The following is a 54407-nucleotide window of genomic DNA, read 5'->3' as shown; positions in this document are numbered from 1 at the left end:
CGTGGCTATGAATGCCATACCTTCTCAGGACGCCTTCTTTGTAGGTGTCGCCCCATGTCTCTTCACTGGGCTTGTACTGCTTGGGGAACAGCGATCCATTTGGCAGGCCGCCTGGATACAGCTTCAGTAGCAGTGAGTAAATCTTTGAGTGCATTGGTACGGTTCGACGGTCCTTCGATTTGCCTTTGAGGTGACGGACCATTTCCCCCTCTTTCCATTCGGTGAAGTGGATCGTTCTACCCTCAAGATCCAAGTCACAACCCCGTAGCCCTGCTGCTTCGCTACCACGGCAGCCAGTGAAGCGTTGGATGTTGTAGAGGAGGTCTTCAGCGGCAAGCTCGTCAGCTTCTGCGAAGTCGGGGAGAATTCGATCGTGATGATGCTCCTTGATGCTTCGCCCGAGATTGGCCCAGATAGTGGGATCTGAGACTTGTTGATGGTCATCCGCCCATCGCCAGAAGGCTCCGTAGACCTTGAAGTGGTTCTTGTGGTAACCGGGTGAATTCGGCTTTCCTGTTTTCTCGTTCGTTTGTTTGAGCAGCCATTCCTTGAACTCGATCGCATCCCTTCTGGTGAGACCGCTCAGGTAATCGGTGCCCGCCCACTTTGCAAGCCGTCCTAGGTAGGTGTGCCAGTTTCGTTGGGTCGTAAGGCGTGTCCCTTCCGTCTCGGCTCGTCTCTCGATCCAAATCGTGTATGGCTGGTGGCCCTCCTTCCAGGCTTGGTGCTGAGCCCACAGCCGATCCTCCTCGGGACTGAGCGATCCATCGGTGTGGATGTTCAGCTGCTGGATGACCAGTTCGTCAGCGGTGTCCAGATCATCCTGTGAATGTTCTTCGGCTGGATCAGCCTGGATGACACGCAGAAGGTGCTTGAGGTCGTTTCCTGGGGCATCCAGAGGGCTCTGGGAGCGTTCCTCCTGGAAGCTTCTGTCGAAGTCGACCTGGATGCTGCGAGCTTCAATCTCTGCGGCTCGTCTGCTCGTGGCGGTCAGCTTCCTGACGATGGAGCGAGTCGAGTAGCTGGGCCAGAGGTCCCGAGGTACAGCGATCCGAGAGTAAAAGCCGGTTCTCTTGGGGCGGGTGAACACGCTTGCCATGGCTCTACGTGTGGTGGCTGGTGTCGTTGGAGGTGCTGGGTCCGGTGGGCTGGAAAACAGATCGAGACAAATCGAAGCTCGGCGTGACTTCATGCTTTGTCATGCGCTGCTCTCTGTCACGCCTGTCAGACCCACTTGTCAGACCCATCTTGCCATCAAGACCCCTGCAAAGTAGGCTCTAACTACCGGGTGCCCTGCTGCTCGTGTCTCCAGGTCGAACACTGGGGCAAGACGGCATGGCGGTCCACCCCATTCCGGGTTCCCGGAACCCCGGATTCAACCGGGAGTTCTTCGCGGTGCCTTCTCCATCTGAGTCCCCCCCCAGCCAGGGCTCGTTGCTCCACATCCTCGGCGCCAGCTTTGGCATCGCCGGTGCTGTGGGTAGTTCGATCGGTGCCGGCATCCTGCGGACACCGGGCCTGGTGGCGGCCCAGCTGGGCAGTGCTCCCCTGATGCTGCTGGTCTGGCTGGGCGGTGGGATCTACTCCCTGTTCGGCGCCCTGGCGGTGGCTGAGCTGGCCGCAGCCTTGCCTTCGGCCGGTGGCTGGTACGTCTACGCCCGCCGTGCCGCCGGCGATCAGGCCGGCTTCTCGGTGGGCTGGATCGACTGGCTGGGTCAGTGCGCCGGTCTGGCCTGGGTGGCGGTCACGATCGGTGAATACAGCGCAGCGCTGTTGCCCTGGCTGCCAGTCGGCAGCAAGGCGATCGGCCTGGTGGTGTTGTTGACCTTCGCCCTGGTCCAGTTGCTTGGCCTGGCGGCGGGCAGCCTCAGCCAGAAGCTGCTGAGCCTTGCCAAGGCCGGGGCATTCCTGATCCTGATCGCCGCCTGTTTCTGGTTTGCACCACACGCGGCCAGCAGCGCAGCCCCGGCGTCCGCCGGGCCCCTGGCCGATGCCTCACTGACCCCGCCGCAGGGGCGAGCTCTGGCCGTGGGCCTTGTCTTTGCGCTTCAGGCGGTGATCACCACCTACGACGGCTGGCACAGCCCCATCTATTTCGCGGAGGAGTTCTCCGATCCCGCCGCTGCCCTGCCCCGATCCCTGGTCGGTGGCGTGCTGGCGGTGACCGGCCTCTACCTGCTCGTCAACCTGGCGCTGCTGCAGGTGCTGTCGCTGCCGGAGCTGGCCGGATCGCGGCTTCCCCTGGCCGATGCGGCCCGGCTGTTGTTCGGCGGCGGAGGGGCGCAACTGATCACGGTGCTGGCCTTGATCTCCTGTCTGGGCCTGATCAATGCCGTGATCATGGCGGCCCCGCGGGTGCTCTACGGCCTGGCTCGAGACGGACTTTTCCTCAATGCCGTGGCAGGGGTCAGCTCTGCAGGAACACCACTGTTCGCCCTCGGAATCACGACGCTGACGGCGGCGGCGCTGCTGCTGGTGGGCGACTTCGCCATCCTGCTGGGCATGGCCGCCTTCTTCTATGTGTTGCTCTATGCCACGGGGATCGCGGCCCTGTTCGTGCTGCGCTGGCGGGATCCAGAGCTGGCTCGGCCCTTTCGCGACTGGGGCTATCCCTTCACCGCAGCCACGGTGGGGATCACCTCCTTGGCCTTCCTGGTGGGGGAGGTTGTCTCCGATACGCGCAACAGCCTGCTGGCCGTGGGGTTGATCCTGCTCAGCTGGCCGTTGCATCAGGCGTTTCGGCGGCTCAGCCTTCGATTAGCTGAATGCATCAGCTGAACCAGTCAGCTGAAATCAAGAGGCTGAGAACGGTTCACCGCGTTCAGAGTCGCTCGATCAGGCTGCTGCCGCGATAGCGCACCTTGGCCAGCCTGGCGTACTTGTCGTCTGGCTGGCGATAGCCAGCCGCGCAGACCACACAGGAGCGGTAGCCACTGGTCTCCAGATCCAGGATGCGGTCGTAGTCCGTGGGGCTGAAGCCTTCGATCGGACAGGTGTCCACCCCCAGCAGGGCAGAGGCGGTCATGAAGGTTCCCAGGGCGATGTAGACCTGATTGCTGGCCCAGCGTTCGATCTGCTCGCTGCGGGGCCCGTCGACCAGATCCTTCTGCATCATTTCTCGATAAAACGCCAGCTGTTCCACCGGGACGCCGCGCACTTCGCTGGTCCGTTGAATCAGTCGGTCCAGTTCCGCGGCTCCGATGGTCTGCTGGCGCAGGAACACAACAAGGTGGGAGCAGTCGGTGACCTGACTCTGATCCCAGGAGTGGGGGCGCAACTGCAGGCGCAAGCCCGGATCTGTGATCACCAGGAATTTCCAGGGCTGCAGCCCGTAGCTGGACGGGCTCAGCACCAGAGTCTGCTCAAGAGCAGCCCAGGTCTGGGCGTCGATGCGGCGGGACCGATCAAAGACTTTTGTGGCATAGCGCCAGTTCAGGGCCTGCAGGAGCTCAGACGGGGGCAGGGACATTGGGTAGGAGGGCAGCAACCCTCACCGCGTGGTTGGTGATGGGCCGCATCATTCTGAGGGTCGAATCCCGGAGTGTGGTGATGGGTGAGTTCCAGAACGCGTTCAATCAGTTGCTTGGCCTGGCTCCCGGGCCTGTCTTCCCCAGGGCTCGTCAGCTCTACCTGCGGAAGTACTGCCTCGAGGGCCGTGAAGCTGTTGGCCGATTCCGTACCTTTCTGCTTGAGGAGGAGATCCAGGAGAGCAATGAGGGGGTGGTGCGGGTGCGGGCCCTCGCTTTTGCGGTGGTGCACTGGCAGGCAGCCCAGCTGCCTCTGGCCAGCTACAGCGCCTATCTGGCGGAGCAGTGGCAGATCGAGCCCCAGCAGCTGCAGCTGGTGGAGGCGGAGTGGTTCCGGCAGGGAGGTGCCTATGCCCGCTTCACGGCGCCGGCGGTGTTTGAACGCAGCAGCAGCGGTGAGCTGCTGATGGCGGATGGCTGACGGTTCCCGGCAGGTTTCAGGCCGTCAGGCTGTCGAGGGCCTCCTGGAGACGTTCGCGACTCCAGCTGGTGACCACAAACACCTCCTGGGCCGTGCTGCCGCGGCGGGCCACCAGCTTGTGCCCCCCCGTGATCGGCGTTGAGACCCGCAGGCGCAGCAAAGGGCTTCGCCCCCGTACGCGGCTGATCACCGCCGGGGTGATCGTGTCGATGCCCGGCTGGCGGGCCAGTTGTCGCAGCAGCGGGACCAGCCCTTCCACATAGGTGCTGTGGGTGATCACCACGCGGCCCATGGCTTGATCCCTCCGGAATGATTTCAGTCCCCAGCGTCAGTCCCGTTGCAATGGGGCCATGGTGAGGCCCTCGGCGGCGAGCAGCTGGTGGTAGAGCTCCGCCTGCTCCAGGGGACCAGTCCAGACCACCGCCGAACCCTCACCGTCGATCCGGTGCGCCAGGTCCCAGGCTCGATCGGTGAGCATGCCGGGAATGTGACGCACCAGGCACTCCACCACGTGCTGGAAGGTATTGATGTCGTCGTCGAGCACAACCACCCGCGCTTCGGGGTAGGGAGCCCGCTCCAGCAGCGTGGCTGATCGTGTTGCCGTGCCGGGAGTCGTGACGGTGGCACGGGTCAGACCGAGGGGCAAGGCGGAACCGTCAGACGAAGGAGAGCCGAGGGACGAAGGGGAACCGTGGGCCATGGAACGAGCGGGAGGAGACGGCAGGGCCCCTGACGCGGGCCGGAGACGTGACGACGGGTCGGCCGGACCGAGCAAATCGGCTGGACCGATGGCAGCGTGGGAGTCGAACCCCATTGTGGGGCGCGAGTGCCCCGAGCTGTGCCGGTGGCCTGCCCCATGTCTGGCTACAGTGGGATGACGACAATTCCTGATCCGATGCTGATCACCCTGGGCTGGGCTTCGCTTGCTGCCATCTTCAGCTTCTCGATCGCCATGGTGGTGTGGGGCCGCAATGGCGACGGCACCTTGAATTTCTGAAACTCTCCCTCCACATCCCGTGCCTGAAGCGACCTTCGGCGGCTCCAATCTGCTGGCGCTGACCGCCGTGGTTCTGTTGCTCTTTGTGAGCGTTGGGGTGATCTATCTCTCGGCGATTGAGTGGCGCGACCGTCGCCGGCGTTACGCTCACGAACGCGTTCAGGCTGGTCAAGACAGAAGGGGAGGCGTCAAAGGCAAGTCTGCAGCTGCCCCAGCACGATCGGCTTCCCCGAAGCCACCACGGTGACACCTTCGCTATGGCAGCGTGCCCGCAGACCAAGCCAGCCGTAGACCAAGCCAGCGCCTGATGGACCGGCTTCCCTTGCTGGCCCGTTACCCATGGGTCCGGCCTCAATCTCCCCGGATTCCTCTACGGATCACAGCACTGACCCTGTTGTTGCTGATCCTGTTACCTGTCTGGCAGCTGCAGCGTCAGCCCCGTCCCCGTGCCCAGGGGCTCGAGCGGGTGATGGCCCTGGCTGCCCTGATCCAGAGTTTTTCAGCCACTCCCCAGCGGCCTGTGCCGACCCTCTGGCAGGAGCGGCTTGGCAAGCCCTTGGCCGAGCGTGTCTGGCGGCAGCAGCGCACTCCCTGGTGGCAGCTCTGGAGCCGCAATGGTGACGGTGGCGTGGTGCTGGCCCTGCCGGCTGCAGCCCTTGCTGGGATCCCGACTGCGTCCAGACCGGCTCAGATGCTGGTGGTGGACGATCTTCTGTTGCTCGCGCCCGATCCCCTCACACGTCAGTGGCTGAGCCAGCAGCTGAGCAGCCGTCCCCGCCCCCTGCGGGGTCTGGAGAGGGTCTGCCTTCAGCGACTGGAAACCTCCCAGGCTGTCTTCTGGACTCCCACCGCCCTGGCGGAGATCGCTGGACCCGTGGCTCCGCTGCTGCAGCGCTTTCAGGAGGGCTGTCTGAATCTCAACCTGGCTGGAGCCGGCCTGGCATGGAGTGGAGAGGCTGCGGCGGCGACAGGGCTGCTCTCAGGTCCCGGTTCTGTGGTGGCCGCCAGCGCGGAGCGCGGCCCAGCAACTCCCCTTCCCCTCGCCTCGGACGTGCTGCTGGAATTGCGGGGCTCGTCCCTCGATCTGGTGCTGCAGTCCCTGCTGGCACGGCAACTGATCCGGGATCCGCTGGCCGCTCGTTATGGCATGGGCCCGGCCCAGTTACCACTCTTGCGTCAGGCTCCCTTCCGTCTGCGGGTCCGTCCTCTCGCCTCAGGCCCCTTCCAGGCCGCCCTGGAACTGCAGCTGGCGGTTGGGTCCGATCGCAAGGCCTGGATCACGATCCTGTCTGCCCTGCGGAGCGCTCTGGAAGAGCAAGGGCTGCAGATCATGGCCACCGCAACGGCCGACCCACTCCCCACGGCCACCTGGACCCGAGAGGATGGGGTGGTGATCGGAGGCTGGCGCTGGGTGAGTGTGCGCGGTGCGGCTCCCGAGCTGCAGTTCTTTCTTGGCCCGCTGCCTAAGACGGCCGTCCAGGAGTCCGCACTGGCGGAGGCCCTGCCCCCTGAGGCCAGACGTCTCAGCCAGCTGAGCCTGCGTCTGCAACCTGCCGAGCTGGAGGAACGAGGGTTGCTTCCTCCTGCATTACCGGCCGTGATCCGCTCGGCCAGTCGACTGGAAGTGACCGCCTTGGCAGATCAGGCGGGACGCAACCCAGATCCCCTCAGCCTGCTGACGGGACACCTTGATCTGAACCCTTGACCTCACTGGCGATCTCTCGCTCCTGCTCCGTGGCGATTGCCTGGCGTTCACGGCGACGCCGATCGGCAGCGACGGTCTCCTCCATCAGCTCGACCGCCTGGGCCATCTTTTCGAGGTTGCTGGTGTAGAGCGTCAGGTCCTTGTCGAGGCGCTCACGCAAGAGGCCCATGGCCTCTCCCACATCGTGGGCTGACTGGCGCAGGGCCTGGGGATCCAGGGACTCGGCTCCGCGAGCCTTCTCCAGCAGGCTCAGCAGACCGACGGCCATCAGGCGGGAGTAATGGAAATCGGCACGCTTCACATTGGCCAGCACCGTGGCGACCGGCTCGGGGGCTCCGGCACCCTGCTGTTCGATCCATTGCTTGACCTCGTCGACACTGTGCTCGCCCATGGCGGCCATGGCGCCATCGCGGAGCTCGCGCAGGCGGGTGGCGTCGAAGCCCGAAGAGGTGCAGAGGGCCTCCAGGAGTCTGTCGCGCTGTTCAGGGGGCCGGTACCCCTTGGAGAAGCCGTCAAACACCTGCATCAGCCCGGCGGCAAACAGGGAATCGGCCTGAAATCCTTTCTGCCGGCTGAGCAGATGCAGCTCCACCAGCAGTTCGTCCACCATGCGCCGGTAGAGGGGTGCGATCACATGGGGGAAGGCGCGATGAAAGACGCGCTTGCTATCGGCGACGGTGAGGCAGGCGCTCACGCTCCTCGGGCAGTGTGGTTCTGACCATAGCGCTGCTGCCTGCGGGGCCCGGATCTGTTCGTGCTTTGCCGATTCCGTTGCCACTCCTGGATCAGTAGGATCGCGCCAGCCATCGTTCCCAGCCCATGATCCCGATCGTGATCGAAGAGTCGGGACGGGGAGAGCGCGCCTTTGACATCTACTCGCGCCTGTTGCGCGAGCGGATCATCTTCCTTGGCGAACCCGTCACGGCCGAATCTGCCAACCGTGTGGTGGCCCAGCTTCTGTTCCTCGAAGCCGAGGACCCGGACAAGGACATTTTCCTCTACATCAACTCTCCAGGAGGTTCCGTCTACGATGGCCTCGGCATCTTCGACACGATGCAGCACATCAAACCAGATGTGCAGACCGTGTGTCTTGGCCTGGCGGCCTCGATGGGTGCGTTCCTGCTCTGCGCTGGCACCAAGGGCAAGCGCAGCAGCCTCACCCATTCCAGGATCATGATTCACCAGCCCCTGGGTGGTGCCCGCGGCCAGGCCAGTGACATCCGGATTCAGGCGGATGAAATTCTTTATCTCAAAAAGAAGCTCAACCAGGAGCTTTCCGATCGCACAGGCCAGCCCCTCCCCCGCATTGAGGAAGACACGGATCGCGATTTCTTCATGTCTCCAGCCGAGGCTGTCGACTATGGCCTGATCGACAAGGTCATTGACAAGCGCCCAGTCCGTGCCCTCTGAGCCCTGTTTTCGGCGATGGGTCCTGCTTCCCGCTCAGCTCGCTGCCCTGAAGATCCTGCTTCGAGATTCGCCCTGAGTCGTTGAGTCACTCTGCGTCTCTACGACGCTGTACTGAACACAGGGCTTCTTCCACCCAATCGCAACGAAAAAGCCCGCCATATGGCGGGCTTTTTATGGGTGACGTTCAAATTCTGATGTCGCTTAGCTGGTCCTCAAAGGCAGCCGCCGAAAATGCTCATGCCTGAACAGCTGGTTCCGGCTCAATACCTCCAGGGCTAGAAGCGCTGTCCTGGTTTAGAGCCTCGCTCTGCAGCAGTGGAGAGAAGCGCTCTTTCTCGGGAATCTGAGCAAATTCCGAAACGATGGCACGGAACTCGTCACCATTGAGGGATTCTTTTTCGATCAGAAGTTCAACCACTCGATCCATGCAGTCTCGGTGCTGGGCCACCAAGGCCACCGTTTCGGCGTAAGCCGTCTGCACGATCTGGCGAACGGCGTCATCGATCTTGCTGGCCAGCCGATCGGAGCCATCATTGCGGGTCATCAGGTCACGGCCCAGGAATACCTCCTGATTACCGGCCTCAAACGACACCTGGCCCAGATCACTCATGCCGAAGCGGGTCACCATCTGGCGGGCGATGGAGGCCACCTGCTGAATGTCACCACCGGCTCCCGTGGTGACCTCCGAGTGGCCGAACACCACATCCTCTGCGGCTCGACCACCCAGGGCCCCCATGATGCGGGCCCGCAGCTGTGCCCTGCTTACCAGCATCTGCTCCTCATCCGGAGAGAACCAGGTGAGCCCCTGGGCCTGACCGCGAGGGATCAGGGTGACCTTCTGCACAGGGTCATGGGCTTTGACAAGGGTTCCCACCAAGGCATGGCCAACTTCGTGGTAGGCAATCAGCCGTTTGCTGCGCCCATCGGTGAGTGGTTTGCCCTCCATACCGGCAATCACCCGATCAACAGCGTCGTCAATCTCGGCGAGGCCGGTGGCCTGTTTGCGGCGACGGGCCGTCAGGATGGCAGCCTCATTGAGCAGATTTGCGAGATCAGCGCCGGAGAAGCCGGGGGTGCGGCGGGCAATGGTCTCAAGACTCACATCATCGGCGAGGGTTTTGTCGCGGCTGTGAACCTTCAGCACAGCGAGACGACCTTTGATGTCAGGGACATCCACCTGAACCTGACGGTCGAAGCGACCCGGTCGCATCAGGGCTGAATCGAGGACATCCGCTCGGTTGGTGGCAGCGATGATGATGATGCCGCTGTTCCCCTCAAAGCCGTCCATCTCAGTGAGCAGCTGGTTGAGGGTCTGCTCCCGCTCGTCGTTGCCGCCTCCGATGCCGGCGCCGCGCTGACGACCCACCGCATCGATCTCGTCGATAAAGATCAGACACGGACTGTTTTCCTTGGCGCGCTTGAAGAGGTCACGCACACGGCTGGCTCCGACGCCAACGAACATCTCGACGAACTCGGATCCTGAAAGCGAGAAGAACGGCACGCCTGCCTCCCCAGCGATCGCCTTGGCGAGCAGAGTTTTGCCGGTGCCGGGAGGGCCCACCAGAAGCACACCCTTGGGAATCTTGGCCCCGACCGAGGTGAAGCGTTCAGGGGTCTTCAGAAAGGTCACGACCTCCTGGAGATCCTGTTTGGCTTCTTCCACACCGGCCACATCGTCGAATTTGACGCCGGTTTCGGCTTCCATGGCGAAACGGGCTTTGGTCTTGCCGAACTGCATCGCCTGGCCAGGACCACCAGGCATGCCCGAGGAGCGACGGGCCAGGAAGATCAGCGAGCCGATCAGGAGGAGCGGAAAGAGCAGATTGCCGAGCAGGCCCAGAACAGGAGGAGCATTCTTTGGAGGATGAATGTCAAAGCTGATGCCTTGCTCCTTGAGCTTGTTCACCAGCTCAGGTGCCACCCCGGGCAGATCAACCCTGAGGCGCTGAACCCTGTTGTCAAGGTCGGGGTCAACAGCTTCGATCACGGCACTGCGGCCTCCATCAAAAATGTCGACGGCCGTCACACGACCGGCATCGACATAGTCGAGAAACCGCCCATAACTCATGCGGGCCACCGCCGTGTTTCGGGGTGCCGCTGCGGTGCCATCGGGCTGGAGCCGGGAAGTGACCCCGCTGCCAAGCAGTTGCCAGGCGAGAAAGCCGGCCACAGCCAGCGGTAGCAGCCAGAGAGCGATCAGACGCCAGCGCTGGTTCATACCTGAGAGTAATTCTTACCAACTGTAACGCTGCGACAGCGCCAACTGGAGAAAGTTCTTCAAATGCTCCTTGCCATCGCGTGGCCAGCGCTGAAGCTGGATCAGCCGGTCTGAAGCCAGGGGGTGGGCGCGGGGGTCAGGTTCATGGTGGTTGGGCTGAAGGGCTGTTCGATCAGCAGTTCACGACCCTGAAGACGCTCCAGAAGTTCCGGTCCCCCGAGCCCATGGGTCCAGATTTCCACGTCGCCCTCGGGGGGGCAGTGAAAGCTGAGCAGCTCAAAGGGGAACACCACGCGTTCCAGGTAAAACTGATCCGGTCCACAGCAGCGCACGATCACCATGCGCTCTGTGGTGTTGCGATATCCACAGGACATCAGTTCCAAGGCCAGAGACAGGTGGGATTCTTGGAACCATCAACCCATTAACCCCGTCTCGGTTTGGTGACCATGGCCACGCTTTTTCGGGTTTAACAGTTTCTTCGGTCTTGATCGGGCATCCGCGGGGTTGGCAGGGGAGCCCTACAGACTGCGAAGCGCCACGATCGGATCCAGCCGTGCTGCCCGCCTGGCCGGGACGACGCCGAAGAACAGGCCGATTGATCCCGACAACCCCACGGTGATCAGCACCGTTCCAGCGCCCACAGCCGCCGGTAGGGGTGTGAAGGTTGCCACCGCGGCCACCGCCGCCAGTCCCACGGCACTGCCGATCACGCCGCCGAGGCTGGAGAGCACCAGGGATTCCACCAGAAACTGACGCAGCACGTCGCTGCTGCGAGCACCCAGCGCCTTGCGCAGGCCGATCTCCTGGGTGCGTTCGCTGACCGACACCAACATGATGTTCATGATGCCGATGCCGCCCACGAGCAGAGAGACGGCCCCGATCGCCGCCAGCATCAGGGTCAGCCCACCAGTGATCGTGCTCACGATCGTCAGGGCATCCTTCTGGGTGCGCACGGCGAAGTCGTCCTCCCGCAGCAGGCGGTGGCGCTGGCGCAGCAGGTTGGTGATCTGAAACTTGGCGGCGTTGATGCTGTCGTCGTCGCGGGCTTCCACGCTGATGAAGTTGAGACTCACTCCATAGGTGGGATCACGGCCGCTCAGTTTGCTCACCATGGTGGTCAGGGGTACGTAGGCGGCTTCGTCCTGATTGGAGCCGAACACGGCCCCCTTGGCCCCCAGAACGCCGATCACCTCAAACGACTGATCGCGGATGCGCAGTTGCCGGCCGATCGCGCCTCCGGTGGGCAGGAGCTTGTCACGCAGATCGGGGCCGATCACGGCCACATTGCGTGCGGAGCTCAGATCGCCGCTGTTGAAGAACCGGCCCTGGGCGAGATCAAAGCTGCGTACGGTCAGGAATTCCGGCGTCACCCCCGACACAGACGCGGAGGTGCTCAGACCGCCTGCCTGGATGACTTCGCTGAGGGTGATCTGGGGGGCGACCCGCCGCACGCTCGGCACCTGGGAGGCGATCGCTTCGGCATCCTCCAGCACCAGCGTTTTGGGGAAGTCGATGCCCTGACGACGGGTGTCGTTATTGCCCGGCACCACAAACAGCACGTTGGCTCCGAGGGTGCTGAGCTGGCCTTCGGCCAGGTTCTGGGCTCCCTGACCCACCCCCACCAGGCTGATCACCGAGGCATTGCCGATCACGATGCCGAGCATGGTGAGCAGGCTGCGCAGCCGGTTGGAGCGCAGGGTGGTGAGCGCCATCCCGACCGTTTCGGCCAGCGGAAGTCTCGAGGCCATGGAGGGGATGCAGCCGACCTACAGGATGGACCGATAACCGTCGGCGTTGTGGCTGCGAGCACCACGGTGCACCAACCCCTCCGGAACATCCAGGGTGACGATCTCCCCCTGTCGCAGATCCGTGGTGGCATTGATCACACCCACGATCGCCGGGATGCCGATCCGTTCGGCGATCACGGCGGCATGGCTGTCGCTTCCCTCGGTTTCGGTGATCATCCCCTTGGCCTTGCGGATCGCATCCACATAGGCGGCGGAGGTTTCCGGCACCACCAGAATTTCACCCACCTGCAGCATGGCGGCCTCTTCCGGGGTTCTGGCCAGCCGTACCCGGCCACTCACCGAGCCGCCACCGACGCCGGTGCCCCTGCCCAGCACTGCCGAGACGATCCCCACCTTGATGAAGTCGGTGGAGCCACTGATGCCAGCCAGGGTGCCGGCGGTCTGGACCACCAGATCGCCATCGCTGAGCAGAGCCATCTCGCGGGCGATGCCCATCGCCATGCTGAAGGTGCTGGTGCTGGAGTTCTGCTCCTTCACCAGCAGGGGCGTCACGCCCCAGACCAGTTGCAGTTGCCGTGCGACCGCCACGTCACCGGTGATTGCCAGGATCGGTGTGCTCGGCCTGAACTTGCTGACATTGCGAGCGGTGGCGCCGCTCTTGGTGAGCGTCAGGATCGCGGAAGCACCAAGCTGGCGGGCGATGCTGCTCACCCCCTGGCTGATGGCGTTGGGGATTGTGTTGGCCAGATGGCTGTCAAGCGTGCGGCGCGGGTAATCGCGCTCGATGCGTCGCGCGATCTGATCCATGGTGGCCACAGCTTCCACCGGGAAGTCCCCCACGGCTGTCTCGTTGGAGAGCATCACCGCATCGGTGCCGTCGAGGATGGCATTGGCCACATCGCTCACCTCGGCGCGGGTGGGCCTGGGGCTGGACGCCATCGAATCGAGCATCTGGGTGGCCGTGATGATCGGGATGCCGAGGCTGTTGGCCTTGCGGATCAGCTCCTTCTGAAGCAACGGCACTTCCTCAGCTGGCATCTCCACACCGAGATCACCACGGGCCACCATCACCCCGTCACAGAGGGGAAGGATGGCGTCGATCTGATCGATCGCCTCGAACTTCTCGATCTTCGCCACCACCGGCGTGTTGTGACCCTGGCTGTGGATCAGATCGCGGATCTCCTGCATGTCGGAGGGGTTGCGCACAAAGCTCAGAGCCACCCAGTCGACGCCCTGCTGCAGTCCGAAGGTCAGATCTTCGCGATCCTTGTCGGTGAGGGCTCGGATCGAAAGCTGCACATCGGGGAAGTTGACCCCCTTGTTGTTGGAGAGAACCCCGCCGACCGTGACGCTGCAGTGAAGGGTCTGCTCGGCCTGATCCACCTCCTCCACCAGCATCTCGACCCGGCCGTCATCGAGGAGGATGCGGCTGCCGCAGGGCACTTCGTCGGCGAGTTTGTTGTACGTGACGGTGGCGATGGTCTGGTCGCAGCTCACATCCCTGGAGGTGAGACTGAAGCGATCACCGTTCGCCAACGTGATGGGGCCGCCAACGAAGCGCCCCAGGCGGATCTTCGGACCCTGCAGATCCTGAAGGATGCCGATGTTGGCTCCCATCTGATGCGCCACCTGCCGGATGGTGGCGATCCGGGTGGCATGGTCGGCGTGATCGCCGTGGGAAAAATTGAGCCGGAAGGTGGTGGCACCGGCTTCGATCAGTTGCCTGAGCCGTTCCGGCGATTCGGTGGCGGGCCCGATGGTGGCCACGATCTTGGTGCGACGCATGGGACCGGACAGAACCATCGGTGACAGCCGGAAACTACCATCCAACCTGACGATCTCCAGTCATGGATTTGCGCAGCTATCAGCAGCGCTCCCGGGCCACGGCCCGTTACCCCGATGCTGGTGCCAACCCGATCTATCCCACCCTCGGCCTCTGCGGTGAGGCCGGCGAGGTGGCCGACAAGGTGAAGAAGGTGCTGCGGGATCGCGGTGGTGTGTTCGACGCCGCCGTGCGGGAGGGCCTCAAGGCGGAGCTGGGGGATGTTCTGTGGTACGTGGCTCAACTGGCCACCGAACTGGATTTCGATCTGGAGGAGGTGGCCACCGCCAATCTCGCCAAACTGGCCAGCCGGGCAGCCCGCGACGTGATCGGCGGCAGCGGCGACGATCGCTAGGGCGGATTCGGTAGACCGGAAGGCAGTTTGCGTCTCTGCCATGCACCGCGTCCTGGCGGCGTCCTGGGAAACGTCCTTGCGCGTCCTGCGGCATGCTTTGGTCGTGGGGCTGCTGCTGGGCTCATTGCTGGGGGGGGTCGCCCCTGCGCTGGCGGCCGAGCTGGGCGTGCGCGAGGTGGTTCTGGAGCCCTGCCCCCGCAGTGATGTGGGTGCCCAGCCGGAGCAGGGACGCAGCGGCACAGCCAGTTGTTACGCGTTGCGGGGCGTGGTGGCAAACCCCAGCCGTCGGGCGGTGGTGGATACGGATGTCTACGCCGTGATTCTCGATGCCAGTGGCGAGCCGGTGCTCCAGAACCGCACCCGGGTGGGCTCGATCGGTGATGTGCCGCCCGGCGACTCCGCCTTCGCTCTGCGTCTGGCTGTGCCGGCTGGAACCCCTGGCCCGCTGCAGGTTCGCCATGTCAAGGCGCGGGGATTCAGCGCGCCCGTGCGGCGGCGTGCGGGTGAGAACGATGAACTGCTGCCGCTTGAGCAGGCCCTGGATCCTGTCGACCCTGCCTGAGTGTTGCTGCTCAGGGGTGGTCGCGGTGGATATGGCCATCGCGCCAGCTCCAGATCCACGGACTCAAGGCCAGCAGTTCCTGAAGATCCTGCCGCTGCCGCAGGCTCAACGGGATGAATTCAGTGGCGTAGCTGAACTGGGGATCCCGCACCGACTGGTTCAGCACGATGCTGCCCTCTTCCCCCGAAAACGAGCGATGCAGGGTGCCGATCGGGATCTGCAGGGCACCCATGGCCCGCTGCAGATGCACGACATGGTGCGGCTGATCCCAGGAGGGGTTGAGCAGCACGAAGGTGCGGCTGCCACTGAGCACCAGGTTGTGATCCACCTGATGCTGGTGCCGGTAGAACTGAAAAAAGTCCTCGTCGTCGGGGGGAGAGACAGCCGGACCCTCGTGGACCACCACGTCGGTGCCATTGCTGTGGGGAACGCTGGCATCGAAGAAGGTCACCAGCGGGGTGTGCCGGAAGACGTGGATCGGAACGAAGGTGAGGGTCATCCGTACATCGACGCCTGGGCCATCAGCGAGGCGCTGGCACCGCCCAGCAGGCTCTGGAGCAGTTGCAGGGCGATGAAGGCCAGAATCGCCGACAGGTCGAGGCCACCCAGGGGTGGGATCAGGCCCCGGAAGGCATTGAGGTAGGGATCGGTGATCGAGCTCACGGTGGAGAGCAGCGGGTTGCTCCAGTCCAGGTTGGGGAACCAGCTCAGCAGGACCCGCACCAGCAGGATCAGCGTGTAGATCTCAAGGGTTCTGGCCAGAACGGCCAGCAGCAGGCTGAGGATTTCCATGGGTCGGGTGCCGTCTGCTCGACTCTATGCAGCCTTCTGATCCGGAGCCCGATCCGGAGACGGTGGGGATTCCCCGTTCGCCGCTCCCTGCTCGTCGGCCCGGGCCGGCAGCACGGCGAAGGTACGGTGAAACTTCTCGCTCAGGCTGATCCAGTAGGAGCGCCCATCACTCTGGCGTTTCCGTTCAATGAAATTCTGAGCGAGCAGTTCCTTGATGTGGTCGTAGGCGCCGGAGCCACGCAGCTCCACCAGATCGGACTGCAGCAGTCGCTTCTTCAGCGCGATCGTGGCCAGGGTACGCAGGGCGGCGGTGGACAGGTCCACCGGCAGAAGGCTCTGGACCAGATCGCCGAGGCTGTCCTTGAGCTGCAGCCCGTAGTGCTTGCCCTCCTGGCGGATCTCGAGGGCAGTATCACGATGGGCGTAATCGGCGATCAGGGCGATGAGGCCCAGTTCGGTCTCTTCTGGGGTGGTGGCCGCGATTGCGGCCAGTTCCACCAGGCTGAGGGGGCGCCCCTTCAGATAGAGGATCGCCTCGAGGCGTGCCGGCAGGGAGAGGGTGTCTCGGGCCATCGACGCGAGAGCAGGGGGGAAAGGGCGGCGCTGCGGGCGTCACCGAAACCTAGCGGAGCTGGCAAGGCCAGCTCTGGCGGCCGATTGCACGATCTCGGCATGGCCTATTCGCCGGCCGTGGGCTGCTCCAGCCTGTTGGGAGGTTGATCGGCTCCCAGGAACAATCGGTAGGCGGGATTGCCCGTCTCGTTCCAGTGGCGATAGGCCAGGCCTGCCAGAAACTGCTCCCAGGCCGCCTGCTCGTTCGGAGGCACCTGCAGACCCACCACGATCCGCCCCACGTCGGCGCCCTGGTTGCGGTAGTGAAAGATGCTGATGTTCCAGCTGGCATGGAGTGCCTGCACGAAGGTCATCAGGGCACCCGGTTTTTCCGGGAACTCAAAGCGGTAGAGCAGTTCTTCGCTCTGGGCGGCGGCGGCTACGGCACCGGCGGGCAGGCGTCCACCCACCATGTGGCGCAGGTGCAGCTTGGCCAGTTCGTTGTCCGAGAGATCGAGGCAGGCGAACCCGCCGCTTCGCAGTTCCCCGATCAGCTGCCGGGTGTCGCGGTGGCCGCGGATCTGGACCCCGATGAAGATGTGCGCCACCCGGGGATCGGCCATGCGATAGCTGAATTCGGTGAGGCTGCGCCCCCCCAGGAGCTCACAGAACTGACGCAGGCTGCCGGGCCGCTCCGGAATCTCCACGGCCAGCATCGCTTCGCGCTCCTCGCCCAGTTCGGCCCGTTCCGCCACGAAGCGGAGTCGATCAAAGTTCATGTTGGCGCCGCAGGCCACTGCCACCAGGGTCCGCCCTTTCAGGCCCCGCCGTGCCACGTCGGCCTTCATGCCGGCCACCGCCAGGGCTCCGGCCGGCTCGAGGATCGAGCGGGTGTCCTCGAACACGTCCTTGATCGCGGCGCAGATCTCGTCGGTGCCCACGGTCACCATCGCATCCACGTATCGCTGCGCCAGCGCGAAGGTGTGCAGCCCCACCTGCCGCACCGCCACCCCATCGGCGAACAGGCCGACCTGCTCCAGGATGACCCGCTCCCCGCAAGCCAGGGAGCGGGTCATCGCATCGGCGTCGGTGGGTTCCACGCCGATCACCTCCACAGCGGGCCAGAGGCTTTTCACATAGGCGGCGATGCCGCCGATCAGGCCGCCGCCACCCACTGCCACGTAGATGGCATCGGGGGGTGAGGAGCACTGCCGCAGGATTTCAAAGGCGATCGTGCCCTGGCCGGCGATCACCTCCGGATCGTCGAAAGGGTGGATGAACGTGAGTCCGCGCTCGATCTCCAGCCGCCGGGCTTCCGCGCAGGCCGCGTCGTAGTTGTCGCCATGCAGCACCACCTCGGCGCCTCGGGCCGCCACGGCCCGCACCTTCATCTCCGGCGTGGTGACCGGCATCACGATCACCGCGGTGCAGCCGAGCTTGCGGGCCCCGAGGGCCACGCCCTGGGCATGGTTGCCGGCGCTGGCGGCGATCACCCCCCGTTCCAGCTCGGCGGCAGAGAGCGACGCCATCTTGTTGTAGGCGCCCCGCAGCTTGAAGCTGAACACCGGCTGCAGGTCTTCGCGCTTGAGCAGCACGGTGTTCTCAAGCCGGCCCGAAAGGTTGGGGGCCGCATCGAGTGGCGTTTCGATCGCCAGGTCGTAGACGCGCGCCCGCAGGATGCGTTGCAGGTAACTGCTCGCTTCGGGCAACGGCTCGTCCCTGCCGTTGGCATCACTGCCGAAGGCCTGCCCGTCGGTGGTCGGCCCGCAGCTGGTCTGGGACGCGACGGCGCGGGATGAAGGGGCACTGGAGCGTGGGTCGATCATGGGCGTCAGTGTCGCAACCCCCTGTAGCGGATGTCGCCGTCCCCCGGGAACGACCACCTAGATTGACCTTCACGAGAGAGCCAGGGCATGCATCTCAGCGAGCTGAGTCACCCCAATCAATTGCATGGGCTCAGCACCGCTGACCTTGAGGCGATCGCACGACAGATCCGGGAGCGCCACCTGGAGGTGGTGTCCACCAGCGGCGGCCACCTCGGTCCTGGACTTGGCGTGGTGGAACTCACCCTGGCCCTCTATCAGACCCTCGACCTCGATGAGGACCGGGTCGTGTGGGACGTGGGCCATCAGGCCTACCCGCACAAACTGATCACCGGCCGCTACAACGATTTCGACAGCCTGCGCCAGAAGAGCGGGGTGGCCGGTTATCTCAAACGCAGCGAGAGCCGCTTCGACCACTTCGGTGCCGGCCACGCCTCCACCTCGATCTCGGCTGCCCTGGGCATGGCCCTGGCGCGAGATCGCCGTGGCGAGGATTTCAAATGTGTGGCCGTGATCGGTGATGGCGCCCTCACCGGTGGCATGGCCCTGGAGGCGATCAACCACGCCGGCCATCTCCCCCGCACCCGATTGCTGGTGGTGCTGAACGACAACGACATGTCGATCAGCCCGCCGGTGGGGGCTCTCTCCACCTACCTCAACCGCATGCGGCTGAGCCCGCCGGTGCAGTTCCTCTCCGGCAACGCCGAGGAGGCCATCCGCCATCTGCCCTTCCTGCATGGCGAGCTGCCCCCGGAGCTGGAGCGCATCAAGGAGGGCATGCGCCGCCTGGCCGTTCCCAAGGTGGGTGCCGTCTTCGAGGAACTGGGTTTCACCTACATCGGCCCGATCGACGGCCACAACATCCCCGAGATGGTGCGCACCTTCGAGCTGGCTCATCGCACTGAAGGCCCCGTGCTGGTGCACGTGGCCACCACCAAGGGCAAAGGCTATCCCTATGCCGAAGCCGATCAGGTGGCCTATCACGCCCAGTCGGCCTTTGACCTTAAAACCGGCAAGGCCTATCCCTCCAGCAAGCCGAAGCCGCCCAGTTACAGCAAGGTCTTCGGTCAGACCCTGGTCAAGATCTGTGAGCAGGATCCGCGGGTGGTGGGAATCACCGCCGCCATGGCCACGGGCACCGGGCTGGATCTGCTCGAGAAGGCCCTGCCCAAGCAATACATCGATGTCGGCATCGCCGAGCAACACGCCGTCACCATGGCGGCCGGCATGGCCTGTGAGGGGCTGCGGCCGGTTGTGGCGATCTACAGCACCTTCCTGCAGCGCGCCTATGACCAGCTGATCCACGATGTGGGCATCCAGAACCTGCCGGTCACCTTTGTGATGGACCGGGCCGGCATCGTCGGAGCCGACGGCCCCACCCATCAGGGCCAGTACGACATCAGCTACCTGCGTGCCGTGCCCAACTTCACGGTGATGGCTCCGAAGGACGAAGCCGAACTGCAGCGCATGTTGGTGACCTCCATCCACCACACCGGCCCCTGCGCGATTCGCATCCCTCGCGGTGAAGGCGAGGGGGCTCCGCTGATGGAAGAGGGCTGGGAGCCTCTGGAGATCGGCCGGGGTGAACTGCTCACCGATGGCGACGACCTGCTGATCGTGGCCTATGGAGCCATGGTGGCGCCAGCCATGGCCACCGCCGGTCTGTTGCAGGAGAAGGGAATCCGGGCCGCCGTGGTCAATGCCCGTTTCCTTCGCCCCCTTGATGAAGCCCTGATCCTGCCGCTGGCTCGCCGCATCGGTCGGGTGGTGACCATGGAGGAGGGTGCCCTGCCCGGTGGCTTCGGTGCGGCCGTGGTCGAGAGTCTCAACGATCACGATGTGCTGGTACCGGTGCTGCGCCTCGGCATTCCTGACGTGCTGGTGGATCACGCCACCCCGGAGCAGAGCAAGCTGACCCTGGGTCTGACGCCACCCCAGATGGCGGAGCGGATCCAGCAGCGCTTTGCGGGCGTCTTCGTGACCGCGGAACGCCAGGCGCTTCCGGTCTGAGCCGGGTGCATCACAGAACGGCTGTGCCGTGATCGACGGCGAGCATCTCACCTGCGACGTGCTGATCGTTGGAGCAGGGCCGTCTGGGGGCCACCTGGCCCGGCTGCTCGCGAGCCACGGTGTGGATGTGCTGCTGGTGGATCAGCTGCCCGATCTGAGGCGGGCGGCCTTCAGCAGTGCTGCCCTGCCGATCGAGGCTGTGGCATCGTTTGGCCTGCCGGCTGAAGTCGTGGCCAGCCGCTGGCGCAGCTGGCAGTTGATCGGTCCAGCCCAGGCCTCGCGCCACTGGAGCTCGGCCGTACCCCTGGGGGTCGTGCTCGACTTCGGCGCCCTGCGGCTCTGGTTGGCGGAGCAGTGCCGCTGCTGGGGGGGACGCGTTGAGCTGGGCCTTCGGGCCCTTGGCTGTCAGGAGGTGTCTGGTGGTCTGCTCACCCACCTGCGCCGCAGTGATGGTTGCCCTGTGGTTGTGCGCAGCAGCTGGGTGGTGGATGCCAGCGGCCAGGGGCGCGCCCTGCTGGGCGATCCGTCAGAGCTGGTGGTGGGGCGTGGCGTGGAATGGCTGCTGCAGGTGGATCCTTCGCCGGCGCAGCGCTGGGCCGATCAACTCACCTTCCTGCTCGGCAGCGACTGGGTGCCTCAGGGCTACGGCTGGGTGTTCCCGATGCAATGCGGCCGGCTGAAGCTGGGGGTCTGCCGCCTGGATCAGCCGCTCTGTGCCTCCTCCTCCAGCCGCCAGCGTCCCCTTGGGCCTGATCTGCAGACCCTGCTGTGCCGCCTGGATCTGGACGGTGCCCGGGTGCTGGACCGCCACGGCGGCCTGATTCGCAGCCGTATCGATCGCCGTGAGCCCCATGGCCGCGGACGCCTGATCGGCCTGGGTGATGCGGTGAGCACCGCCAACCTGCTCGGTGGTGAGGGGATTCGCCATGCGCTGGCCAGCGCTGGCCTGCTGGCGCCGCTGCTGTTGCAGGAGCGTGATCCTGATCGCCTGCGGCGGCGCTACCAGCGGCAGCTGAGCAGGCACTTCGGCTGGCGCTGGCCCCTGAGTGGCCGGCTGGCACGGCGCACCTGGCTGGCGTTGCGGGATCGCCGTGCTGATCACCGTCTGGAGAGGTTGCTGGCCGGCCTCGAGACCTGCGAGGCCGCCGATCTTTCCGCCCTGCTGTTCGACTACTGCTTTGAGCGGTATGGCCTGCGGGCGTTGCCCTATCTGCTGGGCTGGCGCTGACGACGTCGACGTCTGGCTGGATTCCGTCTCGGTCTGGTTCCCATCAAAAATGCGGTCCCTTGGGACCGCAGGCAGGCCAGGTCTCTGGCCTGCGATCTCAATCGGCGGGTTCAGACCACGCCGCGGGAGGCCAATCCGAGGATGGCGCCGATGCCGAAGATGTGACCCAGGCTGGTGGTGGCCAGCAGGGAGGCATGGCTCATGCCGCCGAACATGGCGGAGTTGGGCAGTTGGGCGCCCACATTGGGCTGTTGGATGGTGGCCTTGCCGATCGCGATGGCGATCACGTTGCAGACGATCATCACCAGGGCCACTTTCGGGGACCAGGAGATAGAGGCAGGGGCCAGAGCCAGAAGCGGAGCGATCATGAAGCAAAAGCCGACGACCCATCTTCCGGGCAGCGCGGCCTTCAGCCGATTCCCCTTAAGACTTGTTCATGCCGCCGGCGCTGCCTTGGCGGACGCTGCCCACGCCGGCGAAGCCCAGCAGCACCAGCAGGTTGCTGATCGTGAGGAAGCTCTCAGCCCCGCCGTGGAGCAGGTCGACGTTGGCGAGCTGGTCGCCGAAGCGCACCTGGGCGATCACCGCCGCCACGATCGTGATCGCCACGAACAGAAGCGTGGCCTGGAAGCCGCGCAGGGCCAGGCGCGGGAATCCACGGATCCTTGACGCCCACCAGAGAAAGGCCAGATAGGGCAGCAGGGAGAGCACGAACAGGGGTGCCGGATCGATCTGGGCCAGCAGGGTCAGAACGCTCATGGCTGGCTGGTCGGCAGGGTGGGGCTGATGACGGTTCCGGGGGGTGAGACGTCGGCGGCACTGGCCGGCAGGGGCTGGTGGCGCCAGAGATTCCAGGCCGCCAGCGCCAGGGCGGAATTACCGAGGGCGGTGCATCCCGCCTGAAAGACCACCAGCCCATCCAGGGCCGGGGTGTTGTCGAACAGGTGCCAGGTGCAGGCCGCCATGGCGCTCACCAGGGCCGGCAGCATCGCCAGTGCCAGCCAGCGCCAGCCCCCCTCCTGGCGGCGACGTCCCCAGACCACCACCGCCACGATCGCCGCCATCCACTCCAGCACCGAGGTGATGTGGATCCACCAGGTGGGCAGGGACAGGGCATGCATGGCAAGGGAGCCCGCGGTGATCCGTAATGTACGGAGCCTGCCCGGGTGCGTGTTCCATGCAGGCCCTGCTCTGCGGTTATTACGGCGAGCACAACCTCGGCGACGACGCCCTGCTTCAGGCCCTGCTGGCCCAGCTTCCCTCGGGTTGGAGCGCCCTGGTCACCGCCCACGACGAAGCCGAGGTTCAGCACCGATTCGGTGTGAAGACGGTGCAGCGCCGGGGGGTGGCGGGGGTGCTGCGGGCCTTGGATCGCTGCGATGCCCTGGTGTTCGGCGGCGGCAGCCTGCTGCAGGACTCCACCAGCTTTCGCAGCCTTCTGTATTACGCCGCTCTGATCCTCAAGGCCCGCTGGCAGGGGAAACCGGTGATCCTCTGGGGTCAGGGCCTCGGACCCCTGCGCCGCCGTTGCAGTCGCGCCCTGGTGGGGTTGGTCCTGCCCAGGGCCACGGCGATCAGCTGGCGAGACCCGGACTCCGCCAGCCTGGCCAGACGCTTGGGTGCCAAGGGTCTGGTGGGCAGCGACCCGGTCTGGGGCCTGGCGGTCACAGCTCCTTCTGCGTCTCCGCAGGAGCGGCCGATCGTGCTCTGCTGGCGACCAGTGGTGCAGCTGCGGGGCGAGGCCTGGCGGCCCTACCTCGAGGCAGCCGCGGCCCTGGCCCTCTCGGCCGATCGCACCGTGCTGTGGATGCCGTTTCACCGGCACCAGGACCAGGGCCTGCTGGCCCGTCTTGAGGCTGAAGGATTGGTGCCGCCAGCCTTGCTGGAGCGCAGCCGCGAGCTGACGGTGCACTGTCCAGAGGAGGCGATGGCCGTGTTCGCCCAGGCCGGTCTGGTGATTGCCATGCGCCTGCATGGACTGATCCTGGCGGCCCTGTCCGGAGCTCCCTGTGCGGCTCTCAGCTATGACCCCAAGGTGGCCGTTGCCGCAGCGGCGATCGGTTGTCCTTGTCAGGATCTGGCTGATCTGCCCGACTCTGCTGCCCTTCTCGCCTCCTGGCGCGCCGTGCTGGATGTGCCGATGGAGCGCGAGCGCATCGAAGCTCAGCGCGCTGACGCAGCTGTTCACCAGCAGCTCCTGGTCGAGGCCCTCCACTGAATCGCGAGTGGCATGGCTGCTGACACGAGCGGATTGTCAGGGGCGTTTCAGCCTGCAATCCTCAAGGCTGGTCTCCCAGCTGCCATCGGATCCTCGGGTCTGTGCGAAGGCTCCATCGCCCTTGACCCACCACACCATTGAGGCGTCGTCGCTGTAGCGGGCACCCGACCCGGAGACGATGTTGGGCAGGGTCTGCCGGCTCCCCCCAGGCAAAATCAGGCGGACAAAGGCAAGGCTGTCGTCGTTGAGGCTGTAATAGCTGGCTCTCACCTCTCCGCCGCCGCGGCAGCGATAGTGGGCTTGTTCACGCAGCTCCACACGCAGGGGTGCCGCCTCGGTCAGGGGAATCGGCCCTTTCAGAGACCTGGCTATGGCCGAGCCCGGCAACAGCGGCATCAATCCCAGGGCAAGGCTTGACCCGACCAGTCTCGGAAGCGTGAGAGTCGTCATGGAGACGGATCAGGATGGAGAAAAATCAGCATGGCGACAGATCAGGCCGTGCGGTTCTGGTTGCCAGGCTGTTTCATGCAGGACCGCCGGACAGCATGCCGCTGGAGACCATGCACCAGGCAGCTATACCGCTGAAAGTCGTGCACCTGGATTGTGGGCTGAGGATTGTGAGCTGACAACGCGGGCTCGTGCTCAGGGTCGCGCCGTCAGTTGCACCTGATCGATACGCTGTCCCTTGCTGTCCCAGGCCCGCAGCTCAAGTTGGGTGGGAGTGAAATCGAGTTCAGCGAAGCTGTAGACACTGGCGGCCCGGGCGCTGCGGGCGTTGGCCTTGACCGGTCGAAGCCAGGCCCCAGCACCGCCCACCGTGAGGTAAGTGATGCCATCAATCGGCTTTGTGCGCTCGTAGTTGTGCTCGTGGCCGTTGATGTACAGCTGCACGCCGTGTCGTTTGAACAGTGGTGTGAGTCGATGGATCAGGTGCGGCTGGTCGCCGTAATGACCCGATGAGTAAATCGGATGGTGGCCTACCACCACCTTCCAGGGGGCCTTGGAAGCGCTCAGGGCACTCTGAAGCCACGGTAACTGTCGGTTCCAGTCGGCGTTGCCATTGGTGTCGAGCAGAAAAAACTCCACCGGCCCTCGTCGCAGGCTGTACCACCGTCCTGCCATGCCGAAGGGTTTGTAGTGGAGCTGCGGAGTGCCGTTCGCGGTGCGGATGTCGTGATTGCCCAGCACCGCATGAAAGGGCACCCCCGCCTGAAGCAGGGCCCGGTAGGGACGCTCAAAGGTGGACTGCACCAGCTTGATGTTGCCGTCTGGATAGATGTTGTCTCCGCCCATCAGCACCAGATTGACTGGCTCTCGGCGATGCAATGCGGCCATGCGATCGGCCACGGCCTGTTGATTGGCGTTGCCGCTGCCGCTGTCAGCGATCGCCAGAACCCGCAATCTGGTGGGCGGGCCCTGACTTGCAGACCGGCCAGACCGGGGAATGAACCAGGGCGCTGCTGCGATGGCGATGCCCAGAGAGGGCAACATTCTGAGCAACTGACGGCGGCGCAGCCGAGGCAACTGGCCTTGCAGACTCCGGGGGAACGGGGCCATGGGGCGGATATCGCAGCCGACACCCTAGGGGTGTTTGCCCTGAATGCTTTGCAGTGCGGCCAGCACCTCCTGGCTGTGCAGGGTGGGGCGAACCGCTACCCAGCGCTGCCGCAGGATGCCGGCCGGATCGATCAGAAAGGTATGCCGTTGTGAGAATGGGGGGATCCAGGAGCCGTAGCGTTGGCTCACGGTGCCACCCGGATCAGAGAGCAGAGGGAAGGCCAGCCCTTCGCTGTCGCAGAAGGACGCGTGGGCCTCGGGATCATCGGCGCTGATGCCGACCACGTTGGCATCCAGCGCAGCAAAGGCGGCCAGGTCACGCTGGAAGCCACGAGCTTCGAGCGTGCAACCGCCGGTGAAATCCTTGGGATAGAAATAGAGCACCAACCAGCGGCCGGCGAAGTCGGTGAGACTGCGGTGGATGATGGCTCCAGCCACGACGCCCTCAAGATCAAAGGCCGGAGCCTCTGTATCGAGCGAAGGAAGTGTGCCTCCCATTGCAAAAGCCTGCCTGGGATGTCCAAGCAGGCCAAGAGCCGCCATGGCCAGGCCTTGAAGAAGGGGTCGGCGATGCATGGCAGGATTCAGAACTTGATGGCGGCGTCAGCCTCAGCTGCCCCAGCAGAGCGGCCGGAGCCGATGCTCTTCAGATTTTGGCCAGGTTGACCCCCAGTTCGCGGGCATAGGCACCCAGGCCTTTCTTCTGAATGGTCTTGAGGGCACGGGTGGAGACCCGCAGCTTCACGAAGCGTTTGCCCTCGGCCCACCACAGGCGTCGCTCCTGGAGGTTCACCTGCTGAAGTTTCTTGGTGCGCACGTGGGAGTGGCTGACGGCCATCCCGTTGTTGGCGCGCTTGCCGGTGAGCTGACAAACCCGGGACATGACGTTCTACCGAAACAACACAACGCTCGGGCATCAACGCCCAAGCGAAGATCTTACCAAAGGGGCCCCAGGCATGGTTGGGGCCCCGGTTCAAGCTGGCCCGGAGGGCCGGATTCAGCTTCAGAGGCCCCGTTCCATCAGCCGGCCCATCAGATCACCGCTGCGCTGCTGGAAGCCCGCCAGCTGATTCGGCTCCAGACCTCCCACAGCCAATCGGGCCAGCTCATAGATATGGCGGCTCAGGTCGCTGGAGAGTTGCTGACTGGGGGAGCTGGCCGCAGCGGCGGGCGAGGTGAGAACCGCGCCAGCGGAGAGCTTCAGCAGGCCCTCCACAAGCCGGTGACGGCGGTTGATCACCAGCACGTGATGATCGGGCAATCCCGGCAGGCGCTGCTCCATCAGGGCGCCCATGTCGTTGATACGGCGCATCTGTTCCGGCAACAGGATCAGGGCGGCCGGGGCACTGTCGCCCTTGAGGGCCTGCACCTGGATGGTCACCCTGTCGTCGTTCAGGGCACTGCGGAACAGGTCTCGCAACTTCTCAGAGGCGTCTTTGCCATCGGCATCGGCCAGCTCGCTCTCCTGTTCCTTGAGGCTGTCGTCGAGTTCGGCATCGACCCGCTGGAATTTCAGCTCCTCGTGGCGGTGTTCCAGCCAGGGGATGAACTGGGTGTCGATGAAGGTGTCCGCCAGCAGCACCTCGGCGCCCTGGCTGCGCCACAGGGCCAGTGCCCCGGCCTGGCCGGCTTCATCGGTGCAGTAGAGGATGCGTTTGTCGTTGCCGGCAGTGAGGCGGCTGCGATAGCCGGAGAGCGTGGTGTAAGTCTTCCCATCGGTGGGGATGGGATCGAGGGCAGTTGCTTCGGCAGCGGCGTTGTCATCGGTATCGCTGGAGGGCGATTCAGCCGCAGGAGCCGTGGTGCCGAACAGCACCAGATCAGCCACCTGGTCGGCGAACTTCTCGTCTTCCATGGCACCGATCTTGATGAAGGGGGCCAGCGATTCCCAGATCTCGGCGTAGCGCTTCGGTTCGTCGCGATGCAGCTGCTTGAGCCTGTCGCCCACCTTCTTGGCCACGAAACCGCCGATCGAGCGCACCCGTCGGTCGGTCTGCAGGGCCGAGCGGCTCACGTTCAGGGGAATATCCGGCGAATCGATCACGCCGCGCAGGGGCAGCAGATAGCGCGGCACCACCTCCTTGATGGAGTCGCTCACAAACACCTGGTTGCAGTAGAGCCGGATCTCTCCCTTCTCCCAGTCGGCCCGGCCGCTGGAGCGGGGGAAGTAGAGAATTCCCTGGAGGTTGTAGGGGTAATCGGTGTTGAGATGCACCCAGAGCAGCGGGTCACCCTGGAAGGGGTAGAGATACCGATACAGCTCGATATAGTCGTCATCCTTCAGCTCGCGGGGGCTTCTGCGCCACGGCGCCTCCCGCTTGTTCACCGTTTCACCCTCGAGCTGCACCGCCACCGGCAGGAAGTCGCAGTAGGTGGTGATCAGGGTGCGGATGCGGGAGGGCTCGATGTATTCGAGTTCCTCCTCCATCAGGTGCAGGATCACATCGGTGCCCGGCTCGCTGCGCTCAGCGCTCTCGAGGCTGAAATTGGGCGAGCCATCGCAGCTCCAGCGCACGGCCTCGCTGCCGTCGCGGGCGCTGAGCGAGACCAGCTCCACCTGCCTGGCCACCATGAAACTGGAGTAGAAGCCGAGGCCGAAGTGGCCGATGATGGCGTCGTCTTCCTGCTTGTATTTCTCGAGAAAGTCTTCAGCGCTGGAGAAGGCCACCTGGTTGATGTAGCGCTTCACCTCATCGGCTGTCATGCCGATGCCGTTGTCGCTGATCGTGAGGGTCTTGGCGTCCCGATCGATGCGGATCTGGATCTCGCCTTCCGGACCTTCACTGCAATCGCCGCCCATGGCGGCCATGCGGCGCTTGCTGATGGCATCGACGCCGTTGCTCACCAGTTCCCGCAGAAACACCTCATGACCGCTGTAGACGGCCTTCTTGATGATCGGGAAGATGTTTTCTGTATGGATCTGAATCTGGCCTGTCTCTTCCAGCACCGGCATTGGTCAGGTTTGGATCACTGCTGCTGACCGTAGAGGCCTGGTGGTGAACTGCTCAAGCCATCAGAGGGAGGGGTCTCCGAACTTGTCGCTTGATGCCATCAGGACAACCTCACTGAAGCCACCACAACTCGAGAAGGTCGAGTCGGCCTCTCAACCGTCTTGTTCTTGTTGGGGGTCAGGTGCCTGGGAAGCGGGAGACACGCTGCCGTATGGATCCCCGCAGCCTCAGCCTGCTCGCTGGAGCTCGGGTTTCTCTTCCGGAAGGATGGCCCCCTCCACGGGGCATACCTGCAGACAGATGCCGCAGTCAATGCAGGTGTCGAAGTCGATCCAGAAAAAGCCCGTGCCCTTGCTGTTGGCCCCCTGGCCGGGATGAATGCAGGCCACCGGGCAGGCATCGACGCAGTCGGCCACGCCCTCGCACACATTGGTGACGATCGTGTGGGCCATGCAGGGTTGAACCGGTGGGCTCTGATCCTAAGGATTGGCTTTCGGCCTCTGTGCTTCCGGCCACTCCGGGGCATTCAGTCCGGCAGCCAGATGGCTCCACGACAGCCGCGCTCGCGGGCGATGGTGTCGGCCTCGGCCTGGCTGGCACAGGATTTCGGGCCCAGTTCCGCCGCTTCCTCGGCGACGTGCAGTTGTTGGAGCCGCTGCAACGCCTTCGGCAGGCCAGCGCTGGTGCGACAGCTCACCAGCCAACGCGGCTCGGCCTGCCCCTCGGCGCTGCCCAGCAGGTCACGGATGGCATCGATCGCGAAGGCAAAACCCACCCCCGCCGCCTGGCCGGCATCGCTGCAGAAGCGCCCCACGAGCTTGTCGTAGCGCCCCCCGCTGGCGATGTCGCGGGGGGCGTCTGCAGCCTGGCAGACCAATTTGATCACCAGGCCGTCGTACAGGGCGAAGTGAGGCTGAAAGGTGGGATCGAGTTGCAGGGCCACTCCAAGTGATGCCGCCATCGGTGCAACGCTGGCCAGGGTCTGGGCGAGCTCGTTGAGCGGCTCGATCGGCCCGAGCCATTGCTCGAGCTGGTACAGCACCGCCGTGGGTTCTCCCCGTAGCCGCATCAGTTGCTGCAATTGGCTGCGCTGCCCTCCCAGCAGCGCTAGCTGGTCAAGGGCGAGGGGATCGAAGCTGGTGAGGGCCTGTCGCACCGCACCAGCCAGCTCGACAGGAATCGATGCCAGCAGGGCCGAGAGGATGCCGTGGTGCCCCACCAGCAACCGGGGCTGGTGGTGGGGCTGCAATCCCAGGGTGGCGGCTGCGGCGAGCAGCAGATGCAGCAGTTCCGTGTCTGCCGCGGCGGAGGGCTCCCCCAGCAGCTCCACGCCGCATTGCACCTGTTCGCTGATCCGCTGGTCGCCGCCATCGGCGATCACGCTGCGGAAGGTGTTGCCGCTGGCCCACAGCCGCAGGGGCCGTGGCCGGCCGGCCAGGCGCGTGCTGGCGGCCCGGGCGATCGAGGCTGTCAGTTCAGGACGCAGGGCCAGCGGATCGTCGGAGGCAAGCCGAACCATCTCGCTGGCGGCGATGGCGCCACCGGCTTCGAGGGTGTCGATCCGCTCGATCGTGGGGGGGTCCACCTCCTGATACCCCCAGAGGCGGAACACACCAGCCAGCAGCTCCACCAGCCTGCGGTTCCTCTCCACCTCGCGCGGGTGGCGGTCCCGGGCGCCGGCGGCGGGTTGCAGAGCCATGGCGATCGGGCGAGGGAGAAGGCTGGGCGATCCTATGGACCGCACCGTCAGGGGCCATCCAGCTCAGGGGCTCCGAAGCTGGCGCCGCTCAGCGGACGGCAGGCGGCCAGGCCTGCCACCAGGCCACCATGCAGCTGGGGGCCGCAGGCGATCAGGCGACCACTGCTGAGATCGAAGGGACTGCCGTCGTAGCTGCTGATCAAGCCACCGGCCTGTTCCACCAGCACCACGCCGGCGGCCAGATCCCAGGGGGACAGGCCGCGCTCCCAGTAACCGTCCAGCCGTCCTGCCGCCACAAAGGCCAGATCCAGGGCGGCGGCACCAGCGCGCCGCACGCCGTGGCTGCGGTGGGTGAAGTAGGCGAACTCGGCGTAGTTGTTGTCGAGGCGGTTGGTGCGGTCGTAGGCGAAGCCGGTGACCAGCAGTGCGTCACTGAGTCGGTCGCAGCAGCTCACCTGCAGCCGGTGGCCATTGCACCAGGCCCCCAGGCCCGGCGCGGCCCAGTAGAGCTGATCGAGCCCCGGTGCGGCCAGGGCGCCGAGCAGGGGCTGGCCCTGCCAGGTGAGGCCCACGGAGGTGCCATAGAAAGGAAACCCATGGGCGTAGTTGGTGGTGCCGTCCAGAGGGTCCACACACCACTCGAGATCGCCGGAGCGTTGGCGGCGACCGCTCTCCTCTGCCAGCACTCCGATCTGGGGTGTTTCCGCCTCCAGAAAGGCCAGCACGGCGGCTTCTGCGGCCAGATCAGCCTCGGTGACCAGATCGCCGGCGCGACCCTTCTCGCGGACCTGCTCGAGCTGACCATCAAAGCGCCGCAACTGGGTGCCACCGGCCTCGGCGGCGCGGCGGGCGATGGCCACCAACCGCTCCAGCTCGCCGAGGGAGAGGCCCGAGGCCGCCAGGGCGTCACCGGACACCGACAGCGGCGGACTCACGAGACCATCGGTCCGAGCGTTCGACGGGGCGGTGGGCAGGGAGCTGGTGGAACCGCTCATTCGTCGTCGAGGGGCAGGCCGGGACGCACCTTGCCACGGCCGAAGAACCGACCGAACTGCAGGTCATAGACCTCGTCTTCGTCCTGGGTTTCGACTTCAAGCGGTCCGAGGGCCCTGGCCACGCAGAGCAGGCCGTAGCCCTTGGCGCGTAGCTCCCGCGACAGCCCCAGGGCTTCGCGCTGGTCGATCTCCCCGGACAGCACCCGCACCGCGCAGGCCGTGCAGCAGCCGTTACGGCAACTGAACGGCAGCGGTTCACCCTGCTGCTCGAAGCTACGCAGGATGTACTCCCCTTCCGGCACCTCCCTGCGGATCACCCGGTTGGCCTGACGCCAGTGGACCGTGATCGGATGGCTGCGGGTCATGAACAGGAACGCTGGAGGGGCGGGGTCGATGGGCGGGAAGCCGCCGGACCTGCTGCTACATTGCCACTTGGTTGCCCCATTTTGCCCCCGGAGAGGTGGCCGAGTGGTCGAAGGCGCAGCACTGGAAATGCTGTATAGGGGCAACTCTATCGAGGGTTCGAATCCCTCCCTCTCCGTTACCTCCGCCGGCTCTTGAAGCCGGCTTTTTTTATGGATGACCGGAGCGATGTCTGCACAGTGATCCTTGCCCCTGATCCTGGCGATCGTGGTCTGAGTTCATTCGGATTAGGCCTTGAATGCGCCTTACATTGCGAGCTTCATGGCATGCCTGCCATCGTCGTCGTTGCGGCGCAGTTGGTTGCAGAGGCGGCATCTTGAGCGATTCCTCCGATTGTCCCTTGTGCGCTGGTTCCAGGCTGCCTGCCTCGATCGCCGCTGAACGATCCCGGATCCGACGCCGCCGCCAGCGCCGATAGGCCACCACGCTCCAGAGCATCTCCGCCACCATGAAGGGCCAGACACCCGCCAGAAGCCCGTAGATGCCGGAGGCCAGGCAACCAGCCGCAAACACCAGGATCCAGCCGGCCGCGCTCTCTTCCTGGATGTAGGCGATCAGCATGACCGCGACCGCGGCTACCCCGAAGATCGTGAGGGAATCCATGGGCAAGCGGGCGCAGGCTTGTCAATCGTGGAGGTTCAACTCACCCGGAATTCAATTGAATGTCAATTCTGGTGAAGCAAGTCTCGTCAGAAGAAGACCAAGGCAGCAGCAAGTTTCATCGTGAGCCGATTCACTGGTCGCTTGACTCAGCCGAAGCGGCCGGAAACATAGTCCTGCGTGGCCTGTTGCCCCGGGGCATTGAAAATCCGCTCAGTTTCACTGAACTCCACCAGATAGCCCACCTTGCCGGAGCCTCCCTCCACGGCCTCGGCATTGAAGAAGGCGGTCATGTCCGCCACCCGCACGGCCTGCTGCATGTTGTGGGTGACGATCACAATCGTATAGCTGCGCTTGAGCTCGTGCATCGTCTCCTCGATCTTCAGGGTGGAGATCGGATCAAGAGCTGAGCAGGGTTCATCCATCAGGATCACCTCCGGCTCGGTGGCAATGGCGCGGGCGATGCAGAGGCGCTGCTGCTGGCCGCCGGAGAGAGCGAGGCCGCTCTCCTGCAGTTTGTCTTTGCATTCTTCCCACACGGCCGCCTTGCGCAGGGAACGTTCGACCAGTTCATCCATGTCGCCGCGATAGCCATTGATCCGGGCACCGAAGGCGATGTTCTCGTAGATGGTCTTGGGAAAGGGATTGGGCTTCTGAAACACCATGCCGATCCTCCGGCGTACTTCGACCGGATCCACATGGGGTTCGTAGAGGTCGTGGTTGTCGAAGATCACCCTGCCCTTGAGATGGCAGCCCGGGATCAGATCGTTCATCCGGTTCAGAGCTCGCAGAACCGTGGACTTACCGCACCCGGATGGACCGATGAAGGCCGTGACCTGGCCGTGAGGGATGTCGATGTAGACATTACGGACTGCCTCAAACTTACCGTAGGAGATCGTCACGTTCTGCAGTGACATGCAAATGTCTTGTGCGAGAGCCTTTGGTTTTTGCAGCGTGGAAGTCATCGGAGCAGAGCGGGGGGAATCGGGCGGGGAGTAAATCGGTACTACAAACGAAGAAGAGAACTCATCTCTGGGCGATGCTGCTGAACCAGCGGGCCAGCAGATTGGCGATCAAGATCATCACCACTAGCACGAATGAGGCGGCCCAGGCCAGGGCTTTCTGCGCCTCGTAGGGCATGATCGCGAAATTGAAGATCAAGACCGACATCGTCGCGATCGGGCTCAGCAGACTCTCCGGCCAGAAGGGAGAGAACAGGGCTGTGAAGATCAGCGGAGCCGTTTCTCCTGCGGCCCGAGCGATTGCCAGCACCACGCCGGTGGCAATCGGCGTGAAGGCCGACGGCAGGGTGATCCGCACGATGGTGACGAAACGGGAAGCACCGACGCCATAGGCACCCCAGCGCAGTTCCCGCGGCACCAGCTTGAGACCTTCGTCGGTGGTCTTGATCACGGTGGGCAGCATCAGCACGGCCAGGGCCAGGCCGCCAGCCAGGGCGCTGTAGCTGCGGTCGAAGAGAATGCGTGAGGCGACGATCGCCCCGTACACAAACACGCCGCAGATGATCGAAGGCACCCCCGCCAGCACGTCGTTGCCGAAGCGCACAAAGCGTGCGAACCACCCACCCATCGAATATTCGCTCAGATAGATCCCCCCTCCGACGCCCACTGGGATCGCCACCAGAGCAGCGACCAGGGTGACGACCAGCGTGCCGAGCACCGCATTGCCGATGCCTCCCCCGTCCAGGCCCGGAGGCGGCGGCAGCTCGGTGAAGAGCCCCAGGGTGAGCAGCCTGCCCCCCTGGACCAGCACGTGGAAAATCACCAACACCAGCGGCAGGATGGCGATGGCGGCAAACAGTCCGGCAACGCCTGTCAGCAGCCGATTACTGCGGTTGCGTTTCAGGCCCGGATCGAAGCTCAGCGGCCGTCGGTCAAACAGATCGTCCTGCGCCGGGCCGATGGTGCTGCTGCTCATGGGGGCGGAGGAGGAAGGCAAGGGGGGTGGGGGGAGCTGGGGCGAAAACCACTGAATCAAGCCGAAGCAGGACGCTCAGTAGCGAAGGCTGAGGCGTCGTACCAGCAACTGCGCCAGGACGTTCACAGCGAAGGTGAGCACCATCAGCACCAGGGCCGCATACATCAGTGCCGAAACCTGAATGCCGGAGGCCTCACCGAACTGGTTGGCGAGCATGGCGGAGATTGTGTTGCCGGGAGCGAGCAGAGAGAAGCTGAAGTTGAGCGAATTGCCGATGATCATCGTCACGGCCATGGTTTCGCCCATGGCCCGGCCCAGCGATAACATCACCCCCCCGACGATGGCCGAGATCGCTGCTGGAAGAATGATGTTGAAGATCGCGCCCCAGCGGGTGCTGCCAATGCCGTAGGCGGCCTGACGCAGCTCAAGGGGAACCTGGTTGAGCGCATCGCGAGAGATGGCCGTGATGATCGGCAGAATCATCACCACCAGAATGAGGATCGCTGGAGCCATGCCCGGTCCTTGGGGAACCGTGTCAAAAAACGGCGTCCAACCCAGCAGCCGATGCAGCAACTGCAGGGCTGGGCGGATGGCTGGCTCCATCACGAAAATCGCCCACAGCCCCAAGACCACCGAGGGGATGGCAGCCAAGAGCTCGACCATCAGACCAATGGCACTGCGCAGCCCGGTGGGGATCAGGTCTTCGGTGATGAAGATCGCGGTTCCAACGCCCAGTGGCACGGCAATGGCCAGGGCCAGAAGGGACGACACCATCGTGCCGTAGATGGCCACCAAGGCTCCGTACTGATTGTTGACCGGATCCCAGGCGGAGCTGACCAGGAATCTCGCGCCGAAGGTGGCAATGGCCTCGTGGGCGCCTTCGGCGATCGTGAGGAAAATGCCCAGGAGCAACAGGGCCACCACGGAAGCCAAGGCCAGGGTGAGCTGGCGGAAGCCGATGTCCAGAAACCGTTCGAACGCCGGACGACGACGGAGGGTGAAGGCGTCGTTACTGGAATCCGTCGTCATGGGGGGGCGGAGCAGATCACGGTGATGTGCGAACGGCACCGCCCCTCGAATCTAAGGAAATGGGTTGTCCCAACCGTTTAAAGCCCGATTAACGGCCCGGCTCCCCTTGAACGGAGTGCCCACAGCGGGAGTCGGTAGCTTTGGGGCAAGCAACGGGAATTCATGGGCCGCATCGTGGGCATCGACCTGGGCACCACCAATTCGGTGGTGGCGGTGCTGGAAGGTGGCCGTCCCCAGGTGATCGCCAGTGCCGAAGGCGGTCGCACCACCCCCTCTGTGGTGGGTTTCAGCCGGGACCAGGAGCTGCTGGTGGGCCAGCTGGCGCGGCGTCAGCTGGTGCTCAACCCGCGCAACAGCTTTGCCAACCTCAAGCGCTTCGTGGGGCGCAGCTGGGATGAGCTCGATGAGGGCAGCCTGGCGGTGCCGTACACGGTGCGGGCCAACGAGGCCGGCAATGTGCGGGTTGTCTGCCCTGCCACCGAGCGGGAGTACGCCCCTGAAGAGCTGGTTGCCAGCATCCTGCGCAAGCTGGTGGACGATGCCGCCACCTACCTGGGCGAGCCGGTGGAGGCGGCGGTGATCACCGTGCCCGCCTATTTCAACGACGCCCAGCGCCAGGCCACCCGTGATGCCGGCCGGCTGGCGGGCATCGCCGTGGAGAGAATCCTCAACGAACCCACCGCCGCTGCCCTCGCCTACGGCTTCGATCGCAGCAGTGCCAAGCGGGTGATGGTCTTTGACCTGGGAGGCGGCACCTTTGATGTGTCGGTGCTGCGGATCGCCAACGGGGTCTTCGATGTCAAGGCCACCAGCGGCGACACCCAGCTGGGTGGCAACGACTGGGATCGCCGCATCGTTGACTGGCTCGCTGATGCCTTCCAGAGCGATCACAGCATCGACCTGCGCCGCGATCGTCAGGCGCTGCAGCGGCTCACCGAGGCGGCAGAGAAGGCGAAGCAGGAGCTCAGCGGCGTACAGAGCACGCCCATCTCCCTGCCCTTCATTGCCACGGGCCCGGATGGCCCCCTCCATATCGAGACCACCTTGGAGAGGCGGGTGTTCGAAAGCCTCTGCCCTGATCTGCTCGATCGCCTGCTACGACCGGTGCAGCGGGCTCTGCGGGATGCCGGCCTTGCCTCAGAAGATATCGACGACGTGGTGCTGGTGGGCGGCTCCACCCGCATGCCGATGGTGCAGGAGATGGTGCGCACCCTGATCCCGCGGGAACCCTGCCAGTCGGTCAACCCCGATGAGGTGGTGGCGATCGGAGCCGCTGTTCAGGCCGGCATCCTCACCGGTGAGCTGCGCGATCTGATGCTCAACGACGTCACGCCGCTGTCGCTTGGCCTCGAGACGATCGGCGGGGTGATGAAGGTGCTGATCCCGCGCAACACGCCGATTCCGGTGCGCAAGAGCGATGTGTTCAGCACCTCGGAATCGAACCAGAGCTCCGTGGAGATCCACGTGCTGCAGGGGGAGCGGCAGATGGCCGAGGGCAACAAGTCGCTGGGGCGTTTTCGCCTCTCCGGCATTCCGCCAGCGCCGCGGGGGGTGCCCCAGGTGCAGGTCTCGTTCGACATCGACGCCAATGGATTGCTGCAGGTGTCAGCCACCGACCGCACCACGGGCCGCAAGCAGAGTGTGTCGATCCAGGGGGGCTCCAACCTCAGCGAGGACGAGATTCAGAGCCTGCTGGCGGAGGCCGAGCAGAAAGCCGGCGAGGATCGCCGCAAACGGGCCGAGGTCGATCGCCGCAACCGCGCCCAGACCCTGGTGGCCCAGGCCGAACGGCGACTGCGGGATGCGGCCCTGGAGCTGGGGCCCTATGGGGCGGAGCGGCAGCAACGGGCTGTGGAGCTGGCGGTTCGCGATGTGCAGGATCTGCTGGCGGGTGGTGATCTCGGCGAACTGGATCTGGCGGTGAGCCAGTTGCAGGAGGCCCTGTTCGGCCTCAATCGCCGTCTGCTGAGTGAACGCAAGGCCGAGAGCGGCCCCTTGCAGGGCCTCAAGAACACGCTCGGCTCCCTCAAAGATGAGCTGTTTTCCGATGATGACTGGGACGACTGGGATGGTCCAGGCCGTGCTGGCCGCTCCGATGCCGATCGCTGGGGCTCCGGCGCCTATGGCGGACTTGGCGGCGTGGGGCTCGATCGGGAACCGGCCATGCCTCGCGAGAGCCGTTGGGGGGGTTCCGGCGGCTTCCCGAGTGAGCAGGGCCTGCGCATGGATCGTGCTCCCAGGGACCGCTCGTATTCCGAGACCGGCTACTCCCAGTCCGCCTACCCAGAGCCTCCCCCGTACCGCGGCAATGACCTCCGCGAACCTGCCTATCGCGATCCCGACCGCCAGGATCCAGACAACCGCCTGGACGAGAGCCGCCGGCGCGCTGCACCCCGTCCCCCCGGCCGGCCGCCGCGCTCCGAGTGGCGCGACGATGACCCCTGGGGCGAGATCTGAGCCTGGGAGACGCGCAGACCGGGATGCCAGCGATGGGGATGCCAATGATGGGTGCCGGCAGCGCCCCTGACCACTGGGCGGTGCTCGGGCTGGAGCCTGGCAGCGACGCCTCCAGCCTGAAGCGGGCGTTCCGGGCTCAGGCGCGCCGTTGGCATCCCGACCTGAACGGCAATGATCCGGTGGCCGAGGAGCGATTCAAGCTGGTCAATGAGGCCTACGCGGTGCTGTCCGATCCGCAGCGCCGCCGGGCCTGGGAAGCCGGCGAGGGAAATGCGGCCGGGGCGTCGTCATCCGATCCCTTTGCGACGGGCTTTCCGGAATTCCATGACTACCTCGAGACCCTGTTCGGTCGCGGGCGCAGCCGGCGCAGGCAGGTTGAGGACACGGAACCCGTGGACGCTCCAGGCACCGCCCACGCTCCGGGTCCCCAACCTTCCGATTCGGTCGCGTCATGGGGAGGGCCGTTCGGTGCCGGCCGCAGCAGGGATGGGGATCTCGATTCCGAGGATCCCGGTCTTGATGGCCAGAGCGGTGAGGTGACAGCCGCCGCCGCGTCGCCGCCGCCGGTGCTGTTTGCCGAAGATCAGGAAACGGTGCTCGATCTCACCCCTGAACAGGCCCTCAGCGGGGCACCGGTGCAGTTGGAGCTGTCAGACGGCACGGTGGTGGAGGTGAGCACGCCGCCCCTGGCCGGGGATGGCTGGCGGCTGCGGCTGGCCGGAGTGGCTCCCGGTGGCGGCGACCATTTCCTGCAGCTGCGCGTTCGCACCGCCGAGGGGTTACGGGTCGATGGGCTGCGCGTGTCCTACGCCCTGGAGCTCCAGCCGCCCGATGCCGCCCTGGGCTGTGAGGCGGTCGTGCCCACCCTGAACGGACCCGTGAAGCTGCGGGTTCCGCCCGGGTCGTCGTCGGGGCGGCTGCTGCGCCTGCGGGGCCGGGGGTTGCGCCTCGGGGAGCAGTGCGGCGATCAGATCGTGGAGGTTCGGGTGGTGGTGCCCGAGCTGCTCAGCGATGCGGAGCAGGCGCTCTATCGCCGGCTGCGGGAGCTGGCCGCCGAGGCCGCCTCGGATCACTGAAGTGCCGATCAGGCAGATTCGGATCAGTGAGACACTGACCAGGTTCTGGTTGGCCTGCCATGGCGGTGCACGTTCTGCTCTTCGATGCCGGTAGCGAGAGTGAAGGCATCCACTCCCTGGAGGTGAGCGGTCGCACCGTGGTGCTGCTTTTTGAGGACCGCGACGACGCTGAGCGCTATGCCGGTTTGCTTGAAGCCCAGGATTTCCCCGCTCCCACGGTGGAAGCGCTGGATCGGGAGGAGATGGAACTGTTCTGTGACCAGTCCGGTTACGAGGCCCGCTTCGTTCCGGCCGGATTCCTGCCCCAGTCCGCCGAGGAGCGGCTGCTGATCGCTCCACCTGAACGCAACATGGACGTGAGCCAGTGGCAGGAGCAGGCGCTGGAGCAGGCGATTCCAGAACCGATCAGCTCCGGTAATGCCGACCTGGAGGCCTTCCGCCGCCAGCTGGAGGGGCTGTTGTGAGTCTGGAGCCATCCAGCACGGGCAGCGATCGGGGTCATCTGCTCACCGAGCAGCCCAACCCCGCCAGCGAGGGGCTCGACCGGCTGTCTACCGATGCCCTGGTGGACCTGTTCTGCGAGAACGAGCGCGGCCCTCAGCGGGCTGTGGCCGGCGCCGCCGGGGTCCTCGCCCAGGCCATCGATGCCATCACCGATCGTTTGCGTGCCGGCGGCCGCCTCTTCTATCTGGGTGCCGGCACTTCAGGCCGTCTCGGTGTGCTCGATGCGGCGGAGTGCCCACCCACGTTCTGCACCCCGCCCGAGCTGGTGCAGGGGGTTCTGGCCGGCGGAGCCGCGGCCCTGCTGCGCAGCTCGGAAGGCCTGGAGGATCTGGCCGAGGCGGGCCGCCAGGATCTTGAGGCCCGCGGCTTCAGCGGCGCCGATTGCCTGGTGGGGATCGCCGCGGGAGGCACCACCCCCTACGTGCATGGCGGCCTCACCTATGCCCGCGAGATCGGTGCCCTGGCCATCGCCATGGCCTGCGTGCCCGCCGCCCAGGCCCCCATGCCCTGCGACCTCGATATCCGCCTGCTCACGGGACCGGAGCTGCTGACCGGCTCCACCCGTCTCAAGGCCGGCACAGCCACGAAGATGGCGCTCAACATCCTCTCCACCGGCGTGATGGTGCGGCTGGGCAAGGTGCACGGCAACCGCATGGTGGATGTGGCGGTGACCAACAGCAAGCTTGAGGATCGGGCCCTGCGCATCCTGCGGGATCTGGCTGGCGTCGACCGGCAGCAGGGTGCCGAGCTGCTGGATCTGACCGGTGGATCCGTGAAGCTGGCCCTGCTGCTGGCGGCCCTGATCACAGCCAACAGAGACGCAGCCGGTGATGCCGCCCCTGAACAGGGTTCTGCCGCCTCTGCCGCAGCATCAACCCTTGAGGTGGCCCGTGGCCTGCTGGATCAGCATGGTCCCTCCCTGCGGGCCACTCTGGCCGTTGCAGGGGTGGACCTGGCGCCAGGGGTTGAGGTTCAGGCCGCCGCCTCGAAGGCTCCCCAGTAGGGGGTGGTGAACAGATCGACCCGGCGACGGGTTTCCGGGGGGACCTGATCGGCGGGCGTCATCAGCGCATGCCGCAGCGCATGGTGGGCGGTGCTGGGCGGGCGCAGTTCACCGAGCCGCTCCACGGCCATGCGCACGATCTGCTGGGCCAGGGTCGCGTTAGCCCGCAGGTTGTCGATCACCATTTCGACGCTGACCGAGGCATGGTCGTTGTGCCAGCAGTCGTAGTCGGTCACCATCGCCAGGGTGGCGTAGGCCATCTCCGCTTCCCGGGCCAGGCGGGCCTCACTGTGGTTGGTCATGCCGATCACCGAGCAGCCCCAGCTGCGGTAAAGCTCCGATTCAGCCCGGGTGGAGAAGGCGGGTCCCTCCATACACAGATAGGTGCCGCCGCGATGCAGGGCCCGGCCACCGGGCATCAGGCTGTCACCCACATCGGAGAGCAGGCGGCTGAGGGTGGGACAGAACGGATCAGCCACGCCCACATGGGCCACGGCGCCCTCACCGAAGAAGGTGAGCGGCCGCTGGTGGGTGCGATCAATGAACTGATCAGGCACCAGCATGTCGAGCGGGCGGAAGTGCTCCTGCAGTGACCCCACCGCCGAGACCGACACGATCCAGCGCACCCCGAGCGAGCGCAGGGCCCAGAGGTTGGCGCGGTAAGGCACCTCCGTGGGGGTGTAGGTGTGATGCCTGCCGTGGCGTGCCAGAAACACCACCTCGGCGTTGCCCAGCCGCCCGAGCCGAAGGTCGTCCGAGGTGGGACCGTAGGGGGTGTCGACCGTGATCTCACGCACGTCTTCCAGCCCATCCATGGCATAGAGCCCGCTGCCGCCCAGAACGCCGATCCGGGCACTGGCCAGATCGTCCCGTGAGGAGGTGCTTGCAGAGAGTGGGGCCATCGAAAAGAAATCTGGCGAGGGGAGGGCCTTAGTGCCTGGAATCGTCAAGCCCTGCGGGCCTAAACTGGGTGAATCACTCCGGCTGTTCTACCCCACGGCACCGGAGTCCGGCGACCGGGCGGTGATCCCCCGCTGCGACGACCCGGCGGAGCAGGGCGAGCTCGATACAGTCCTCCTTTCTGCTTGCTTCCCTGTGACCAAAGCCGTGATGGAGACCGACGCCGGCACGATCGAGCTGGAACTGTTCGATGCCGATGCACCGGGCACCGTCGCCAATTTCGTCAAGCTGGCCGAAGAGGGCTTCTACGACGGTCTTGCCTTCCACCGCGTCATTGATGGATTCATGGCCCAGGGCGGTTGCCCCAATTCCCGCGAAGGTGCCCGTGGCATGGCCGGTACCGGTGGCCCCGGTTACACGATCCCCTGCGAGATCAACGGCAACAAGCACCAGGCCGGCAGCCTTTCGATGGCCCATGCAGGTAAGAACACTGGTGGCAGCCAGTTCTTTCTCTGCCATGGCGCCCAGCCCCACCTCGATGGGGTGCACACCGTGTTCGGTCACACCGGCAACATGGATGTGGTGATGGCGCTGCGCAACGGCAGCCGCATCAACACGGTCACCATTCAGAAGTGACCGGCGCGGCCCAGTGCAGGAAGGCATTGGGTTCGAGCGTCAGCCGGGGGGCCGGGGCGTTGCGCAGGGCCACCAGGTCCCGATGCTCTGGCTCGAGCAGGGCGCTGGGGTGGGCGGTGCGCTGAGCGTCCGGGGCCAGGAGAAGGCTCACCGCCGCGGTGGCCTCCCAGCTGGCCATCAGTTGTAAGGCCTCGATCAGCACCCCTGCCTCCAGGGCTTCGCCCGCCGTGGCGGTGAGCAACACCGCCAGCTGCGGCTGATCCAGCAGGGCGAGCAGACGCACGTGTTCCTCCCGTTCCAGCAGCACCTCCCGGCGGCTGGCCCAGACCTCCAGGGACTCCATGTGCCGGGCAAGGACGGCTTCATCGCTCTGTCCGCGCCAGGCCAGCACCGCCGTGGGTTTGTGGGAGTCGCGGCCCATCAGGTGGCCGAGCTTGGTGCGCTTGGTCTGGAGGTAGGCGGCATTGTGCTGGCCCGCATCCATCACCAGGGGCACCCGATCCACCACCTCAAGCCCATAGCCGCCCAGGCCGGCGATCTTGCGGGGATTGTTGGTGATCAGCCGCAGTCGCTGCACCCCCAGGTCGCTGAGAATCTGGGCTCCCACGCCGTAGTTGCGCAGGTCTGCCGCAAAGCCCAGGTGTTCGTTGGCTTCCACGGTGTCGAGGCCCCCATCCTGGAGGCTGTAGGCCCGCAGCTTGTTGATCAGGCCGATGCCGCGGCCCTCCTGGCGCAGGTACACCACCACGCCTTCACCGGCGGCCTCGATCATCTGCATGGCGGTCTCCAGCTGGGGCCGGCAGTCGCAGCGCAGCGACCCGAAGGCGTCGCCGGTGAGGCATTCGGAGTGCACCCGCACCAGCACCGGGCCAGTGGAGGTCTCCGGGCTGCCCTTGACGATCGCCACATGCTCGCTGCCGTCGAGCTCGTTGCGGTAGCCGATCGCGCGGAAGGTGCCGAAGGCGCTGGGCAGGGCGGCCTCCGCCTGGCGGCGGACGAAGCGTTCGGTGTCGAGTCGGTAGCGGATCAGATCGGCGATCGAGATCAGCCGCAGGCCATGCCGCCGGGCGTAGCGCGCCAGCTGGGGCAGGCGGGCCATGGAGCCGTCGGGGTTCTGGATCTCGCAGATCACTCCGGCGGGATACAGGCCGGAGAGGCGGGCCAGGTCCACGGCCGCTTCCGTGTGGCCAGCCCGCTTCAGCACCCCGCCCTGACGGGCCCTGAGGGGAAAAATGTGGCCCGGGCGCCGCAGATCCGCTGGCCGGGAGTGGGGATGGATCGCCACCTGGATGGTGCGGGCCCGGTCTTCGGCGGAGATGCCGGTGCTGACGCCGTTTTCCGGGCCGGCGTCGACGCTCACCGTGAAGGCCGTCTGGTTGCTGTCGGTGTTGCGATCCACCATCAGGGGCAGATCGAGGGCATCGAGCCGCTCCCCCTCCATGGCCAGGCAGATCAGGCCCCGGGCCTCGGTGGCCATGAAGTTGATCTGTTCGGGGGTGGCGAACTGGGCGGCACAGATCAGGTCGCCTTCGTTTTCGCGGTTTTCGTCGTCCACCACCACGATCGATTCGCCGTTGCGGATGGCCGCCAGGGCGTCGGCGATGGCGTCGAAGGCGATGGCCTCGAGCTGGAACGGTTCGGAAAGGGCGGTCAAGGCCAGCGACCGAGTCGCAATAGTCCTTTATAGAGCCCGGTACGATCTGGCGTTCCCGCCGATTCGGCATGGCTCCCTCCTCAGTCCCTGCCGCGACCATTGCCCGGGTGGCGGTGATCGGAGCTACCGGCTATGGCGGTCTGCAGACCCTGCGGTTGCTGCATCAGCATCCGCAGCTGCAGGTGACCTACCTCGGCGGTGAACGCAGTTCCGGCAAGCGCTGGCGCGATCTGGTGCCGTTCCTTCCCTTGCCGGGGGATCCCGTGGTCCAGTCACCCGATCCCGAGGCGATCGCGGCGGCGGCGGATCTGGCGGTGCTCAGCCTGCCGAATGGCCTGGCAGCCCAACTGGTGCCGCCTTTGCTGGAGCGGGGCGTGAAGGTGGTCGATCTCTCCGCCGACTACCGCTACCGCTCCCTCAGCCAATGGCAGGAGGTCTACGCCACCGAAGCGCGCCAGGTTCCCCGCAGCGACACCGATCTGTGCCAGGAGGCGGTCTATGGGCTGGTGGAGTGGGCGGAAGAGCGCATTCGCGGCGCCCGGCTGGTGGCGGCGCCCGGCTGCTTCCCCACCGCCAGCCTGCTGGGCCTGCTTCCCTTTCTGCAGCAGGGTCTGATCGAGACCCGCGGCATTGTGATCGATGCCAAGACGGGCACCTCCGGCGGTGGTCGGGCCGCCAAGGAGCACCTGTTGCTGGCGGAGGCCAGCGAAGCGGTGGCCCCCTACGGCGTGGTGGGTCACCGCCACACCAGTGAGATCGAGCAGCTGGCCGGTGAAGCTGCCGGGCGTGCCATCCAGCTGCAGTTCACGCCGCACCTGATGCCGATGGTGCGGGGTCTGCTCGCCACGGTGTACGGGCGGCTGCGGGATCCGGGCCTCACCGCCGACGACTGCACCACCGTGCTGGCCGCCGCCTACCGCCATGCCGACTGCGTCGAGGTGCTGCCGGTGGGGACCTATCCCTCAACCAAATGGGTGCGGGGCACCAACCGAGCTCTGATCAGCGTGCAGGTGGATCCGCGCACCGGCCAGCTGATCGTGATGAGCGCCGTCGACAACCTGATCAAGGGCCAGGCGGGCCAGGGGGTGCAGTGCCTCAACCTGATGGCGGGCCTGCCGGCCGCCACTGGGCTCCCCCTGCTGCCGTTCTACCCCTGAGACGCTGGGCGGCGATGGCGACCCCCAGCGGCAGGATGCGGTGCTCCTGGATCTGAATACGCGCAGCGAGGCTGCCGCGATCATCACCGTCGAGCACCGGAACGGCGGCCTGGATCAGGATCCGGCCACTGTCCACCTCCTCGCAGACCAGGTGAACGGTGCAGCCCGCCAGTCGCACCCCTGCATCCAGGGCCTGCCCCACCGCATCGACGCCGCGGAAGCTGGGCAGCAGTGAAGGGTGGATGTTGACCAGTCGATCGGGATAGGCGGCGATCAGCACCGGTGTGACGATCCGCATCCAGCCTGCCATCACCACCAGGTCCACCTGCGCGTCCTGGAAGCTCTCGCTCAGGGCCCTGTCGAGCGCTTCGCGGCTGGGCTGAAGCCGATGGTCGAGGGTGTGGCAGGGGATGCCCAGCCGCTCAGCCCGCTGCGCCGCGCCGCAACCGGGGTTGTTCACCACCAGACGCTCCACCGTGCCGTGCAGCACCCCGCTGCGGCAGGCGTGCACCAGAACCTCGAAGTTGGTGCCGTTGCCCGACGCCATCACCCCCAGCCGCAGGGGAGGGTGCCGCTCAGACTCGGATCGGGGCTGGGATTGGGACGGCGGTTGTGGCAATGGCCACTGGATTGCCAGTCCGGAATCGCTAGTGTTCGACGAAGAGGGCCTGGTGTCCATGTCCCATCTCTCCATCCTGCCCACGGTGCTGCGCGATGTCGATTGCCTGGCAGCCAGTCTGACTTCCATGGGTTTTGAGCCCCGCTGGGGGGGTGTTCTCAAGGGTTTCGCCGGCGAGAGTGAGCCAGTGCAACTGCAGGTGAAGCTTGGTTCTCACGGCGTTCTGGGCTGGGCTCCAGCTGCGGATGGAAGCCTCGCCCTTGTGGGCGATCTCCAGCGGATCAGCCGTTCGCGAACGCTGCAGCGCCTCCTCTCCGAGCTCACCCGCCACTACGCCAGCCGCCTGGCCCTGCTGGAAGCCCAGGCCTCCTTTGATGGTGCCAGCGTGACGCTCGTTCCCTGATCCGCGGCTGCCGGTGCCTCTGCTGACGCTGGATCTTTCGGAGCCCCATCAGCACCTGGTGCGGGCCAGGCTGTCGTTCAAACCGCGAACGGATTGCCTGCGTTTCAGCTTGCCGCGCTGGACACCCGGTTCCTATCTGTTGCGGGAGTACGTGCGCCACCTGGAGGGCTTGCAGGTGGTGCAGGCCGCCCGAGTTCTGCAGCCCCGCCGGCTGGGGCCGAGTCTCTGGCAGCTTGATGGGGTGGGTCCGGAAGACCTGACGATCGCGTACACGCTCCAGGCCACCGAGCTGACGGTGCGAACCTGTCACCTCTCCGGCGACCACGGCTTTCTCGCTCTGGCGGCGGTGCTCCTGCTGGTGGACGGCGAACGCTGGTCTCCACATGACCTGGAGCTGCGCTTGCCGGACGGGTGGGAGCCCTTTGTGCCCCTGCCGCGCAACGACCGGGGCCACTGGTGCGCTTCCGATGCTGATCAGCTGATCGACACGCCGGTCGAAGCCGGTCCCCACCCCTGCCATGGTTTCACGGTGGCTGGGGTGCCCCACCGCTGGGTGGGCTGGGGCGGTGATCTGCCGGCACTGGATCAGGCCTGGCTGAGCGATGTGGAGAAGGTCTGCCTGGCCTGCTGCCGCCTGATGGGCGAAGCGGCACCGGCAGCGCCGGACTATCTGTTCGTGCTCCATCTGCTGGACAATGGCTATGGCGGCCTGGAGCACGACCGCAGCACCGTGCTGCAGTACGGCCGCCGTGCCCTGGCCAGGCCCGATGGCCGGCGCAAGCTGCTGCAGCTCGTGGCGCACGAATACCTGCACCAGTGGAACGTGCGGCGCCTGCGCCCGGCGGAACTGACGCCGATCGATTACGGCACTGCTGCAATCGTGCCTACCCTCTGGTTTGCCGAGGGCGTGACCAGTTACTTCGACCAATTCCTGCCCCTGCTGGCCGGCTGCAGCGACGAAACCGCCTTGCTGGAGGATCTCGGTGCCGACCTGAGCCGGTACCGCCTCAATCGAGGGCGGCGGGTGCAAAGCCTGCGGAGTAGTAGTGAGGAGGCCTGGGTCAAGCTCTATCGAGCCGATGCCTATTCCCCCGACAACCAGGTGAGCTATTACCTCAAGGGTGCTGTGCTCGCCTTGGTGCTCGATCTGCACCTGCGGCGCTCCGGCTCCTGCCTGGCCCGGGTGCTTCGGAGGCTCTGGATGATGCTCGGTCGCTGCGGACGGGGATACCGCGAGGCCGATCTGCTTGAAGCCTTCACTGCTGAGGCTGCCGATCTGGCTGCCCTGCTGCCTCGCTGGCTTGAGGGCACGACCGAGGCGGAGGAACCGGATCTGGATGGCTACCTTGCCAGTGTGGGCCTGCAGCTGCTGCCGGAACTGCAGGATCACCCCGATCTCGGGATCACTGTTGATGAGGCGAGCCCCGGGGTGATCCGCGTCAAGGGGGTGGTGCGGGGCGGCGCGGCCGAGCAGGCCGGCCTTGATGTGGGCGATGAGCTTCTGGCGGTGGACGGCCAGCGTCTCCGGGCTGTCGCAGATCTGGAGACCATCTGGAACGATCCCCTGCGTCCTGCCTGGAATGCAGCTGCGGACGAGGCTGGGCCTCCGGTCGCAGCGATCCCAGCCTTGGAGTTGCTGGTCTGCCGCGATGGACTCGTCCGTTCCTGTTGGCTGCAGCCGGGGCCGCCGGCGGTGAAGAGCTGGTCTTTGCAAGCGGATCCCTCCGCCGAGGCCGCTGCCCTTGCCCAACGCACCGCCTGGTTCGGGGTGGTGCCATGAGGCGGGCCCGCGTGGTGCTGCGGCGGCGTTGGCGCCGCTGGAGCTCTCCCTCTGCCACCGTGATCGCCCCTCCGGCCCTGGTGGCCATCGCTGCTGCGGGGCTGCTTGGCCTGGGCGGACTGGGCTGGATGGCGCGCCAGCTGATCGCCTCTGCCAGCGGCGCGGAGGGACGCCCCTCTCTGCTGGAGATTCTTCAGGAGGTCCGCCAGCCGCCGATGGCGCCGGAAGCAGGCCGGCGTCAGGCTCCACCACCACCCCAGAGGCAGGCCTGGCGTTCGCCTTTGCGCCCCTCCTGCGCGCCAACTGCCGAGGCCCTGCGCCAGCGCCTGGAGAATCGCCTGGCTGTTCTGCAGAACACGCCCCATCGCGTGGCCATTGATCCCAGCAATTTCGGCCAACGTTTCGATCACGATGCCTTCGGCAATCCGGTGGATTCCACCCCGAAGGTGGTGGTGCTGCATGAGACGGTCTACGGCATCGGCTCGGCCCTCAACACCTTCCTCACCCCCCATCCGAACGACGATGACCAGGTCAGCTACCACACCCTGATCGGCGGTGATGGAGCGGTGCTGAACACGGTGGATCCGTCCCAGCGGGCCTTCGGGGCCGGCAATTCCGCCTTCAATGGCCTCTGGGTGATCACCAATCCCAGGGTGAGTGGCTCGGTCAATAACTTCGCTCTGCATCTCAGCCTCGAAACGCCGCTGGATGGTGAAGACAACGACCCAGCCCACAGCGGCTACAGCTCCGCCCAGTACGACGCCATGGCCGTGGTGCTGACCGACTGGATGCGGCGGTTTGGCTTTCCGGCCCAGAACATCACCACTCACCGCTACGTGGATCTGGGCGGTGAGCGGGGCGATCCCCGCAGCTTCGACTGGCGGGCACTTGAGGTCCGGCTGGCGGCTCTCGGGATGCTCTGTCCATCCCGCTGAGGCCAGCCCAGCGGTCTTGAACCTGAGAGCTGCTGGATCAGATCAGCGGAGGGAGCTGCTTGCGGCGGTTGCCGTAGAGGAGGGCGTGGAGCTCAGGGTCCTGCATGTAGCGCAGCACCCGTGCGGGATAGTCCAGCTTGCCGTTGTGCAGGTAGGCCAGGGTGGCGAGAGCCTTGGCTTCGTGGGGGGAGCGGCTCGCGATCGGCGGGAGGGGAGTGGTCAGTTCCAGTTCCTTCTGGAGGCGCTCGAACTTGCCCACTAAGAGGGTCACGTTCTGCTCCGGGTCCAGCAACGCATCGCGAGCCGCCTCCAATTGCTCCGGTGTCGCATCGGCAGGGAGCAGGCCCTGGTGCACCATCTCCCCTAATCCAAGCTGGGCTGGGCCGAGAGTGCTGAACAGGCCGGAATGGGCTGCGATCGGGTGGCTTTCGCCTGGCTTGGCGTGCTGCATCTCATCGAACAGCACGGCAGCCACGAGCATCGGATTGACGCGGCGGCGCAGGGACTCACTCAGGATCACCGGCCGCAGCTCCTCCAGGCGGGTGAGGGTGTGGGAGCGGAGCGGTTCGAGCTGGTCGAGGCCTTCGGTGAGCAATTGGGCCAGGCGTGGCTGAGGTCCATGGACCCCGAAGCGCTTCTGCAACTCCCGCAGTTCCTCGGGGGTGAAATCGATCGGATTGACCCGCTGGCCCTCAGTGACTGAGCCGACAGCAGCGCGACTGTCGCCGCTGATGGTGCTGCTCTGATCCGGAGCGTTGATCAGGGATTCCAGGGGGTGTTGCGCTTCGCCAACACCACCCAAGGCGGTGGCGAGCAGCACTGTGGCGGCTGCAAGCTCACGTCGACGCTTCCGACCAGGTCGTCCGGTGGCGGGAGACGTGGAATGTTCTGCGGTGCCTGGCCCTGAGCAGAGCGAAGGAGCACCTGAGACTTCTCCGGAGACACGATGGTGCAGGAAACGCAGCACGAAGGGGGAGAGTCCTGAAGGGGAACTGGGAGTCTTTGAGAGAAAGTTTAAAGAGATTCGGCCCCATCTCTGAGCAGGAGTGTGCGGTTGCGGTTCTTCTCGCCCCCCCGATACCGTCGATTTGATCACCGCAGGCGGTTCCAGGCCCCATGTCCCAGCTTCCCGCGTTCAACGGCCACGATCCGGCGACCCAGTGGGACCGCTTCTGCGCCCTCCTCTGGCACGACGAGGCCCTTGGCTTCTGGCTGGATGTGAGCCGCATGGCGCTCGATCAGCCCGGCCTTGACGCTCTTCGTCCACGCTTTGCCCAGGCCTTTGAGGCGATGGCGGCCCTGGAGGCCGGAGCCATCGCCAACCCCGACGAACAGCGCATGGTGGGGCACTACTGGCTGCGGGCACCGCAGCTGGCCCCCGATGCCGAGAGCGGCGCCCACATCGCCAGCGAAGTGGACCAGATCGAGACCTTTGGACGCCGCATCCTCGCCGGTGAGCTGCTCGCCCCCTGCGGTCGGCCCTTCACGGATGTGCTCTGGATCGGCATCGGCGGTTCGGGGCTGGGGCCGCTGCTGATCATCCGCGCCCTTCAGGAGCAGGAGGCGGGCCTGCCCTTCCACTTCTTCGACAACGTCGATCCCCAGGGGATGAGCCGCACCCTGCGGGCCCTGGAGGAGCGGCTGACCACCACCCTGGTGATCGTCGTCAGCAAGTCCGGCGGAACGCCGGAACCGAGGCTGGGCATGCAGCAGGCCCGCGCCCGCCTCGAGAGCCGCGGCGGCACCTGGGCCGCCCAGGCCGTGGCCGTGACCATGCAGGGCAGCCAGCTCGACCGCCTCGCCGAGCAGGAGGGCTGGCTGCAGCGCTTCGACATGTTCGACTGGGTCGGCGGGCGGACCAGCATCACCAGCGCTGTGGGTCTGCTGCCCGGGGCCCTGGCGGGAGCAGACATCCGCTCCTTTCTCGGCGGTGCCGCAGCGATGGATGAAGCCACACGGGTGGCCACCCTTGAGCAGAATCCCGCTGCCCTGATGGCCGCGTCCTGGTATCAGGCCGGGGAGGGCCATGGCGCCCGCGACATGGTGGTGCTCCCCTACCGGGATCGCCTCGAGGTGTTCAGCCGCTATCTGCAGCAGCTGGTGATGGAGTCGCTCGGCAAGCAGCGCGATCGCGCCGGCCAGATCGTCAACCAGGGCATTGCCGTCTACGGCAACAAGGGCTCCACCGATCAGCACGCCTATGTGCAGCAGCTCCGCGATGGGGTCGACAACTTCTTCGTCACCTTCATCGAAGCCCTCGATGACCCCGCCGACATCGAACCGGTGCAGGGAGATCGGCCCGGTGATTTTCTCGAGGGCTTCCTGCAGGGCACCCGCTCAGCCCTGATGGATGGGGGCCGGCAATCGATGGCCATCACCCTGCGCCGCTTCGATGCCCGGGCCCTCGGTGCCCTGATCGCCCTGTTCGAGCGGACCGTTGGCCTCTACGCCGAACTGGTCAACATCAATGCCTACGACCAGCCCGGTGTCGAAGCGGGAAAGAAGGCGGCTGCCGTGATTCTGTCGCTGCAGGAGCAGTTGGAACGCGCCCTGGCCGATGGCCAGCCCCGCTCCCTGGCGGCCCTGCAGGAGGAGCTGGGATCAGACAGTCCCGAACCCATCTTCTGGATCCTGCGTCATCTGTGCGGCAACGACCGGGGCTATCAGGCGGATGGGAACTGGGGCGAGCCGGCCTCCCTGGTGTTCCGTCGCGCCTGAGCCTCAGGGCACCAGGTTCACCAGCTTGCCCGGCACCACGATCACCCGACGCGGTGCCTGACCCTGGAGCCACCTGGCGGCGATGTCGCTGGCCAGGGCCAAGCGTTCCAGGGTGGCGGCATCGGCATCCGCCGGCACCTCCAGGTTGCCGCGCACCTTGCCCTTGACCTGGATCACCAGGGGAATGGTGCTGCGCACCAGGGCTGAGGCGTCGGCAGTCGGCCAGGGCTGGGCGTGGATGCTGGTGGTGGCCAGGTCATCGCTGTCGCATCGGCCGCCGAGTTTCAGCCAGAGCTCCTCGGCCAGATGCGGCGCGAACGGCGCCAGCAGCAGCACCAGGGTGCGCAGGGCTTCGGCGGCGAAGGCGTCGCCACTGGCCGCCAGATGGCTGGCCATGGCATTGCTGAGCTTCATCAGCTCCGACACGGCCGTGTTGCACTGCAGCTCCTCGCCGGTCAGGTCATCAGTCACGGCGGCGATGGCGGTATGCACCGCCCGGCGCAGCTCCCGTTCGTCGTCCAGGAGGCCAGGGCTGCCCCCTGCCGCCGCGATCGCCTCTGCCACCAGCTCCGCGTTGCCGGCCCCAGCGGCCAGGCTCAGACCTCGCTCCGCGGCGGCATCCACCAGGCGCCAGATCCGCTGCAGGAAGCGATACTGACCCTCCACATCGGCGTCGTCCCATTCAAGATCCTTCTCGGGTGGCGCCTTGAAGAGGATGAACATCCGCGCTGTGTCGGCCCCATAGCGGTCGATCACCACGGCCGGATCAACACCATTGTATTTCGACTTCGACATCTTCTCGTAGAAGACCTCCAGAACCTCGCCGGAGATCGGGTCGCGCGGATCGGTGGGGTCAGCCACATCCGCCGGCGCGATGTACTTGCCGCTGTGGGGATTCTTGTAGGTGATCCCCTGCACCATGCCTTGGGTGAGGAGGCGTTTGAAGGGCTCATCGAAGCCCAGCAGACCGCGATCACGCAGCACCTTGGTGAAGAAGCGGGAGTAGAGCAGATGCAGGATGGCGTGTTCGATGCCACCCACGTACTGATCCACAGGCAACCAGGCATCCACCGCCTCGCGGCTGAAGGGAACCTGCGTGTTGCCGGCGTCGCTGTAGCGGAGGAAATACCACGAGGAACACATGAAGGTGTCCATGGTGTCGGTCTCGCGGCGGGCGGGTTTGCCGCAGCAGGGGCAGTCCACCGTCACCCAGTGCTCCAGCTGGGCCAGGGGCGAGCCGCCCCTGCCGGCCAGCGCTATGCCCTGGGGCAGCTCCACCGGAAGCTGCTCGGCTGGCACCGGCACCACACCGCAGGTTTCGCAGTGGATCACCGGAATCGGACAGCCCCAGTAGCGCTGACGCGAGATCAGCCAATCGCGCAGGCGGAACTGCACCTTGCCCGTGCCCCATCCCTGTTGCTCCGCCGCCGCAGTGATGGCCTGTTTGGCCTCGCGGCTCGGCATCCCATCGAACGGGCCGGAATGGATCAGCACCCCCGATTCGGTCCAGGCGCCTCCCTCGAAGGCGTGCTCATCGCTGCCTTCGGGAATGATCACCTGCCGCACCGGTAGTTCGTATTGGCGCGCAAAGACGAAGTCCCGATGGTCGTGGGCGGGCACGCCCATCACGGCGCCGGTGCCGTACTCCGCCAGCACGTAGTCGGCGATCCAGAGGGGGATCAGGCCCCCCGTGGCGGGGTTGCGCACCATGGCACCGATCGGCACGCCCCGTTTGGGCTTGTCTTCGGCGGTGCGCTCCTGTTCGCTCTGGCGGCTCACCAGATCGCAGAAGGCTTCCACGTGGATCGCCTGCTCCGCAGTGGTGAGCTGGGCCACCAGGGGATGCTCCGGCGCCAGTACCACATAGCTGGCGCCGTAGATCGTGTCCGGCCGGGTCGTGAACACGGTGATCCGTTCACCGCTGGGCTCTCCCCTGGCGTCCACGACCTCGAAGCTGAGTTCAGCTCCGGTGCTGCGGCCGATCCAGTTGGCCTGCATGGTTCGGACCCGCTCCGGCCAACCCTGCAGCGTGTCGAGGTCGTCCAGCAGCTGGTCGGCGTAGGCGGTGATCTTCAGGAACCACTGGCGCAGCTTGCGCTTCTCCACAAGGGCGCCGGAGCGCCAGGAGCGGCCTTCACCGTCCACCTGTTCGTTGGCCAGCACCGTCTGGTCGATCGGGTCCCAGTTCACGGTGGCGTCCTTCTGGTACGCCAGACCGGCGTCGATGAACTGCAGGAACAGCCACTGGGTCCAGCGGTAGTAATCGGCGTGGCAGGTGGCCACCTCGCGCTCCCAGTCGATCGAGAGGCCCAGCTGGTTGAGCTGGGCGCGCATCGAGGCGATGTTCTGGTCGGTCCAGGTGCCGGGCTCCACGCCCCGCTCGATGGCGGCGTTCTCGGCCGGCAGGCCGAAGGCGTCCCAGCCCATCGGATGCAGCACCGCCTTGCCCCGCATCCGGGCCGCCCGGGCGATCACATCGGTGATCACGTAATTGCGCACATGCCCCATGTGCAGATTCCCTGAGGGATAGGGGAACATCGACAGGGCGTAGAAATTCTCACCGTTGCCTGGCTCCGGCGTGCGGTGCAGCTGGTGGCGATCCCACAGCTCCTGCCAGCGCGTTTCGAGGGCCTGCGGCTGGTAACGGGAGGAATCGGTCACGGCGGGATCGGTCACGGCGCGGGCCCGGCCGTGGAAGACGGGCCGCAGGGCAGCCTGTGATCGTGCCACAGGCCTGCTGGCTCAGCCTGGTGGTCCCTGCTGATCCCGTGGGTCAGCCGAGGGCGCGGAGCATGCTGATGGAGCGGCGGTTGATCAGCATCAGTGGCCGGCCGTCCTCGTGCTGCAGCCCGATGTATTCGAGGTCCTGCCAGAGGATGACGCCCTCCAGTTCGCTGCCGCTCTGGATCAGCACGCTGACGGGCTTGTGTTCCCGGATCATGTCCTGAATGTGGCGGATGCCCGGCTGGGTGGTGTCGAGAATCGGTCCGCGGCGGTCGGTGTACGGGTTGTCCATGGCGGGCGCACGGGCTGTTCGGCTGCCGGGCTGGTGGGGCGCCCTTCCTAGGATCACCCTCAGCTCCTGTCGCGCACCATCGTGCTCCAGTTCAGCAAGTACCAAGGCCTGGGCAACGATTTCCTGATGCTCGACGGGCGCAACGCCCCCGAGGAGGACGACAGCCTGGGCCTCACCTCCGAGCTGGTGCGCCGTCTCTGCGATCGGCGCTTCGGTGTGGGCGGCGACGGGGTGATCCTGGCCCTGCCTCCGGGCCAGGGGGGAGAGCTGCGGATGCGGATCTTCAACGCCGACGGCACCGAACCGGAGATGTGTGGCAACGGCATCCGCTGTCTGGCCCGCTTCCTGGCGGACAGCGATGGTGATCAACCGGGCCGCCAGTGGCAGATCGAGACCCTGGCGGGCCGGATCGTGCCGGAGCTTCAGGAGGACGGCACGATCCGGGTGGACATGGGCAGGCCCCTGCTCGACCCCGAGGCGGTCCCGACCACCCTGCCCGTGGGCGAGGCCGGCATCCCCCAGGGGGATCTGGAGGCAGCTGGTTACACCTTTTCGGTCGGCGCTGCCGGCATGGGCAATCCCCATGTGGTGATCCCGGTCACCGATGTGGCGCTGGTGGAGCTGGACAGCTTCGGCGCGGCGCTGGAGGTGCATCCGGCCTTCCCCGCCCGCACCAACGTGCACTTCGTGCAAGTGCTCTCCCCCACCCATCTGGTGATGCGGGTGTGGGAGCGCGGCGCAGGGCCCACCCTGGCCTGCGGCACCGGTGCCTGCGCCACCCTGGTGGTCTGCCACCGGCTTGGCCTCAGTGAACGTCGCGCCCGGCTCGATCTGCCCGGCGGCCCCCTGGAGATCGACTGGGATGAGGCCACGGGCCACCTGTTCATGACCGGCCCGGCCGAGGCCGTCTTCGACGGCGTGGTGGCTCCGGCCCTGCTGGATCTTGAGCAGCACGAGCCGGGCCAGCAG

Annotated in this window: 56 protein-coding genes and 1 tRNA gene (2 of these 57 cut by a window edge); 22 read left to right on the top strand and 35 right to left on the bottom strand. The window is 65.7% G+C overall.

Annotated features, from left to right (window positions below; genetic code table 11):
• A protein-coding gene (locus H8F24_RS16615) for a tyrosine-type recombinase/integrase (protein ID WP_197170281.1) crosses the window boundary here: on the bottom strand, window positions 1–1099 show its 5' portion. It extends 167 nt beyond the left edge of the window; the window shows 1099 of its 1266 coding nt (coding positions 1–1099); it begins with the start codon at window positions 1097–1099; its stop codon lies beyond the left edge, outside the window.
• Between the two features lie 236 nt (window positions 1100–1335).
• Here H8F24_RS16615 and H8F24_RS16610 point away from each other — a divergent pair, with 236 nt between their 5' ends.
• Window positions 1336–2778 carry an APC family permease gene (locus tag H8F24_RS16610; RefSeq protein WP_197155923.1) on the top strand — a complete coding sequence of 481 codons (1443 nt, stop codon included), beginning with the start codon at window positions 1336–1338 and terminating at the stop codon, window positions 2776–2778.
• A 43-nt stretch (window positions 2779–2821) separates the two neighbouring features.
• Here the strand turns inward: H8F24_RS16610 and H8F24_RS16605 are convergent, their stop codons facing one another.
• Window positions 2822–3469: an NAD(P)H-dependent oxidoreductase gene (locus H8F24_RS16605; protein WP_197155922.1), complete on the bottom strand. Its 648-nt coding sequence runs from the start codon at window positions 3467–3469 to the stop codon at window positions 2822–2824.
• A gap of 38 nt (window positions 3470–3507) precedes the next feature.
• Here H8F24_RS16605 and H8F24_RS16600 point away from each other — a divergent pair, with 38 nt between their 5' ends.
• Window positions 3508–3948, top strand: a complete 441-nt coding sequence (locus H8F24_RS16600; protein ID WP_197155921.1) for a hypothetical protein — start codon at window positions 3508–3510, stop codon at window positions 3946–3948.
• A gap of 16 nt (window positions 3949–3964) precedes the next feature.
• On the opposite strand, the gene H8F24_RS16595 is transcribed toward H8F24_RS16600, so the two are convergent.
• Both H8F24_RS16595 and clpS read right to left on the bottom strand, forming a co-directional pair.
• Window positions 3965–4240, bottom strand: a complete 276-nt coding sequence (locus H8F24_RS16595) for a DUF2103 domain-containing protein (protein WP_197155920.1) — start codon at window positions 4238–4240, stop codon at window positions 3965–3967.
• A gap of 36 nt (window positions 4241–4276) precedes the next feature.
• Entirely contained in the window at window positions 4277–4582 is a 306-nt protein-coding gene (gene clpS / locus H8F24_RS16590; protein ID WP_255518590.1) for an ATP-dependent Clp protease adapter ClpS, read from the bottom strand.
• Between the two features lie 261 nt (window positions 4583–4843).
• Between clpS and petN the strand changes: the two genes are divergently transcribed.
• Together petN and H8F24_RS16580 are read left to right on the top strand one after the other, a co-directional pair.
• The gene (gene petN / locus H8F24_RS16585; RefSeq protein WP_197159300.1) at window positions 4844–4945 is read left to right on the top strand and encodes a cytochrome b6-f complex subunit PetN; all 102 of its coding nucleotides are present in this window, start codon (window positions 4844–4846) and stop codon (window positions 4943–4945) included.
• Between the two features lie 307 nt (window positions 4946–5252).
• Window positions 5253–6650, top strand: coding sequence for a hypothetical protein (locus H8F24_RS16580; protein ID WP_197170280.1), 1398 nt, complete (start codon window positions 5253–5255; stop codon window positions 6648–6650).
• On the opposite strand, the gene psb29 is transcribed toward H8F24_RS16580, so the two are convergent.
• Window positions 6613–7344 (bottom strand): photosystem II biogenesis protein Psp29, encoded by a 732-nt coding sequence (psb29, locus tag H8F24_RS16575; RefSeq protein WP_197155915.1) that lies wholly within the window; start codon window positions 7342–7344, stop codon window positions 6613–6615. The genes H8F24_RS16580 and psb29 overlap by 38 nt on opposite strands.
• 125 nt (window positions 7345–7469) lie before the next feature.
• Here psb29 and clpP point away from each other — a divergent pair, with 125 nt between their 5' ends.
• The gene (clpP, locus tag H8F24_RS16570; protein ID WP_197155913.1) at window positions 7470–8060 is read left to right on the top strand and encodes an ATP-dependent Clp endopeptidase proteolytic subunit ClpP; all 591 of its coding nucleotides are present in this window, start codon (window positions 7470–7472) and stop codon (window positions 8058–8060) included.
• A gap of 235 nt (window positions 8061–8295) precedes the next feature.
• Here clpP and ftsH read toward each other — a convergent pair whose 3' ends face one another.
• From ftsH to pyk, 4 genes are all read right to left on the bottom strand, one after another.
• Window positions 8296–10278: an ATP-dependent zinc metalloprotease FtsH gene (gene ftsH / locus H8F24_RS16565; RefSeq protein WP_197155911.1), complete on the bottom strand. Its 1983-nt coding sequence runs from the start codon at window positions 10276–10278 to the stop codon at window positions 8296–8298.
• Between the two features lie 101 nt (window positions 10279–10379).
• Window positions 10380–10652 (bottom strand): DUF1830 domain-containing protein, encoded by a 273-nt coding sequence (locus tag H8F24_RS16560; RefSeq protein ID WP_231597921.1) that lies wholly within the window; start codon window positions 10650–10652, stop codon window positions 10380–10382.
• A 144-nt stretch (window positions 10653–10796) separates the two neighbouring features.
• Entirely contained in the window at window positions 10797–12026 is a 1230-nt protein-coding gene (locus tag H8F24_RS16555; protein ID WP_197155907.1) for an ABC transporter permease, read from the bottom strand.
• Window positions 12027–12044: 18 nt separating this feature from the next.
• Window positions 12045–13811 carry a pyruvate kinase gene (pyk, locus tag H8F24_RS16550; RefSeq protein ID WP_197159299.1) on the bottom strand — a complete coding sequence of 589 codons (1767 nt, stop codon included), beginning with the start codon at window positions 13809–13811 and terminating at the stop codon, window positions 12045–12047.
• Between the two features lie 62 nt (window positions 13812–13873).
• Between pyk and H8F24_RS16545 the strand changes: the two genes are divergently transcribed.
• The gene (locus H8F24_RS16545) at window positions 13874–14203 is read left to right on the top strand and encodes a nucleoside triphosphate pyrophosphohydrolase family protein (protein ID WP_197155905.1); all 330 of its coding nucleotides are present in this window, start codon (window positions 13874–13876) and stop codon (window positions 14201–14203) included.
• Window positions 14204–14243: 40 nt separating this feature from the next.
• Window positions 14244–14765, top strand: a complete 522-nt coding sequence (locus H8F24_RS16540; protein WP_231605313.1) for a hypothetical protein — start codon at window positions 14244–14246, stop codon at window positions 14763–14765.
• A 10-nt stretch (window positions 14766–14775) separates the two neighbouring features.
• On the opposite strand, the gene H8F24_RS16535 is transcribed toward H8F24_RS16540, so the two are convergent.
• The 4 genes from H8F24_RS16535 to ilvA form a co-directional block, all read right to left on the bottom strand.
• Window positions 14776–15264, bottom strand: a complete 489-nt coding sequence (locus H8F24_RS16535) for a hemagglutinin (protein ID WP_197155903.1) — start codon at window positions 15262–15264, stop codon at window positions 14776–14778.
• Window positions 15261–15557 (bottom strand): YggT family protein, encoded by a 297-nt coding sequence (locus tag H8F24_RS16530; RefSeq protein WP_197155902.1) that lies wholly within the window; start codon window positions 15555–15557, stop codon window positions 15261–15263. Before H8F24_RS16530 ends, H8F24_RS16535 begins: the two co-directional genes overlap by 4 nt.
• A gap of 24 nt (window positions 15558–15581) precedes the next feature.
• Window positions 15582–16130, bottom strand: coding sequence for an SMC-Scp complex subunit ScpB (scpB, locus tag H8F24_RS16525; protein ID WP_197155901.1), 549 nt, complete (start codon window positions 16128–16130; stop codon window positions 15582–15584).
• Window positions 16131–16234: 104 nt separating this feature from the next.
• Complete coding sequence (ilvA, locus tag H8F24_RS16520) at window positions 16235–17935, bottom strand: threonine ammonia-lyase, biosynthetic (protein ID WP_197170279.1); 1701 nt, start codon at window positions 17933–17935, stop codon at window positions 16235–16237.
• 87 nt (window positions 17936–18022) lie between these two features.
• Between ilvA and dxs the strand changes: the two genes are divergently transcribed.
• Window positions 18023–19942 carry a 1-deoxy-D-xylulose-5-phosphate synthase gene (gene dxs / locus H8F24_RS16515; protein WP_197155899.1) on the top strand — a complete coding sequence of 640 codons (1920 nt, stop codon included), beginning with the start codon at window positions 18023–18025 and terminating at the stop codon, window positions 19940–19942.
• Window positions 19943–19970: 28 nt separating this feature from the next.
• Window positions 19971–21170 carry an NAD(P)/FAD-dependent oxidoreductase gene (locus H8F24_RS16510; protein WP_231597920.1) on the top strand — a complete coding sequence of 400 codons (1200 nt, stop codon included), beginning with the start codon at window positions 19971–19973 and terminating at the stop codon, window positions 21168–21170.
• A gap of 110 nt (window positions 21171–21280) precedes the next feature.
• Here the strand turns inward: H8F24_RS16510 and psaK are convergent, their stop codons facing one another.
• Genes psaK through H8F24_RS16495 form a run of 3 tightly spaced genes read right to left on the bottom strand, consistent with a single transcriptional unit; the run spans window position 21281 to window position 22291 of the window.
• Window positions 21281–21538 carry a photosystem I reaction center subunit PsaK gene (gene psaK / locus H8F24_RS16505; protein WP_197155898.1) on the bottom strand — a complete coding sequence of 86 codons (258 nt, stop codon included), beginning with the start codon at window positions 21536–21538 and terminating at the stop codon, window positions 21281–21283.
• 55 nt (window positions 21539–21593) lie between these two features.
• Complete coding sequence (locus tag H8F24_RS16500) at window positions 21594–21929, bottom strand: DUF3593 domain-containing protein (protein ID WP_197170278.1); 336 nt, start codon at window positions 21927–21929, stop codon at window positions 21594–21596.
• Window positions 21926–22291 carry a DUF2499 domain-containing protein gene (locus H8F24_RS16495; RefSeq protein WP_197170277.1) on the bottom strand — a complete coding sequence of 122 codons (366 nt, stop codon included), beginning with the start codon at window positions 22289–22291 and terminating at the stop codon, window positions 21926–21928. The genes H8F24_RS16500 and H8F24_RS16495 overlap by 4 nt, the downstream gene beginning before the upstream one ends.
• 56 nt (window positions 22292–22347) lie before the next feature.
• Here H8F24_RS16495 and csaB point away from each other — a divergent pair, with 56 nt between their 5' ends.
• Window positions 22348–23388, top strand: a complete 1041-nt coding sequence (gene csaB / locus H8F24_RS16490) for a polysaccharide pyruvyl transferase CsaB (protein ID WP_197170276.1) — start codon at window positions 22348–22350, stop codon at window positions 23386–23388.
• Window positions 23389–23424: 36 nt separating this feature from the next.
• Here csaB and H8F24_RS16485 read toward each other — a convergent pair whose 3' ends face one another.
• The 9 genes from H8F24_RS16485 to H8F24_RS16445 all read right to left on the bottom strand — a co-directional run bounded on the left by H8F24_RS16485 (window position 23425) and on the right by H8F24_RS16445 (window position 30955).
• Window positions 23425–23838, bottom strand: a complete 414-nt coding sequence (locus H8F24_RS16485) for an MliC family protein (protein ID WP_231597919.1) — start codon at window positions 23836–23838, stop codon at window positions 23425–23427.
• Window positions 23839–24030: 192 nt separating this feature from the next.
• A complete protein-coding gene (locus H8F24_RS16480; RefSeq protein WP_231597918.1) occupies window positions 24031–24945 on the bottom strand; it encodes a metallophosphoesterase in 915 nt (304 codons plus the stop codon).
• Between the two features lie 24 nt (window positions 24946–24969).
• Window positions 24970–25521: a peroxiredoxin gene (locus H8F24_RS16475; protein WP_197155891.1), complete on the bottom strand. Its 552-nt coding sequence runs from the start codon at window positions 25519–25521 to the stop codon at window positions 24970–24972.
• A gap of 70 nt (window positions 25522–25591) precedes the next feature.
• Window positions 25592–25828, bottom strand: coding sequence for a 50S ribosomal protein L28 (gene rpmB, locus H8F24_RS16470; RefSeq protein WP_197155889.1), 237 nt, complete (start codon window positions 25826–25828; stop codon window positions 25592–25594).
• Between the two features lie 120 nt (window positions 25829–25948).
• The gene (htpG, locus tag H8F24_RS16465) at window positions 25949–27898 is read right to left on the bottom strand and encodes a molecular chaperone HtpG (protein WP_197170275.1); all 1950 of its coding nucleotides are present in this window, start codon (window positions 27896–27898) and stop codon (window positions 25949–25951) included.
• Between the two features lie 225 nt (window positions 27899–28123).
• Window positions 28124–28348: a ferredoxin family protein gene (locus H8F24_RS16460; RefSeq protein WP_197155886.1), complete on the bottom strand. Its 225-nt coding sequence runs from the start codon at window positions 28346–28348 to the stop codon at window positions 28124–28126.
• Between the two features lie 74 nt (window positions 28349–28422).
• Window positions 28423–29595 (bottom strand): ATP phosphoribosyltransferase regulatory subunit, encoded by a 1173-nt coding sequence (locus tag H8F24_RS16455; RefSeq protein ID WP_197155884.1) that lies wholly within the window; start codon window positions 29593–29595, stop codon window positions 28423–28425.
• A gap of 47 nt (window positions 29596–29642) precedes the next feature.
• Window positions 29643–30590 (bottom strand): inositol monophosphatase family protein, encoded by a 948-nt coding sequence (locus tag H8F24_RS16450; RefSeq protein ID WP_197155882.1) that lies wholly within the window; start codon window positions 30588–30590, stop codon window positions 29643–29645.
• Entirely contained in the window at window positions 30587–30955 is a 369-nt protein-coding gene (locus H8F24_RS16445; protein ID WP_197170274.1) for a 2Fe-2S iron-sulfur cluster-binding protein, read from the bottom strand. Before H8F24_RS16445 ends, H8F24_RS16450 begins: the two co-directional genes overlap by 4 nt.
• A gap of 89 nt (window positions 30956–31044) precedes the next feature.
• On the opposite strand from H8F24_RS16445, the gene H8F24_RS16440 reads away from it, so the two are divergent.
• Window positions 31045–31131, top strand: a tRNA-Ser gene (locus tag H8F24_RS16440).
• A gap of 32 nt (window positions 31132–31163) precedes the next feature.
• Here H8F24_RS16440 and H8F24_RS16435 read toward each other — a convergent pair.
• From H8F24_RS16435 to pstC, 4 genes are all read right to left on the bottom strand, one after another.
• The gene (locus H8F24_RS16435; protein ID WP_197155879.1) at window positions 31164–31616 is read right to left on the bottom strand and encodes a hypothetical protein; all 453 of its coding nucleotides are present in this window, start codon (window positions 31614–31616) and stop codon (window positions 31164–31166) included.
• Between the two features lie 146 nt (window positions 31617–31762).
• The gene (gene pstB, locus H8F24_RS16430) at window positions 31763–32578 is read right to left on the bottom strand and encodes a phosphate ABC transporter ATP-binding protein PstB (RefSeq protein ID WP_197155877.1); all 816 of its coding nucleotides are present in this window, start codon (window positions 32576–32578) and stop codon (window positions 31763–31765) included.
• 61 nt (window positions 32579–32639) lie between these two features.
• Entirely contained in the window at window positions 32640–33551 is a 912-nt protein-coding gene (gene pstA, locus H8F24_RS16425) for a phosphate ABC transporter permease PstA (protein ID WP_197170273.1), read from the bottom strand.
• Between the two features lie 75 nt (window positions 33552–33626).
• On the bottom strand, window positions 33627–34580 hold the full coding sequence (gene pstC, locus H8F24_RS16420; RefSeq protein WP_197170272.1) for a phosphate ABC transporter permease subunit PstC: 954 nt from the start codon (window positions 34578–34580) through the stop codon (window positions 33627–33629).
• 162 nt (window positions 34581–34742) lie between these two features.
• On the opposite strand from pstC, the gene dnaK reads away from it, so the two are divergent.
• The 4 genes from dnaK to murQ are packed head-to-tail and all read left to right on the top strand — an operon-like array spanning window position 34743 to window position 39620.
• Window positions 34743–37037, top strand: a complete 2295-nt coding sequence (gene dnaK, locus H8F24_RS16415; protein WP_197170271.1) for a molecular chaperone DnaK — start codon at window positions 34743–34745, stop codon at window positions 37035–37037.
• Window positions 37038–37069: 32 nt separating this feature from the next.
• A complete protein-coding gene (locus tag H8F24_RS16410) occupies window positions 37070–38113 on the top strand; it encodes a DnaJ domain-containing protein (RefSeq protein ID WP_370594765.1) in 1044 nt (347 codons plus the stop codon).
• A gap of 59 nt (window positions 38114–38172) precedes the next feature.
• Window positions 38173–38577 (top strand): DUF3110 domain-containing protein, encoded by a 405-nt coding sequence (locus tag H8F24_RS16405; protein ID WP_197155869.1) that lies wholly within the window; start codon window positions 38173–38175, stop codon window positions 38575–38577.
• On the top strand, window positions 38574–39620 hold the full coding sequence (murQ, locus tag H8F24_RS16400; protein WP_197170270.1) for an N-acetylmuramic acid 6-phosphate etherase: 1047 nt from the start codon (window positions 38574–38576) through the stop codon (window positions 39618–39620). Before H8F24_RS16405 ends, murQ begins: the two co-directional genes overlap by 4 nt.
• Here murQ and mtnP read toward each other — a convergent pair.
• Window positions 39590–40522 carry an S-methyl-5'-thioadenosine phosphorylase gene (mtnP, locus tag H8F24_RS16395; protein ID WP_197170269.1) on the bottom strand — a complete coding sequence of 311 codons (933 nt, stop codon included), beginning with the start codon at window positions 40520–40522 and terminating at the stop codon, window positions 39590–39592. The two genes, murQ and mtnP, sit on opposite strands and share 31 nt — an antisense overlap.
• 193 nt (window positions 40523–40715) lie before the next feature.
• On the opposite strand from mtnP, the gene H8F24_RS16390 reads away from it, so the two are divergent.
• Window positions 40716–41156, top strand: a complete 441-nt coding sequence (locus tag H8F24_RS16390; RefSeq protein ID WP_197155864.1) for a peptidylprolyl isomerase — start codon at window positions 40716–40718, stop codon at window positions 41154–41156.
• On the opposite strand, the gene ribBA is transcribed toward H8F24_RS16390, so the two are convergent.
• The gene (gene ribBA / locus H8F24_RS16385) at window positions 41140–42810 is read right to left on the bottom strand and encodes a bifunctional 3,4-dihydroxy-2-butanone-4-phosphate synthase/GTP cyclohydrolase II (RefSeq protein WP_231597917.1); all 1671 of its coding nucleotides are present in this window, start codon (window positions 42808–42810) and stop codon (window positions 41140–41142) included. The two genes, H8F24_RS16390 and ribBA, sit on opposite strands and share 17 nt — an antisense overlap.
• 68 nt (window positions 42811–42878) lie before the next feature.
• Here ribBA and argC point away from each other — a divergent pair, with 68 nt between their 5' ends.
• Window positions 42879–43967, top strand: coding sequence for an N-acetyl-gamma-glutamyl-phosphate reductase (gene argC, locus H8F24_RS16380; RefSeq protein WP_197155862.1), 1089 nt, complete (start codon window positions 42879–42881; stop codon window positions 43965–43967).
• Here argC and purN read toward each other — a convergent pair.
• On the bottom strand, window positions 43906–44514 hold the full coding sequence (purN, locus tag H8F24_RS16375) for a phosphoribosylglycinamide formyltransferase (RefSeq protein WP_231597916.1): 609 nt from the start codon (window positions 44512–44514) through the stop codon (window positions 43906–43908). The genes argC and purN overlap by 62 nt on opposite strands.
• Window positions 44515–44644: 130 nt before the next feature.
• Between purN and H8F24_RS16370 the strand changes: the two genes are divergently transcribed.
• Genes H8F24_RS16370 through H8F24_RS16360 form a run of 3 tightly spaced genes read left to right on the top strand, consistent with a single transcriptional unit; the run spans window position 44645 to window position 47704 of the window.
• Window positions 44645–44989, top strand: a complete 345-nt coding sequence (locus H8F24_RS16370) for a DUF1257 domain-containing protein (RefSeq protein ID WP_197170267.1) — start codon at window positions 44645–44647, stop codon at window positions 44987–44989.
• Window positions 44990–45002: 13 nt separating this feature from the next.
• Window positions 45003–46769 (top strand): M61 family metallopeptidase, encoded by a 1767-nt coding sequence (locus H8F24_RS16365; protein ID WP_197170266.1) that lies wholly within the window; start codon window positions 45003–45005, stop codon window positions 46767–46769.
• The gene (locus tag H8F24_RS16360; protein WP_231597915.1) at window positions 46766–47704 is read left to right on the top strand and encodes an N-acetylmuramoyl-L-alanine amidase; all 939 of its coding nucleotides are present in this window, start codon (window positions 46766–46768) and stop codon (window positions 47702–47704) included. The genes H8F24_RS16365 and H8F24_RS16360 overlap by 4 nt, the downstream gene beginning before the upstream one ends.
• A gap of 37 nt (window positions 47705–47741) precedes the next feature.
• On the opposite strand, the gene H8F24_RS16355 is transcribed toward H8F24_RS16360, so the two are convergent.
• Window positions 47742–48524, bottom strand: coding sequence for a helicase DnaB (locus H8F24_RS16355; protein ID WP_370594764.1), 783 nt, complete (start codon window positions 48522–48524; stop codon window positions 47742–47744).
• A gap of 296 nt (window positions 48525–48820) precedes the next feature.
• On the opposite strand from H8F24_RS16355, the gene H8F24_RS16350 reads away from it, so the two are divergent.
• Window positions 48821–50422: a glucose-6-phosphate isomerase gene (locus tag H8F24_RS16350; RefSeq protein WP_197170265.1), complete on the top strand. Its 1602-nt coding sequence runs from the start codon at window positions 48821–48823 to the stop codon at window positions 50420–50422.
• A 3-nt stretch (window positions 50423–50425) separates the two neighbouring features.
• Here H8F24_RS16350 and leuS read toward each other — a convergent pair whose 3' ends face one another.
• Both leuS and H8F24_RS16340 read right to left on the bottom strand, forming a co-directional pair.
• On the bottom strand, window positions 50426–53131 hold the full coding sequence (gene leuS, locus H8F24_RS16345; RefSeq protein WP_370594837.1) for a leucine--tRNA ligase: 2706 nt from the start codon (window positions 53129–53131) through the stop codon (window positions 50426–50428).
• Window positions 53132–53195: 64 nt separating this feature from the next.
• On the bottom strand, window positions 53196–53438 hold the full coding sequence (locus tag H8F24_RS16340) for a hypothetical protein (protein WP_197155852.1): 243 nt from the start codon (window positions 53436–53438) through the stop codon (window positions 53196–53198).
• An 81-nt stretch (window positions 53439–53519) separates the two neighbouring features.
• Here H8F24_RS16340 and dapF point away from each other — a divergent pair, with 81 nt between their 5' ends.
• Window positions 53520–54407 carry the 5' portion of a diaminopimelate epimerase gene (gene dapF / locus H8F24_RS16335; RefSeq protein WP_197170264.1) on the top strand. 303 nt of this gene lie beyond the right edge of the window, so 888 of the gene's 1191 nt are visible here — the first part of the coding sequence; it begins with the start codon at window positions 53520–53522; its stop codon lies off the right edge, out of view.

It is taken from the genome of Synechococcus sp. CBW1002, assembly GCF_015840915.1.
Lineage (GTDB): Bacteria > Cyanobacteriota > Cyanobacteriia > PCC-6307 > Cyanobiaceae > CBW1002.
This window is presented reverse-complemented; position numbering and strand designations above follow the sequence as displayed.

What these genes read in the sequence shown, in the direction of transcription:
- pstA (WP_197170273.1), bottom strand. Translation starts at nt 33,551, where the DNA reads ATGAGCAGCAGCACCATCGGCCCGGCGCAGGACGATCTGTTTGACCGA.
- H8F24_RS16340 (WP_197155852.1), bottom strand. Translation starts at nt 53,438, where the DNA reads ATGGACAACCCGTACACCGACCGCCGCGGACCGATTCTCGACACCACC.
- ftsH (WP_197155911.1), bottom strand. Translation starts at nt 10,278, where the DNA reads ATGAACCAGCGCTGGCGTCTGATCGCTCTCTGGCTGCTACCGCTGGCT.
- dnaK (WP_197170271.1), top strand. Translation starts at nt 34,743, where the DNA reads ATGGGCCGCATCGTGGGCATCGACCTGGGCACCACCAATTCGGTGGTG.
- H8F24_RS16495 (WP_197170277.1), bottom strand. Translation starts at nt 22,291, where the DNA reads ATGCATGCCCTGTCCCTGCCCACCTGGTGGATCCACATCACCTCGGTG.
- rpmB (WP_197155889.1), bottom strand. Translation starts at nt 25,828, where the DNA reads ATGTCCCGGGTTTGTCAGCTCACCGGCAAGCGCGCCAACAACGGGATG.
- mtnP (WP_197170269.1), bottom strand. Translation starts at nt 40,522, where the DNA reads ATGGCCCCACTCTCTGCAAGCACCTCCTCACGGGACGATCTGGCCAGT.
- H8F24_RS16450 (WP_197155882.1), bottom strand. Translation starts at nt 30,590, where the DNA reads ATGAGCGGTTCCACCAGCTCCCTGCCCACCGCCCCGTCGAACGCTCGG.
- clpP (WP_197155913.1), top strand. Translation starts at nt 7,470, where the DNA reads ATGATCCCGATCGTGATCGAAGAGTCGGGACGGGGAGAGCGCGCCTTT.
- H8F24_RS16360 (WP_231597915.1), top strand. Translation starts at nt 46,766, where the DNA reads ATGAGGCGGGCCCGCGTGGTGCTGCGGCGGCGTTGGCGCCGCTGGAGC.
- H8F24_RS16480 (WP_231597918.1), bottom strand. Translation starts at nt 24,945, where the DNA reads ATGGCCCCGTTCCCCCGGAGTCTGCAAGGCCAGTTGCCTCGGCTGCGC.
- H8F24_RS16475 (WP_197155891.1), bottom strand. Translation starts at nt 25,521, where the DNA reads ATGCATCGCCGACCCCTTCTTCAAGGCCTGGCCATGGCGGCTCTTGGC.
- H8F24_RS16535 (WP_197155903.1), bottom strand. Translation starts at nt 15,264, where the DNA reads ATGACCCTCACCTTCGTTCCGATCCACGTCTTCCGGCACACCCCGCTG.
- psaK (WP_197155898.1), bottom strand. Translation starts at nt 21,538, where the DNA reads ATGATCGCTCCGCTTCTGGCTCTGGCCCCTGCCTCTATCTCCTGGTCC.
- H8F24_RS16555 (WP_197155907.1), bottom strand. Translation starts at nt 12,026, where the DNA reads ATGGCCTCGAGACTTCCGCTGGCCGAAACGGTCGGGATGGCGCTCACC.
- H8F24_RS16610 (WP_197155923.1), top strand. Translation starts at nt 1,336, where the DNA reads ATGGCGGTCCACCCCATTCCGGGTTCCCGGAACCCCGGATTCAACCGG.
- H8F24_RS16455 (WP_197155884.1), bottom strand. Translation starts at nt 29,595, where the DNA reads ATGGCTCTGCAACCCGCCGCCGGCGCCCGGGACCGCCACCCGCGCGAG.
- H8F24_RS16410 (WP_370594765.1), top strand. Translation starts at nt 37,070, where the DNA reads ATGGGGATGCCAATGATGGGTGCCGGCAGCGCCCCTGACCACTGGGCG.
- H8F24_RS16445 (WP_197170274.1), bottom strand. Translation starts at nt 30,955, where the DNA reads ATGACCCGCAGCCATCCGATCACGGTCCACTGGCGTCAGGCCAACCGG.
- H8F24_RS16595 (WP_197155920.1), bottom strand. Translation starts at nt 4,240, where the DNA reads ATGGGCCGCGTGGTGATCACCCACAGCACCTATGTGGAAGGGCTGGTC.
- H8F24_RS16500 (WP_197170278.1), bottom strand. Translation starts at nt 21,929, where the DNA reads ATGAGCGTTCTGACCCTGCTGGCCCAGATCGATCCGGCACCCCTGTTC.
- H8F24_RS16540 (WP_231605313.1), top strand. Translation starts at nt 14,244, where the DNA reads ATGCACCGCGTCCTGGCGGCGTCCTGGGAAACGTCCTTGCGCGTCCTG.
- argC (WP_197155862.1), top strand. Translation starts at nt 42,879, where the DNA reads ATGGCTCCCTCCTCAGTCCCTGCCGCGACCATTGCCCGGGTGGCGGTG.
- H8F24_RS16600 (WP_197155921.1), top strand. Translation starts at nt 3,508, where the DNA reads ATGGGCCGCATCATTCTGAGGGTCGAATCCCGGAGTGTGGTGATGGGT.
- purN (WP_231597916.1), bottom strand. Translation starts at nt 44,514, where the DNA reads ATGGCGTCGGGCAACGGCACCAACTTCGAGGTTCTGGTGCACGCCTGC.
- ilvA (WP_197170279.1), bottom strand. Translation starts at nt 17,935, where the DNA reads ATGATCGACCCACGCTCCAGTGCCCCTTCATCCCGCGCCGTCGCGTCC.
- H8F24_RS16350 (WP_197170265.1), top strand. Translation starts at nt 48,821, where the DNA reads ATGTCCCAGCTTCCCGCGTTCAACGGCCACGATCCGGCGACCCAGTGG.
- H8F24_RS16460 (WP_197155886.1), bottom strand. Translation starts at nt 28,348, where the DNA reads ATGGCCCACACGATCGTCACCAATGTGTGCGAGGGCGTGGCCGACTGC.
- H8F24_RS16485 (WP_231597919.1), bottom strand. Translation starts at nt 23,838, where the DNA reads ATGACGACTCTCACGCTTCCGAGACTGGTCGGGTCAAGCCTTGCCCTG.
- H8F24_RS16370 (WP_197170267.1), top strand. Translation starts at nt 44,645, where the DNA reads ATGTCCCATCTCTCCATCCTGCCCACGGTGCTGCGCGATGTCGATTGC.
- scpB (WP_197155901.1), bottom strand. Translation starts at nt 16,130, where the DNA reads ATGGCCCGAGACACCCTCTCCCTGCCGGCACGCCTCGAGGCGATCCTC.
- H8F24_RS16560 (WP_231597921.1), bottom strand. Translation starts at nt 10,652, where the DNA reads ATGTCCTGTGGATATCGCAACACCACAGAGCGCATGGTGATCGTGCGC.
- pstB (WP_197155877.1), bottom strand. Translation starts at nt 32,578, where the DNA reads ATGACTTCCACGCTGCAAAAACCAAAGGCTCTCGCACAAGACATTTGC.
- H8F24_RS16435 (WP_197155879.1), bottom strand. Translation starts at nt 31,616, where the DNA reads ATGGATTCCCTCACGATCTTCGGGGTAGCCGCGGTCGCGGTCATGCTG.
- H8F24_RS16405 (WP_197155869.1), top strand. Translation starts at nt 38,173, where the DNA reads ATGGCGGTGCACGTTCTGCTCTTCGATGCCGGTAGCGAGAGTGAAGGC.
- H8F24_RS16605 (WP_197155922.1), bottom strand. Translation starts at nt 3,469, where the DNA reads ATGTCCCTGCCCCCGTCTGAGCTCCTGCAGGCCCTGAACTGGCGCTAT.
- pyk (WP_197159299.1), bottom strand. Translation starts at nt 13,811, where the DNA reads ATGCGTCGCACCAAGATCGTGGCCACCATCGGGCCCGCCACCGAATCG.
- csaB (WP_197170276.1), top strand. Translation starts at nt 22,348, where the DNA reads ATGCAGGCCCTGCTCTGCGGTTATTACGGCGAGCACAACCTCGGCGAC.
- H8F24_RS16580 (WP_197170280.1), top strand. Translation starts at nt 5,253, where the DNA reads ATGGACCGGCTTCCCTTGCTGGCCCGTTACCCATGGGTCCGGCCTCAA.
- pstC (WP_197170272.1), bottom strand. Translation starts at nt 34,580, where the DNA reads ATGACGACGGATTCCAGTAACGACGCCTTCACCCTCCGTCGTCGTCCG.
- dxs (WP_197155899.1), top strand. Translation starts at nt 18,023, where the DNA reads ATGCATCTCAGCGAGCTGAGTCACCCCAATCAATTGCATGGGCTCAGC.
- H8F24_RS16530 (WP_197155902.1), bottom strand. Translation starts at nt 15,557, where the DNA reads ATGGAAATCCTCAGCCTGCTGCTGGCCGTTCTGGCCAGAACCCTTGAG.
- H8F24_RS16545 (WP_197155905.1), top strand. Translation starts at nt 13,874, where the DNA reads ATGGATTTGCGCAGCTATCAGCAGCGCTCCCGGGCCACGGCCCGTTAC.
- htpG (WP_197170275.1), bottom strand. Translation starts at nt 27,898, where the DNA reads ATGCCGGTGCTGGAAGAGACAGGCCAGATTCAGATCCATACAGAAAAC.
- petN (WP_197159300.1), top strand. Translation starts at nt 4,844, where the DNA reads ATGCTGATCACCCTGGGCTGGGCTTCGCTTGCTGCCATCTTCAGCTTC.